This is a genomic window from Sulfuricella denitrificans skB26, assembly GCF_000297055.2.
GTDB classification, from domain to species: domain Bacteria; phylum Pseudomonadota; class Gammaproteobacteria; order Burkholderiales; family Sulfuricellaceae; genus Sulfuricella; species Sulfuricella denitrificans.
This window is the reverse complement of sequence record NC_022357.1, coordinates 1,262,948-1,319,272: the sequence shown is the minus strand read 5'-3', so window position 1 is coordinate 1,319,272 and position 56,325 is coordinate 1,262,948. Positions and strand designations below refer to the sequence as shown.

At 55.6% G+C, this 56,325-nt stretch carries 60 protein-coding genes, 2 tRNA genes and 1 pseudogene (1 of these 63 running past the window's edge); 24 read left to right on the top strand and 39 right to left on the bottom strand.

The annotated features are described in order from the left end of the window. From SCD_RS16835 to SCD_RS06470, 4 genes are all read right to left on the bottom strand, one after another. Window positions 1-266: the beginning of a VPLPA-CTERM sorting domain-containing protein gene (locus SCD_RS16835; protein ID WP_009205911.1), read on the bottom strand. It extends 553 nt beyond the left edge of the window; only the first 266 of its 819 coding nucleotides appear in the window; the start codon lies at window positions 264-266; the stop codon falls past the left edge of the window. A 487-nt stretch (window positions 267-753) separates the two neighbouring features. After that, window positions 754-2,607 (bottom strand): Ig-like domain-containing protein, encoded by a 1,854-nt coding sequence (locus SCD_RS06480; RefSeq protein WP_009205912.1) that lies wholly within the window; start codon window positions 2,605-2,607, stop codon window positions 754-756. Window positions 2,608-2,736: 129 nt separating this feature from the next. Next, window positions 2,737-4,071, bottom strand: coding sequence for an OmpP1/FadL family transporter (locus SCD_RS06475; RefSeq protein ID WP_009205913.1), 1,335 nt, complete (start codon window positions 4,069-4,071; stop codon window positions 2,737-2,739). A 158-nt stretch (window positions 4,072-4,229) separates the two neighbouring features. Then, a complete protein-coding gene (locus tag SCD_RS06470; RefSeq protein ID WP_009205914.1) occupies window positions 4,230-5,099 on the bottom strand; it encodes a hypothetical protein in 870 nt (289 codons plus the stop codon). 701 nt (window positions 5,100-5,800) lie between these two features. Between SCD_RS06470 and SCD_RS06465 the strand changes: the two genes are divergently transcribed. The 6 genes from SCD_RS06465 to SCD_RS06445 all read left to right on the top strand — a co-directional run bounded on the left by SCD_RS06465 (window position 5,801) and on the right by SCD_RS06445 (window position 10,580). Next, window positions 5,801-6,073 (top strand): YlcI/YnfO family protein, encoded by a 273-nt coding sequence (locus tag SCD_RS06465; RefSeq protein WP_009205915.1) that lies wholly within the window; start codon window positions 5,801-5,803, stop codon window positions 6,071-6,073. Next, the gene (locus SCD_RS06460) at window positions 6,070-6,369 is read left to right on the top strand and encodes a type II toxin-antitoxin system RelE/ParE family toxin (RefSeq protein ID WP_009205916.1); all 300 of its coding nucleotides are present in this window, start codon (window positions 6,070-6,072) and stop codon (window positions 6,367-6,369) included. Before SCD_RS06465 ends, SCD_RS06460 begins: the two co-directional genes overlap by 4 nt. Window positions 6,370-6,643: 274 nt before the next feature. Next, window positions 6,644-7,927 carry a tetratricopeptide repeat protein gene (locus SCD_RS06455; protein WP_041673362.1) on the top strand — a complete coding sequence of 428 codons (1,284 nt, stop codon included), beginning with the start codon at window positions 6,644-6,646 and terminating at the stop codon, window positions 7,925-7,927. 314 nt (window positions 7,928-8,241) lie between these two features. Beyond that, on the top strand, window positions 8,242-8,610 hold the full coding sequence (locus tag SCD_RS16375; RefSeq protein WP_009205918.1) for a hypothetical protein: 369 nt from the start codon (window positions 8,242-8,244) through the stop codon (window positions 8,608-8,610). Window positions 8,611-8,617: 7 nt separating this feature from the next. Next, window positions 8,618-9,439: a choice-of-anchor K domain-containing protein gene (locus SCD_RS06450; RefSeq protein WP_041673361.1), complete on the top strand. Its 822-nt coding sequence runs from the start codon at window positions 8,618-8,620 to the stop codon at window positions 9,437-9,439. A 148-nt stretch (window positions 9,440-9,587) separates the two neighbouring features. Then, entirely contained in the window at window positions 9,588-10,580 is a 993-nt protein-coding gene (locus tag SCD_RS06445; RefSeq protein ID WP_084607457.1) for a tetratricopeptide repeat protein, read from the top strand. 106 nt (window positions 10,581-10,686) lie between these two features. On the opposite strand, the gene prsR is transcribed toward SCD_RS06445, so the two are convergent. The 8 genes from prsR to SCD_RS06405 form a co-directional block, all read right to left on the bottom strand. Beyond that, on the bottom strand, window positions 10,687-12,039 hold the full coding sequence (gene prsR / locus SCD_RS06440) for a PEP-CTERM-box response regulator transcription factor (RefSeq protein ID WP_009205921.1): 1,353 nt from the start codon (window positions 12,037-12,039) through the stop codon (window positions 10,687-10,689). 18 nt (window positions 12,040-12,057) lie between these two features. Then, entirely contained in the window at window positions 12,058-14,172 is a 2,115-nt protein-coding gene (prsK, locus tag SCD_RS06435; RefSeq protein ID WP_009205922.1) for an XrtA/PEP-CTERM system histidine kinase PrsK, read from the bottom strand. 359 nt (window positions 14,173-14,531) lie between these two features. Further along, window positions 14,532-14,605 (bottom strand) — tRNA-Cys (locus SCD_RS06430). A 71-nt stretch (window positions 14,606-14,676) separates the two neighbouring features. Further along, window positions 14,677-14,752: transfer RNA gene (locus tag SCD_RS06425), tRNA-Gly, on the bottom strand. 56 nt (window positions 14,753-14,808) lie between these two features. Next, the gene (gene pgsA / locus SCD_RS06420; RefSeq protein ID WP_009205923.1) at window positions 14,809-15,381 is read right to left on the bottom strand and encodes a CDP-diacylglycerol--glycerol-3-phosphate 3-phosphatidyltransferase; all 573 of its coding nucleotides are present in this window, start codon (window positions 15,379-15,381) and stop codon (window positions 14,809-14,811) included. After that, the gene (gene uvrC, locus SCD_RS06415; protein ID WP_009205924.1) at window positions 15,381-17,123 is read right to left on the bottom strand and encodes an excinuclease ABC subunit UvrC; all 1,743 of its coding nucleotides are present in this window, start codon (window positions 17,121-17,123) and stop codon (window positions 15,381-15,383) included. Before uvrC ends, pgsA begins: the two co-directional genes overlap by 1 nt. Before the next feature lie 78 nt (window positions 17,124-17,201). After that, window positions 17,202-17,387, bottom strand: coding sequence for a tautomerase family protein (locus tag SCD_RS06410; RefSeq protein WP_009205925.1), 186 nt, complete (start codon window positions 17,385-17,387; stop codon window positions 17,202-17,204). A gap of 1 nt (window position 17,388) precedes the next feature. Continuing rightward, window positions 17,389-18,039 (bottom strand): uracil-DNA glycosylase, encoded by a 651-nt coding sequence (locus tag SCD_RS06405; protein WP_041673358.1) that lies wholly within the window; start codon window positions 18,037-18,039, stop codon window positions 17,389-17,391. Window positions 18,040-18,159: 120 nt separating this feature from the next. Between SCD_RS06405 and moaA the strand changes: the two genes are divergently transcribed. After that, window positions 18,160-19,146, top strand: a complete 987-nt coding sequence (gene moaA, locus SCD_RS06400) for a GTP 3',8-cyclase MoaA (RefSeq protein ID WP_009205927.1) — start codon at window positions 18,160-18,162, stop codon at window positions 19,144-19,146. 6 nt (window positions 19,147-19,152) lie between these two features. Next, window positions 19,153-19,662 (top strand): opioid growth factor receptor-related protein, encoded by a 510-nt coding sequence (locus tag SCD_RS06395; RefSeq protein ID WP_009205928.1) that lies wholly within the window; start codon window positions 19,153-19,155, stop codon window positions 19,660-19,662. On the opposite strand, the gene SCD_RS06390 is transcribed toward SCD_RS06395, so the two are convergent. Next, a complete protein-coding gene (locus SCD_RS06390) occupies window positions 19,652-20,647 on the bottom strand; it encodes a glucokinase (protein ID WP_009205929.1) in 996 nt (331 codons plus the stop codon). The genes SCD_RS06395 and SCD_RS06390 overlap by 11 nt on opposite strands. A gap of 70 nt (window positions 20,648-20,717) precedes the next feature. On the opposite strand from SCD_RS06390, the gene SCD_RS06385 reads away from it, so the two are divergent. The 3 genes from SCD_RS06385 to SCD_RS06375 all read left to right on the top strand — a co-directional run bounded on the left by SCD_RS06385 (window position 20,718) and on the right by SCD_RS06375 (window position 24,679). Continuing rightward, the gene (locus SCD_RS06385) at window positions 20,718-21,635 is read left to right on the top strand and encodes an AAA family ATPase (protein ID WP_009205930.1); all 918 of its coding nucleotides are present in this window, start codon (window positions 20,718-20,720) and stop codon (window positions 21,633-21,635) included. 15 nt (window positions 21,636-21,650) lie between these two features. Further along, entirely contained in the window at window positions 21,651-22,613 is a 963-nt protein-coding gene (locus SCD_RS06380; RefSeq protein ID WP_009205931.1) for a DUF58 domain-containing protein, read from the top strand. 110 nt (window positions 22,614-22,723) lie between these two features. Further along, window positions 22,724-24,679 (top strand): transglutaminase TgpA family protein, encoded by a 1,956-nt coding sequence (locus SCD_RS06375; RefSeq protein WP_009205932.1) that lies wholly within the window; start codon window positions 22,724-22,726, stop codon window positions 24,677-24,679. A gap of 22 nt (window positions 24,680-24,701) precedes the next feature. On the opposite strand, the gene SCD_RS06370 is transcribed toward SCD_RS06375, so the two are convergent. Next, entirely contained in the window at window positions 24,702-25,154 is a 453-nt protein-coding gene (locus SCD_RS06370) for a L,D-transpeptidase (RefSeq protein ID WP_009205933.1), read from the bottom strand. Between the two features lie 22 nt (window positions 25,155-25,176). Then, on the bottom strand, window positions 25,177-25,629 hold the full coding sequence (gene tadA, locus SCD_RS06365; RefSeq protein WP_009205934.1) for a tRNA adenosine(34) deaminase TadA: 453 nt from the start codon (window positions 25,627-25,629) through the stop codon (window positions 25,177-25,179). 170 nt (window positions 25,630-25,799) lie between these two features. Here tadA and SCD_RS06360 point away from each other — a divergent pair, with 170 nt between their 5' ends. Beyond that, a complete protein-coding gene (locus tag SCD_RS06360) occupies window positions 25,800-26,111 on the top strand; it encodes a DUF2288 domain-containing protein (RefSeq protein WP_009205935.1) in 312 nt (103 codons plus the stop codon). An 81-nt stretch (window positions 26,112-26,192) separates the two neighbouring features. On the opposite strand, the gene guaA is transcribed toward SCD_RS06360, so the two are convergent. Both guaA and guaB read right to left on the bottom strand, forming a co-directional pair. Beyond that, on the bottom strand, window positions 26,193-27,755 hold the full coding sequence (guaA, locus tag SCD_RS06355) for a glutamine-hydrolyzing GMP synthase (protein ID WP_009205936.1): 1,563 nt from the start codon (window positions 27,753-27,755) through the stop codon (window positions 26,193-26,195). 100 nt (window positions 27,756-27,855) lie between these two features. Continuing rightward, complete coding sequence (guaB, locus tag SCD_RS06350; protein ID WP_009205937.1) at window positions 27,856-29,316, bottom strand: IMP dehydrogenase; 1,461 nt, start codon at window positions 29,314-29,316, stop codon at window positions 27,856-27,858. 173 nt (window positions 29,317-29,489) lie between these two features. Here guaB and SCD_RS06345 point away from each other — a divergent pair, with 173 nt between their 5' ends. Both SCD_RS06345 and SCD_RS06340 read left to right on the top strand, forming a co-directional pair. Continuing rightward, entirely contained in the window at window positions 29,490-29,849 is a 360-nt protein-coding gene (locus SCD_RS06345; protein ID WP_009205938.1) for a hypothetical protein, read from the top strand. Between the two features lie 14 nt (window positions 29,850-29,863). Continuing rightward, window positions 29,864-30,328, top strand: a complete 465-nt coding sequence (locus tag SCD_RS06340; RefSeq protein WP_009205939.1) for a DUF4124 domain-containing protein — start codon at window positions 29,864-29,866, stop codon at window positions 30,326-30,328. Window positions 30,329-30,334: 6 nt separating this feature from the next. Here the strand turns inward: SCD_RS06340 and SCD_RS06335 are convergent, their stop codons facing one another. Further along, window positions 30,335-30,661 (bottom strand): RnfH family protein, encoded by a 327-nt coding sequence (locus tag SCD_RS06335; protein ID WP_009205940.1) that lies wholly within the window; start codon window positions 30,659-30,661, stop codon window positions 30,335-30,337. Next, window positions 30,658-31,095, bottom strand: coding sequence for a type II toxin-antitoxin system RatA family toxin (locus SCD_RS06330; protein ID WP_009205941.1), 438 nt, complete (start codon window positions 31,093-31,095; stop codon window positions 30,658-30,660). Before SCD_RS06330 ends, SCD_RS06335 begins: the two co-directional genes overlap by 4 nt. Window positions 31,096-31,169: 74 nt before the next feature. On the opposite strand from SCD_RS06330, the gene smpB reads away from it, so the two are divergent. The 7 genes from smpB (at window position 31,170) to SCD_RS06295 (ending at window position 35,037) form a co-directional block, all read left to right on the top strand. Further along, window positions 31,170-31,613, top strand: coding sequence for an SsrA-binding protein SmpB (gene smpB, locus SCD_RS06325; protein WP_009205942.1), 444 nt, complete (start codon window positions 31,170-31,172; stop codon window positions 31,611-31,613). Next, window positions 31,613-32,116, top strand: coding sequence for a molybdopterin-guanine dinucleotide biosynthesis protein B (gene mobB, locus SCD_RS06320; RefSeq protein WP_009205943.1), 504 nt, complete (start codon window positions 31,613-31,615; stop codon window positions 32,114-32,116). Before smpB ends, mobB begins: the two co-directional genes overlap by 1 nt. A 10-nt stretch (window positions 32,117-32,126) precedes the next feature. Continuing rightward, window positions 32,127-33,332 carry a molybdopterin molybdotransferase MoeA gene (locus SCD_RS06315; protein WP_009205944.1) on the top strand — a complete coding sequence of 402 codons (1,206 nt, stop codon included), beginning with the start codon at window positions 32,127-32,129 and terminating at the stop codon, window positions 33,330-33,332. Between the two features lie 14 nt (window positions 33,333-33,346). Then, window positions 33,347-33,601: a molybdopterin converting factor subunit 1 gene (gene moaD / locus SCD_RS06310; protein WP_009205945.1), complete on the top strand. Its 255-nt coding sequence runs from the start codon at window positions 33,347-33,349 to the stop codon at window positions 33,599-33,601. Between the two features lies 1 nt (window position 33,602). After that, window positions 33,603-34,064, top strand: a complete 462-nt coding sequence (gene moaE, locus SCD_RS06305; protein ID WP_009205946.1) for a molybdopterin synthase catalytic subunit MoaE — start codon at window positions 33,603-33,605, stop codon at window positions 34,062-34,064. A gap of 152 nt (window positions 34,065-34,216) precedes the next feature. After that, window positions 34,217-34,540: a flagellar biosynthesis anti-sigma factor FlgM gene (gene flgM, locus SCD_RS06300; protein ID WP_009205947.1), complete on the top strand. Its 324-nt coding sequence runs from the start codon at window positions 34,217-34,219 to the stop codon at window positions 34,538-34,540. Window positions 34,541-34,542: 2 nt separating this feature from the next. Continuing rightward, window positions 34,543-35,037: a flagella synthesis protein FlgN gene (locus SCD_RS06295; RefSeq protein ID WP_009205948.1), complete on the top strand. Its 495-nt coding sequence runs from the start codon at window positions 34,543-34,545 to the stop codon at window positions 35,035-35,037. Window positions 35,038-35,137: 100 nt separating this feature from the next. On the opposite strand, the gene motD is transcribed toward SCD_RS06295, so the two are convergent. From motD to trmJ, 18 genes are all read right to left on the bottom strand, one after another. Continuing rightward, window positions 35,138-35,893, bottom strand: coding sequence for a flagellar motor protein MotD (gene motD / locus SCD_RS06290; protein WP_009205949.1), 756 nt, complete (start codon window positions 35,891-35,893; stop codon window positions 35,138-35,140). Between the two features lie 22 nt (window positions 35,894-35,915). Beyond that, window positions 35,916-36,656, bottom strand: coding sequence for a flagellar motor protein (locus SCD_RS06285; protein WP_009205950.1), 741 nt, complete (start codon window positions 36,654-36,656; stop codon window positions 35,916-35,918). Between the two features lie 52 nt (window positions 36,657-36,708). Next, on the bottom strand, window positions 36,709-37,419 hold the full coding sequence (locus tag SCD_RS06280) for an RNA polymerase sigma factor FliA (RefSeq protein WP_009205951.1): 711 nt from the start codon (window positions 37,417-37,419) through the stop codon (window positions 36,709-36,711). 9 nt (window positions 37,420-37,428) lie between these two features. Then, the gene (locus SCD_RS06275; protein WP_021035811.1) at window positions 37,429-38,313 is read right to left on the bottom strand and encodes a nucleotide-binding protein; all 885 of its coding nucleotides are present in this window, start codon (window positions 38,311-38,313) and stop codon (window positions 37,429-37,431) included. Beyond that, the gene (flhF, locus tag SCD_RS06270; RefSeq protein WP_009205953.1) at window positions 38,306-39,631 is read right to left on the bottom strand and encodes a flagellar biosynthesis protein FlhF; all 1,326 of its coding nucleotides are present in this window, start codon (window positions 39,629-39,631) and stop codon (window positions 38,306-38,308) included. The genes SCD_RS06275 and flhF overlap by 8 nt, the downstream gene beginning before the upstream one ends. After that, window positions 39,628-41,712 (bottom strand): flagellar biosynthesis protein FlhA, encoded by a 2,085-nt coding sequence (gene flhA / locus SCD_RS06265; protein WP_009205954.1) that lies wholly within the window; start codon window positions 41,710-41,712, stop codon window positions 39,628-39,630. Before flhA ends, flhF begins: the two co-directional genes overlap by 4 nt. Further along, window positions 41,709-42,851: a flagellar biosynthesis protein FlhB gene (gene flhB / locus SCD_RS06260; RefSeq protein WP_009205955.1), complete on the bottom strand. Its 1,143-nt coding sequence runs from the start codon at window positions 42,849-42,851 to the stop codon at window positions 41,709-41,711. Before flhB ends, flhA begins: the two co-directional genes overlap by 4 nt. 145 nt (window positions 42,852-42,996) lie before the next feature. Beyond that, complete coding sequence (gene iscX, locus SCD_RS06255; protein WP_009205956.1) at window positions 42,997-43,191, bottom strand: Fe-S cluster assembly protein IscX; 195 nt, start codon at window positions 43,189-43,191, stop codon at window positions 42,997-42,999. 11 nt (window positions 43,192-43,202) lie between these two features. Then, window positions 43,203-43,541: an ISC system 2Fe-2S type ferredoxin gene (gene fdx, locus SCD_RS06250; RefSeq protein ID WP_009205957.1), complete on the bottom strand. Its 339-nt coding sequence runs from the start codon at window positions 43,539-43,541 to the stop codon at window positions 43,203-43,205. A gap of 3 nt (window positions 43,542-43,544) precedes the next feature. Further along, complete coding sequence (gene hscA / locus SCD_RS06245) at window positions 43,545-45,413, bottom strand: Fe-S protein assembly chaperone HscA (RefSeq protein WP_009205958.1); 1,869 nt, start codon at window positions 45,411-45,413, stop codon at window positions 43,545-43,547. After that, complete coding sequence (gene hscB / locus SCD_RS06240; protein ID WP_009205959.1) at window positions 45,413-45,946, bottom strand: Fe-S protein assembly co-chaperone HscB; 534 nt, start codon at window positions 45,944-45,946, stop codon at window positions 45,413-45,415. Before hscB ends, hscA begins: the two co-directional genes overlap by 1 nt. A gap of 22 nt (window positions 45,947-45,968) precedes the next feature. Beyond that, window positions 45,969-46,292 (bottom strand): iron-sulfur cluster assembly protein IscA, encoded by a 324-nt coding sequence (gene iscA / locus SCD_RS06235; protein WP_009205960.1) that lies wholly within the window; start codon window positions 46,290-46,292, stop codon window positions 45,969-45,971. A gap of 11 nt (window positions 46,293-46,303) precedes the next feature. Next, window positions 46,304-46,729, bottom strand: coding sequence for a Fe-S cluster assembly scaffold IscU (iscU, locus tag SCD_RS06230; protein ID WP_009205961.1), 426 nt, complete (start codon window positions 46,727-46,729; stop codon window positions 46,304-46,306). Window positions 46,730-46,751: 22 nt separating this feature from the next. After that, entirely contained in the window at window positions 46,752-47,963 is a 1,212-nt protein-coding gene (locus tag SCD_RS06225) for an IscS subfamily cysteine desulfurase (protein WP_041673354.1), read from the bottom strand. Window positions 47,964-48,009: 46 nt separating this feature from the next. Further along, complete coding sequence (locus SCD_RS06220; protein ID WP_009205963.1) at window positions 48,010-49,158, bottom strand: cysteine desulfurase family protein; 1,149 nt, start codon at window positions 49,156-49,158, stop codon at window positions 48,010-48,012. Next, the gene (iscR, locus tag SCD_RS06215; protein WP_009205964.1) at window positions 49,139-49,630 is read right to left on the bottom strand and encodes a Fe-S cluster assembly transcriptional regulator IscR; all 492 of its coding nucleotides are present in this window, start codon (window positions 49,628-49,630) and stop codon (window positions 49,139-49,141) included. Before iscR ends, SCD_RS06220 begins: the two co-directional genes overlap by 20 nt. A gap of 51 nt (window positions 49,631-49,681) precedes the next feature. Beyond that, complete coding sequence (gene cysE / locus SCD_RS06210; protein WP_009205965.1) at window positions 49,682-50,434, bottom strand: serine O-acetyltransferase; 753 nt, start codon at window positions 50,432-50,434, stop codon at window positions 49,682-49,684. A gap of 53 nt (window positions 50,435-50,487) precedes the next feature. Further along, complete coding sequence (trmJ, locus tag SCD_RS06205) at window positions 50,488-51,234, bottom strand: tRNA (cytosine(32)/uridine(32)-2'-O)-methyltransferase TrmJ (RefSeq protein ID WP_009205966.1); 747 nt, start codon at window positions 51,232-51,234, stop codon at window positions 50,488-50,490. 70 nt (window positions 51,235-51,304) lie between these two features. Between trmJ and SCD_RS06200 the strand changes: the two genes are divergently transcribed. Beyond that, window positions 51,305-52,099, top strand: a complete 795-nt coding sequence (locus tag SCD_RS06200) for an inositol monophosphatase family protein (RefSeq protein WP_009205967.1) — start codon at window positions 51,305-51,307, stop codon at window positions 52,097-52,099. 11 nt (window positions 52,100-52,110) lie between these two features. After that, a pseudogene (mutS, locus tag SCD_RS06195) lies at window positions 52,111-54,671 on the top strand (DNA mismatch repair protein MutS). Between the two features lie 59 nt (window positions 54,672-54,730). On the opposite strand, the gene SCD_RS06190 reads toward mutS, so the two are convergent. After that, window positions 54,731-55,213, bottom strand: coding sequence for an FKBP-type peptidyl-prolyl cis-trans isomerase (locus SCD_RS06190; protein ID WP_009205970.1), 483 nt, complete (start codon window positions 55,211-55,213; stop codon window positions 54,731-54,733). A 4-nt stretch (window positions 55,214-55,217) separates the two neighbouring features. Next, complete coding sequence (locus tag SCD_RS06185; RefSeq protein WP_009205971.1) at window positions 55,218-55,682, bottom strand: peroxiredoxin; 465 nt, start codon at window positions 55,680-55,682, stop codon at window positions 55,218-55,220. A 95-nt stretch (window positions 55,683-55,777) separates the two neighbouring features. On the opposite strand from SCD_RS06185, the gene SCD_RS06180 reads away from it, so the two are divergent. Continuing rightward, a complete protein-coding gene (locus SCD_RS06180; RefSeq protein WP_009205972.1) occupies window positions 55,778-56,281 on the top strand; it encodes a DUF7931 domain-containing protein in 504 nt (167 codons plus the stop codon). Window positions 56,282-56,325 lie beyond the last annotated feature (44 nt).

Genomic DNA, 56,325 nt, shown 5'->3' with positions numbered 1-56,325 from the left:
ATGTTGATTATGCCGGCGTATCCATCCCCTCCAATCGACGAACCTAGGCCACGCACCAGGGCACCATTGTCAGTCAGACCACAAAAAGGACTAGTACAAGCAGAACCATAAGAAAAACCAGACTTGAGTGCAGTGGTTGAATTGGCCCAAGTCTTGATGAACATGTTATACGTGCCGGCTGAAAGAGTCGCAGCTTGGGTACCACTGCAGCTGACCAACAGTACGGCAACGACAAACAGCGATCTTCCTGATTTGGATTTGTGCATGCCAGCTCCTTCTGGGTGGTAAAGTTATGTATACAATACATTCAGCATAGCAAACTTTTACAGAAAGGATTCCTGCAAATACGGACCTTTCGTGACCCAGCGTCAATAACTGATTCGGATGGTGCGGGTGTACGCCTAGCGCAATTCAGTGACCGTGAAGCACAGTTTTGCAGATGTCCGGGAATTCATTTGGCCGGGACGGGGTAATAGCAAAACTTCTGCTGGCTGCGGTGTGTCGGAGCATGCAGAAAGGCTCACCTGCTGGCGCGAGTCTTGTCAGCTGATAGGCTGAACGTTGCCAGAAGGCTTGCTACGGTCAGTTCATTACGGGGGTGGGAGTTGCTGCAATTACCCCGCGATTCGGCAATTCCCCATCTTTGAACCCCCGATTAAAAAAACAAAACCCCATCTTCCGAAAAAGGTGGGGTTTGTTAGCGATCTGAATCACCCTCTATGACGGGCGTCTCAAATTACTCAACAGCCAGCACTAGCTACGACGGCGACGCCAACCGACATAACCCAGGCTTGCAAGCAATGCAACCAGCAAGCTGGCATCCTTGCCGGATGGATCGACGGCGCAACCACCGCCACCACCAGAGACTCCCAAGGTTGAAGCGGTCGCACCGACAACCACATCAGCGTCACCCACTGGGTCGACAATGATGGTATTCGCCGCACCATCATCATCCAACGATCCACCGTCCACCACGTTAAGATCAATAGTTGTGGCATTCACTTCTAGATACTGGTTTGGCCCACCACCAACCGTAAGCAAAATATAGTCACCAGTTGACTGCTTGAACTTATAGAAAGCCTTGCCGGTGATTGTCCTCGGAAACACGATCCTGATCGTTGCTGCGCCGCCCGACGCCACCCCGTTCACCTTGTACTTCACGAAGCCGTTATTGAAGGTGACGCCTGAGGGCGGGGACTTGCCAAATCCGGCCGCCGTGCTCTGAGCGCTTGCAGCGCTAAGTGGCTCGGTCGAAACCATGTTCCCGCCCGTAACAGAGAGAGTGGCCCCACTCGCCACCAGTGAAGCCGGCACCTCAGTGGTGAAACTCCAAGCAGGACTAGCGGCCAGCGGATTGCCCGCACCGTCAGCCACGGCGCCGGCAGCCGGTACTGTCACCACGATGGTACTGCTATTCGGCAAGACTCCTGCGGTTGGAACAAAGGTAAACGTCTGGTTGCTGTTCGAAGCCTGAAACACCCCGGTCACTGCAACGCCGTTCGCTGCCACTGTCATCGCAGTTGCAGTAGAACCCGCCATTGGCTCGGAGAACGTAATGGCAATGGGTTGTGTATTCAAAGTGTTTACAGCCCCATTTACTGGCGTCAGCGCGCCAGAGATTATCGGCGCCACGACATCGTTGGCGAAATGGGTGGTAAACGACCAGGTCACTGCCGAGGCCAATGGAATACCCTTCGCACTTTTCGCACCTGTCGATATTGTCGCAATGTGGATCGTGCTCAACGCGAGTGCATTATGCGTGCAGGTGAATGTCTTATCCGAATTGGAAGCGACGATCCCAGTACAGATATTGACTCCGGCGTCGACGGTAAATGCGGACTGTACCGAAGCCACGTCCATCGCCTCGCTGAACGTGACTGCAATGGAAGTGGCCGCGTTGGGCGCCACCGCAGTTGCCAAGTTCGATGGCACCAGATCGGCTGGCGCGGCAACAGGTGTCGTGGCTGCGGCAATGCCATTCACGTTGAAGTTGGCGCTATACGCAGTGGCAGGTGATAGACCAAATGGGCCATCGACCATTTTAGCGCCGGCGAAGCCATCTGCATCAACGTCAAGTGAAACGCCATTCCACACGGTAGCCGTTGTAGCGCTCCCAGTACCAGTAAAAAACGGGGAAGATGTTCCGTTTTGAGCCCAGGACTTGTTCATATCCCACAACAACACCACATCGATGTTTGAGGAGGTGTTCCAGTCGAACAACATGTGTACGCCCACCTTGCCTGCAGGCACGGTCAGTGCGAGATTTGGACCTGTTCCGCATGAAGCGTTGCCGGCAGCGCAGCCGGCATTGAATACATAGGTACCCGGCGCATAGATATTGACATGGTGCGCAGTCCATGCAAAGCCAAAGAAGGGTGTTGGCGAGGCCAGTGTTGCGTTCCAGGTTCCGTCAGTCACCACCGTGGTGCGGTAGGTGCCGTCCCAGGTGAAGGTTACGTCGGTAGAGCCCCCAATTGTGCTATTGGCGGGGGAGAGCATGGTGAAGTTGTTGGTTGCACTACCATTGACTATGTCCGGTCCCATTGCTTGAGCCATGCCGCTACCGAGCAGCACAACAGCGCACAGGCTGGTAAATATCTTTTTCATACTACTTCTCCTAAATACTGACTGACCTTCAGCGGCTTGGCACAGCGGTTACGCCATTTGGCGCAACCCCGAGCGTCAGGCTGAACGCGTAAGCTCTTCAAAAATTTTATTCCGGCGAGTTTGGGCAAGTTAAAACTTCAACGTATACGCAAGGTCCCATGACTGCTGGCGCATTTGCATTCCAGCAAGACCCGCTTCCAGGGAAGGCCCCACTGTCTTGCCTTCGACTCTGACATTGGGAGCGTACATCCAGGCGAATGTTATCAATCCTTCGCTGCCGAACCCCAGGATGGACTGCTCGCCCATGCTATAGGTAAAGCCCGCCGTATAATGGGTTTCTGACGTAGCAGTCGCAAGCACCGAGAACAGGACTTGCTCTTGTCGAATCGGCATCTTTGCGTAATTGTAGCCTGCGCGGAGCGTCCAGTTATCATTGGGTTTATACGCCACACCCAGCTTGTAAACCGTTTGATCTTTCCAGCCAAAGCCCGCACCCTCAGGTGCTCCCAATGCGGTAGCCGTACCGGTAGTGCCCACGTTCAAATTGCCGGAGCTATCCGGCCCACTATTGGCAAAAGCCGGAACGTCAGAGTACTGAATTTTCTCCACATCAACTGCAACAGTCAGGTTCTCGACAGGCTTGATGCCTATACCGACGGCATAATTCGAAGGAATATCAAAACTTCCCCGCTCGGCAAACAAGCCCCTGTAATGCTCGAATTTCTGCATGTACACCTTGGTGGCATAGGTCGCTCCCAGGGTAACGCGTCTGTCGAAGTAATACCCCATCCAGCCTATCCGCGCACCCAGGCCATTGGCAAAATCATGTCCATTGTTCGTCAAATAGTCAGGACTCGCGGAAAAAGGCTTGAAAGTAGATATGCCCTGCGCAAGAAAGCGTTGACGCGCCGGAATAATCGAAGCACCCACGGTATTCGTTTCATTGACCTTGTATGCAGCCGTAATCGGAATAATCAACTGGACGAGATCCGTACCCAGATAATTTTCAGCGGAGAAAAAGTTATTACCAGCAGGTTCACCCGCCTTAAGTCCAGAACCCGGAGCAAATGTAACTCCGCCTCCACCGGCAGGCAAAGCGGCAAATCCGACTGTCAACTGATCGTTGAAAGGCCAGACAAACCCCATGGACGGCAATAGATACAGGTTAACTTCACTATCCACATATTCACCACTACCCGCCATAACAGTTGTCCCCGCAGCTCTGACCGGCCGAAACAAACCCGCGCCAATATCGAACTGGGGCTGAATGAACTCGCCCAGGCAGGCGGGGTTGCCACCCACGCACATCGAATCCTGCGGCGAGGTCACCCCTACCCCGCCCATGCCAATCGAGCCGGCGCCTGAACCGATCATAAAAGAGCCGTTGGTGGCGAAAGCGCTTGTTGAACCCGACAGTAAACCAACAATAGCGGCAGCCAACAAACGATTGGACTTGATACTCATGCTTCCTCCTGAAACGTCATTATTTTTTGTCATCCTGCCATCAATTAAGCAAAATAATGGGGGGCGGCTTCCCACCGCCCCATCACTCTCGCTCATTCACTCGCGAAACTTTCAACCCCCACCCTGGCCCTGCCAAGGGGAGGGAATGTTGAAATCTTTTACTCAGCACCCGCCACCGTCTTCAGGGTAGACCTGATAGCACCCGGGGTAGCCATAATCTTGCCGAAGCTGGTCATTTTCAGCGCCGGATAGGACAGGGCGATACGATAGCGGCCAAAGAATCCCATGATCTTGTCACCGACAACAAAAATTTCGTAAGGTAAAGCAGCAATGTGCTCGGCACCGTCGATTTTGTTGACCCATACGCCCTCACCCGTTTTTGGGTCGTTCATGGCGACGCCGAATACGGCGATTTTCTTGTCGGCCATCACAACTTCATAAACCTTGGCGGTGCTGCCAGCGCCCTTGGCAAGGTTGGCATGAACGATTTCAACTGCTTTTTCGAAGCTGCCTGCGGTTGCCAGGTCGCGGTTGTCCTCGAAGTATTCCATGCCGAACATATAATGATATTTGGCCAGACCGTCGGCTTTCACATCGCCGCCGAACGCTGCGCCGGCGCCGATAGCGGTTTTCAGGCGAGCTTCCAGGCCTTTCACCGCGGCCTCGTTGGCGTCGTAATTGCTGCGGAAGTAGGCACGGTACCAATATTCCGGGTTCATGTAGGAAACGGTACCGTCGGCCTTGACGCCTACGCGGATGCCGGCGCCGACGATGGTATCGCCACCAATCTTGGCTATGGTATCCAGGATGGCCTTATCGGTGACGATGACCACGCCATTACCCGCAATACCTTGGGGTTGATATTTGCCAACCACGGTAAAGCCACCTGCCTGCAATTTTTTCTCGACCTGGGCCATGACGGCATTGACGTCACCCGCGGTTACGCTGTCTGCCTTGATATAAGGCGTAAGCGCCAATGCAAACGGTGCCCAGGCCAGCATTGCAAACGCCATCAGAACTTTTTTCATCCAGGTATTCAATTTGTGTCTCCCCCAGTTTTTAGTTTAATTAAATGCTCTTGAACCATTGCTACACTACTACAAACGAACCTGACAGGCCGCTTAAATCCATCGCCACAGTTAAATCACAAAATTTATAAGCAAGGTTTGTTCCCGTGCCACTTGTTTCATATTTTTCAATGATTATACGGAAAATGATGTTGATATCCAGCCATGAATATGTAAAGTTTATCGACAAATTTCACTCAATAACCATGACTATTACAGGTATAAAGAAAATCAAAAAACATCAATTATTCTTATAAGGAAATGATAACTCAGGAGTACTTAAATTCGCTACATATTGGCATGTCTTAAAAAGTCACTCGTTAAATTTCTCGACAAAGACCAGAAAGCCGATTTATTTCTGATTGGGAGTTAATTCAGCTGGGTGAACCTTGTTCAACCGGGGTACTTAAATAAAGGTTTGGCCTTTGCGAGTCCGGCGTTTTTAAATCGCCCTCTTTCCCTCTTTGTTAAAGGGGGAGGAAGATGGCGTCACCTTGGGTAATTCACGGGTTTATCGGCGCCTTCGAGGCGCTCACCTAAATTAAGCCCCAGGCTTTGCCGTAGTAATTCAGTGAGGTAAACCCCCAGTGCGACGACGTTATTTGCCATCATGACTGGAACGAGATACACTGAATCGCAAATGCAACGCAAAGGAATTTGTCATGAAAAATGCTACGATCCCATCACTTCGCGTCGAGCCTGAACTGCGGCTGGCTGCCGAAAGTGTTTTGCAGAATGGCGAGAGCCTGTCGAGCTTTGTAGAGCAATCTATACGAGCCAGCATTGAACGTCGACTGGCTCAACAGGCCTTCATTGCCCGCGGCTTGGCTTCACGTGACGAAGCGCAAAGAACCGGCGAATACTTCGCTGCCGAGGATGTCCTGCGCGAGCTGGACGACATGCGTGCCCATGCAGAGGCCAAGGCCAGTACGTGAGCTATCGAGTTCGCTACACCAAGGCTGCGAGGGAGGATTTGCGGCGGCTATATGGCTTCATTCTGGAGAGTGACCGGCAGGCCGCAGGTCGAGCACGTGATGCAATTGGCAAAAGCATCGAGCTGTTAAGAGACTTCCCTTTTACATGCCGCAAAGCCATTCCCGACAACCCGTTTCTGCGTGAACTGCTGATTCCCTTCGGCTCAGCTGGATATGTCGCCCTGTTCGAGATCGACGACAATGAGACAGTGACCATCCTGGCAGTTCGCCACCAACGAGAAGACGATTATCACTAGCTCGTATGTTTCATAAATTCGTGCGATGATCGCGCTGAATTATTGGGTGAGCACCTCAAAGGCGCCGATAAACCCGTGAACCGCCCAAGGTGACGCCATCTTCCTCCCCCTTTAACAAAGGGAGAATGAGGGGATTTGAAAACGCAGCCAAGCTCAATATAATTGTCGAAAATCTTTACATCATAAAAAAATAAAACCGTAGTATGATCACGCGAAATTCACCTGTCGCGCAGCCTAATTTTAAAAAGAAAGAAACACCTTGAAGGCTAATATCATGCAAAAACCAAAAATAATGCTACTGCTTTGTGTCGGACTCGCGACGATGGCAGGCGGGTCTGTTTCCTTTGCCGCAGAGGGCGACAAGGAGAAAGTGGACCATCTTTTTAAGGAAGGCTTGTACCAGCGGGAGCAAGGCCACCTGTTTGCCGCCATCGAATCTTTGCAGACAATCCTGAACCTGCGCCCCGAACTTGATCGGGTTCGCCTTGAACTGGCTCTCACCTATTACAAGGCACTGAATTACGAAGCGGCTAAAGAACAAGCCGAAGCCGTTCTCCGCAAACCGGACCTCCCGGATAACGTCAGACTTTCCGTTCTGACTTTCCTGGCACAACTCAAGGGCGATCAAGAGGCCTTATTAAAACGTAAAGTCTGGGAATATTCTCTTTCCGCTGGCCTCATGCACGACTCCAATGTAAACGCGGGGCCTTCGGGCGCGATCGCGCAAGCCACCAACCTTTCACCCTCGGAGGCTGCACGCGCCGACACGGCAGCGACCCTATCCGCCGGCATCAGCCACACCTACCAGTCGCCAACGCCCGTCAAGATTGGCGAATCGGCCGCTCGTTTTCTCTGGCAGAGCCGCGCAAATTTCTACGCGAAAGAGAATTTCAGCGAACACGCTTCTAACCTGGAAGTTATCACATTGAGCACCGGACCAGCCTGGTTTGCACTCAACAAGTGGCGGGCCAATGTCAACGTCAGCCTCGACCACTACCAGTATGGGAGCGCACCTCTTGCACGATATGTCTCCATTCTCCCCAGCGTTACCTGGCAACTGGGTAACAGCGAACTCACGTGGGATTTGCTCGCGCAAAAACGGGAATTCGCACGTAGCGGCGACATCGGGAAAGATAGCAATTACACCGCCATGGGCGCCTATTTAGGGCACGTCTATCATGACAACAAAGTCGCGGCGCAAGCCGGAATACGGTTTTTCCATGAAGCCGCAGACCGGAACTATTACAGCAACGACGGCACGGAGTTTTTTGTCGGAGCGAGCGCTGTAACCTGGGAAAACGGCTCTGTGTATGGCCGATACATTCAGCGCGACACGAAATGGGATGCCCTGAACCCGAACGTGCCACTACTTACTCAGAACCAAAAGGACACTCTCAAAACTTATGAACTGGGATTTCACCATGATTTCAAGGAAGAAATGTTGAAAGACTGGCGGATCACAGGTAGCTTTACTGCTTATCGGAATGATTCGAACATCTCCTACTACAACTACGATCGAGATATGACAAGCCTAACCTTGAGCCGCACCTTCGATTAAGAAAAGCGCACTGCCGCCAAGTCAGCACTTCAATAAAGCAGCACTGCTTGATTCAGCCCGTTCCTCCCGAAATTCTCGTCGAAGGGTGAACGGGCTTCGACAATCTCAGCCATAAGTCACTTGAATAAAACGACGTAAATTTGTCGAAAAACTTTACACTTCTTGCCCATCCCCTTCTATTTGCACCAGAAACTTTCACGCAACACTTTGATATTATTAATATGTACACCATGTGGCATGTTTAGTGCTTTGTACATTACTAATAGTTAACAATTTCAGATTTTGCACAGAACATAACCGAGAAAGAAAAAATCGTGAACACCAAAAGATACACCATTTCACTCAGCATGGTGCTCGCTCTGGGAGTTTCCACGGGAGCACAGGCAGATAAAAGCGAATGGTTCGATGTCATTTCCTATGGGAATACGACCATTGCGCAGGATTCGCCGGAAGATTTTGGCCCATGGAAGATGATGGTACAGCCTGCCGCAGGTCCGGCGCCTCTTGCCTTGGCAACGATGGATTTCCCCGTTCCAATCCCACCGACACCAACACCCATACCGGTGACACCCTATATTACTTTTGAGGTGTTGACGGCAACCAATGTTGTTGCTCCGCCATCTCCGCCCCCACTAGTGATCGCACCACTACCTCCGCCACCTTTGACGGGGCTGGCGCGGTAACAGCCAAATGCAGCCAAACAAGCAAGAAAATGAGATCAGGGTCGACACTCCCCCAAAACGGGGCGTAAAAATTTATTTGGAGCACACCATGTCAAACCACCTTAACTTTACACCAATCTTCAAAGGGCTTCGGCTAATTACCGGACTGGCATCTCTCGCTCTGCTAGTATTTTCAGGGATGGCCCATGCAGCGTATACATTCCAGAATGCCAGCGGAACATGGACGCAAACGGACTATTCTTACTCTGATCCTCAGTACATTACATCCGTCACAAATAGCAATTATTCTGCCGTTTACTGGGGGGCTCCACTTACTACCAGCGGCCAAAAAAGTCTTGTTTTTCAGAACAATGCCAATACTGCGCCTGTTACTCCAGGCTCAGCTTTTGCGATTGGCTGGCTAACCCATGCCAATAACGCAATTGCCGGCGTAACCAATATCGCCAACGTAAGCCTGAGCCTGCAGCTTTCGCTGGCAGGGTACTCCGCAGTTAATTTTAATTACAACTTCGGCATTGCCCAGGGTCCCGGCACCAACGACATTCAAACATCTTACAAGGACACGCTTACATTTAGTCCAGTTGGCAGTACACAATTCTTCCTTGGCGAACAAGCGTACTCGTTTGAACTTCTTGGTTTTTATAAAGCAAGCGATAACAATACCTACTCGACCTTGATCGTTCCAGATACCTTGACTGCGAGCCAAATACCGCTTTATGCAAGAATTACTGCTGTTCCAACCCCTGTACCCGTACCTGCAGCACTCTGGCTGCTTGGCTCAGGTTTGCTCGGTCTGGCTGGATTCGCCAGGAGGCAGCGCGCCGCGTAATAACAATAACAGTGTTTCACTTGTTCCAACCCCGCCGCAGAGCGGGGTTTTTCATTCCAGCCTGCAACACATCCGGACAGAATGTGCATATTTCAGCCGCAACGCCTTATAATCGACCTAGTACCCGCATAAACACGGTCAACAGAAAATGATGCCTAACACTAACCAATCAATCGTTGAACTCTCCAAGCGCGGGTACGATCTGCTACGCAAAAGAATGTTCTGGGAAGCCGAGAAGCATTTTCGTGACGCGCTTGCGCTCGACAATCACAACAAGTATGTGCTGGTTGGCCTGGGCAATCTTTACTCTGCGCTCAGAAAATTTGCGGACGCAATCAGCTATTACGACAAAGCGCTGGCACAGGACCCAGTCAACAAATTCGCCCTGAGAGGAATAGGGGACGCCTATCGCGGGCAGGAACATCCGGAGAAGGCCATTCCTTACTGGCTGCGCTATCTTGAGGGTAGCCGCGGTGACGCACAGGTAATGGCGCGTCTGGCGGATTCCTACATGAAGTTGAACAACACGGTCGAGGCGGAAATTTATTGCAACAAGGCGCTACAGCATGGTGCCCAGGACAAGGCAGCACTGCTGGGTGTGGGGTTGCTGTATTACAAGATCGGGGAAAATACCAAAGCCCTGTCCTGCTTCGAGCAGCTGCTTTCCCTTGATGCCTCGCACCTTAAAGCGTTACTGATGGCGGGCGAACTTCATCAGCAGTTGGCGAACTACGCGCAGGCAGCGCGTTATTTCAAATCCGCGCTCGACATCGACCCTGAGAATCCAGTCGCTTTATACGGTCTGGCCAATTGCTCGCGCGGCCAGGAAGATCACACCGAAGGGAGTTTGTGGTGGGCCAAGGCACTGGAAAAGGACCCCGACAACCAGCGCATCAATACCCGTGCCGGCGATGCACTGTTCAATACGGGTAACATTGAGGAAGCACAGCACCATTTCCAGCGCAGTCTGCAAGTCGGATTCGATCCCTATGCGCTACTTGGCCTTGCCAGAATCCATCGCAGTCGCAACAACCTTGAGGAAGCAAAAACATGCTGCCAGAAAGTCCTGGAACGAATTCCAGACCATCCGCGCGCGCTGGATGAACTGGCTAAAATCAGCAATACACCGGGCAGTGAATAGTGGGTTGAATCACCTCAGCATTAATATGTGGTTAGTAACACAAAGCCACCCATAATCCTGCGAGCCATCCCAGATGGCATCAACCTTTACCCCCACATTAATGCCATTAACCTTGCTTCAGCCCATGACGGTTCATCAGGTCATACAGGGTGGGACGACTGACGCCCAGCAATTCAGCTGCTTTGACAATATTGCCATCCGCACTCGCCATCACCTTAACCAACGCCTTGTATTCAGCCTCTTCACGCACTTGGCGCAGGTTGATTGGGGCACCTAGGTCACTCGGCAACCCAAGATCCTCCGCAGTAATCTGGGTGGCATCCGCCATGATGACGGCGCGCTTGACGCAGTTTTCCATTTCCCGCACGTTGCCTGGCCAATCATAGTTGGCTATCGCGACCAGCGCCTCCGTGCTGAAAGTCATAGCGGTTCGCCCATTCTGGGTGCTGAATTTGTTTTTGAAATGATGCGCCAGCATCGTGGGATCACCCATCCGATCCCGTAACGGGGGAATCATGACCACAATCTCACTCAAGCGATAATAGAGGTCTTCCCGGAAACGCCCCATCTCGATCAGTTCCTTCAGCTTCTGGTGCGTCGCACAGACGATGCGGACATCCACGGGAATCTCTGTGCGCCCGCCCACTCTTTCTATCACCCTTTCCTGCAGGAAACGCAAAAGTTTCGCCTGCAATGGCATAGGCAAGTCACCCACTTCATCAAGGAAGAATGTACCTCCGTCGGCGCACTCGATTTTCCCCAAAGTCTGCTTGGCGGCCCCGGTAAAGGCGCCTTTTTCGTAGCCAAACAACTCGCTTTCCAGGAGGTGCTCGGGGATCGCTGCACAGTTAATTGCCATCAGGCGTTTCTCGTGCCGCGTACTCAATTGGTGCAGGGCTTTCACCAGCACTTCCTTGCCCGTACCGCTCTCGCCCAACATCATGACCGTGGCATTCGATGGCGCCACTTTCTCCACGTTGCGGCATACCTTGGCCATGCCGGGATCCCTGCTGATAATGCCAGACAGGGGGGACTCAACGGTGGATTGATGCATCCGATGGTTGTCCTGCTGCAGAGCGTGCAGGTAGAAGGCCCTTTTGATAATCAGGCCCAGCATCTCGGGATCAAAAGGTTTTTGATTGAAATCATAAGCACCCATGCTGATAGCCTTCACCGCATTGGTATGATCATGCTGGCCGGTGAGGACGATCACCTTGGTTTCCGGCGCGAGCACCAGTATCTGTTCGAGGGTGGCAAAGCCCTCCGAGGCGCCATCGGGATCAGGAGGAAGCCCCAGGTCCATGGTGACCACCGCCGGCTCATGACGCCGAATCAGCGCCAGCGCGCTTTCTCGGTCCCCTGCCACCAACACTTCATACGCATCAAAGCTCCAGCGCAACTGTTTCTGCAGGCCAGGATCATCTTCGACAATAAGCAGCTTTTTTTTATCTTCGCTCACCGGTTACCTCTTGAGTCGCTATGCGGGTTGTGCAACAGTCTGATCCTGGAAATGGAGCGGCAGGATCACGCGAAAAGTGGTGCCGTTTGACGGCTGACTGGCGACCTCAAGCTGGCCTTCCAGTTCGCGTACATACTCACGGATTTCAAATACGCCTATCCCCATGCCCGCCGCCTTGGTGGAGTCAAAAGGCTTGAACAATCGCTCCCGGATGAACTCCTCGCTCATGCCATGCCCGGTATCTTTGACCTCGATGATCGCGGTGTCTTCTTGCCTGGACAAACGAACCAGCACCTGTCCGTCTTTGGGGGTGGCTTCGATGGCATTCTGGATGAGATGCCCGATCACCCGCTCGAGGCGTGTCCAGTTAGCATGGACCTCCAGAGTGCCATCCAGTATTTCGAGAGCTGGCTTCGGCTTGGAAGCAGAGTGAGCCACTACGGCATGCTGCAACAACTTGTCCATGGGAAGTGAGGTGTGTTCCTCATTCATGGGCTCGCCGCTTCTCAATTTCAGGGAGCACTCGTTTATCTTCTCAAGGAGCCCCGTCATTTTATTAACGGAATGTTCCAGCGTCTCGACCATATCTTTCTGGAATTCCGGTTTGCTCTTGTGTGCATCGGCATTGGAAAGCAGCAGCGCCAGTTGGGTTACCAGGTTTTTAAGATCATGCACCACAAAGGTGGACATGCGATTGAAAGAGGCAAACTGACGCGCCACCAACAGTGAATTATCCGCTTCCTGCTGCGCGAGATGGCTTGCAGCCTGGCAGCCGGCGATCTTGAGCAGATCGTTAACCTCCCAGTTCAACTTGATTCTGCTCCTGGGCTGGGCCAGCACCACAAAGCCAAACAGTCTCCCGTAATGAATCAGCGGAATCACCAGACTCGCCTTGGGAATGGCGTTCAACCATTGAGGAATGACCAGCTTGGCATATCTTTCCGGGTGAAGAGAATAATCCTGCAAATCGATCACCCAATGCTTGCTCTCGAGAAAATGGCAAAAGGCGCTGTTCAGCGGCTCGGCCCCGCTGGCCATGGGCATGTTCCAGTGCACGAGGAATTCGCAGTTGCCGGATTCCTTGCTGACCCATAGGGCTCCGCCGGGGCTTTCCACCAAATCCGCGACGGCCTGGATGGTCCGTTCGCCCAATCCATGCCGGCCATCGGAGAGTGTACGGGTAAAACGTAGCCACTCCTCCCGATAGTCATAGTTGTAGCTAAAGAAATGTTTGCTGATGAAAACCCTGAGCCAGGAACGCAACCTTCTGGAAAACCACACCAGAAATAGCAGAACCAATGCGCCGAAAAAAAAGGCTACCTGCAGAACCGTTCCCCAGTTTCCGCCAAAGTTGCGAATGTAGTAACCCGTTGCGGCCATGGCCAGCAAATACACGCCGGCGCCAAATAATGCGGTGGAACTCAGAATGACCTGGCGGGATATGGAAAGGTTCAGCGACCAGTTCGGGTCTCGCGTTGCGGAGATGGCCACGAGAGGAACGACAAGCACATTGACAACCCCCCGTGCATTCCAGAGACCGACGTCCACTCGTCCGAACACCATGGCTTCACTGTACAGGTAGAAATCGTAGGCAAATGCACCGCCGACCCCAAGGCATAGAAACACGATCCCCCAGCGCTCATTGGGGGGAGCATTCCTGTAGATCTGTTCCACCAGAGCGATGCCGATGATCGCCATCATGACTCGCCCGACAATGCCGGTCAGAAAGCCCATTGTCCCCAGGGGAAATCCTGAAACCGCATAGAAATTGTAATAGGAATAGACCAGGCCGAGAAGGAGAAAGAGATAGAAACCGGCAAGAATTACCGTGACCGGTCTCACACTCATGAAGGATCGACCTTCGACTTGGCGGAAAGGACCCAGCAGGGTCAGCAGGAAAAAAGTCCAGATTCCATTACGCAGAACTTCCAGGAGATCCGAGCCGAGCGTGGACTGGTATCCATGAGCGGCATAGTAGGCAACCGCGCCCGACCAAAGCGCAGAAGTCAGGCAGGCAAGCGCCAGCAATTTCCCCGGCGTACGGCCGCGCCAGCTGGTCAGCGATAGCCCAAACAGGACCAGATATGCCAAAGCGGCCGCGGTATAGCTGATTACGCTGATGCTAGTCAACATGGGTAGAAGGTAGTCCGCAATTTAAACAGGATATTTATATAAATTCCGCGACGTCCGGTTCTTAAAGCTGGAGTAGAAACAATGTCGGCTGAGTCTCATTGTTCCAGAATCTGGAGTCCTGCTTACTGCCTGCTGAAAAGGATATTCTCGATACCAATATCTTCATTTCAATGACATTAACCCGAAGGATTATAAAACTAATTTTGTAGCAGTGCGACCCTTGTTTTGACGATGCATCAAAAAGGACTGAACTCCGCATCGGCAATATTGCCGGAATGAAGAACTAGCGGGTGAAATCACTGAAATGGCAATAATACTCCGCCGAAATCTTGACGGAAGCTTGTCGCGGAGGAATTTGATGGAGGCGGGGGTCGGAATCGAACCGGCGTAGACGGCTTTGCAGGCCGCTGCATAACCACTTTGCTACCCCGCCGTTGGAACAGAAGCGCACAAAAAATGTGCTAGGCAACTAAAAAGGGAAAGCTAACGCTTTCCCTCTGAATCTGGAGCGGGAAAAGAGACTCGAACTCTCGACCCCAACCTTGGCAAGGTTGTGCTCTACCAACTGAGCTATTCCCGCAATTAAGAAGCCGCCATTTTAATGACTTTGGAGCCAATGTCAAGATAGAGCGCCATTCACTTTTCTTCAAGCACCTGCGGTGCGGCTTGTTTTAGATAATAAACCATTGACCATAAAGTCAAAATCGCCGCAATATAAATCAACCAAGTTCCCCAAACATGGGTGTCGATTACCTGAAATACCGGGTCGTGATACAGAAGCAGCAGTATCGCCACCATTTGCGCGGTAGTTTTAAGCTTGCCGATGAATGAAACCGCCACGCTTTTACCCTGACCGATCCCTGCCATCCATTCACGCAATGCGGAGATGGTGATTTCCCGACCAACGATAACCAGCGCGATCAGGGCCGGCACGCGATCGAATTTCACCAGGATGATCAAGGCCGCCGCCACCATCAGCTTGTCCGCCACAGGATCAAGAAAAGCGCCGAAAGCAGTGGTTTGCTTCAGCACCCGGGCCAGATAACCGTCGAGCCAGTCGGTCACTGCCGCCACGGCAAAAATCAATGTCGCGGTAAGGTTGACCCACTGCGGCTGCAGCCAAGTGGCCGGCAGGTAGAATACAGCCGCAAACACCGGTATCAGCAGAATACGCAGCCAAGTCAGTAAGTTTGGAATATTCAGTGGCACTAGTGAAGTCCCTGGTAAATTTTTTCCGCCAGCATCTGGCTAATCCCCTCAACCTGGGCCAATTCATCAACACTGGCGGCTTGCACGCCCTTCAAGCCGCCGAAACGTGCCAGCAATTTCTGCCGCCGTTTTGCTCCCACCCCGCCAATATCCTCCAGTGAAGAATGCAGGCGAGCCTTGCCGCGCCGCGCCCGGTGTCCGGTGATGGCGAAGCGATGCGCCTCGTCGCGGATTTGCTGGATCAAATGCAGCCCGATATGATCAGCAGGTAATTGTAGCGCCTTTTCGCCGTCCGGAAAAATCAACTGCTCCAGACCCACCTTGCGCTCCGCCCCCTTCGCCACGCCGATCAGGCGGACATCGCTCAACCCCACCTCGGCCATCACCTCCTCGGCCACTCCCAGTTGCCCCTTGCCTCCGTCGATCAGAATCAGATCAGGCATGCACCCCTCGCCTGCCGCAATCTTGCGGTAGCGGCGCGTCAGTGCGTCACGCATGGCGGCATAATCATCTCCCGGCGTGATGCCGCTAATGTTGTAGCGCCGGTACTCGCCATTCTGCATGGCATAGTTGTCGTACACCACGCAGGACGCCACCGTCGCCTCCCCCATGGTATGACTGATATCAAAGCACTCGATCCGCTTAGTTCCCTCCGGAATATCCAGCGCCTGGATCAGCGCCTGCAATCGTGCCTCCTGAGTAGATTGCTGGCTGAGCCGCTGCGTGATCGCGATCCGCGCGTTTTCCAACGCCATCCTCAACCACACTCGTCGCTCACCAATAGGGGTGGCGCTGATCTGAACCTTTCGTTTTGCCTGCTCTGTCAGCAGCGCCGCCAGCATGGCGTCATCCAGCTTTTCACTGACGATGATCAAAGGCGGCACGGAGCGACCGATGTAGTGTTGCGCCAGAAAGGCGTCCAGCGCGGTGACCGCATCACACTCATCGGCATTCTTGGGAAAGAAACTTTTATCGCCCAAATGCCTGCCTCCCCGGATCATCACCAGATTGACGCAAACCACACCTTCCGTTGCGGCGCAGGCAACCACGTCCGCGTCCAGTCCGCTCTCGCCACTGACGAACTGCTTTTCCTGGATCGTGCGCAAGGCCATGACCTGGTCGCGCAACACCGCCGCCACCTCGTAGCGCTGCGCCTCCGCCGCCGCCTGCATGGCCGCTTCCAGGCGTTCCAGCACCTGCTGCTCCTTGCCTTCCAGGAATAACTCGGCCTCCATCACATCCTGATGATAGCCTTCACCCCCAATCAGGCCGACGCAGGGTGCGGTGCAGCGCTTGATCTGGTATAGCAGGCAAGGACGGGTTCGGTTGTTGAAAACGCTGTCCTCGCAGGTGCGCAGCCGGAACACTTTCTGCAACAGCTGCATGCTCTCCCGGACCGCGCCGGCATTGGGGAACGGCCCGAAATACCGATTCTTCTTGTCAGGCGTGCCGCGAAAATAGCCCAGCCTCGGGAAGTTGTGGCCACTCAACATGATGTAGGGATAGGATTTGTCATCGCGGAACAGAACATTGTAGCGGGGTGCCAGCGCCTTGATCAGGTTGTTTTCCAGCAGCAGCGCCTCGCCTTCGGTGCGCGTGACGGTGGTTTCGATCTGGGCGATCTGCGACACCATCAGTCCGGTGCGCGGTGCCAGTGTGGTTTTCTGAAAGTAAGAGGAAACCCGTTTCTTGAGATCGCGCGCTTTGCCGACGTAAATCACCTCTCCACCCGCATTGAACATGCGGTACACCCCCGGAAGATGGGGCAGGTTAACGAGGAAAGGCCCAGGATCGAACAAATCAGTCAGCGTCGAACAAGGTCAGTTATTGTCGAGCAGTTCGCCCGCAAACGCCCAGTTTTCGTAGGGCATCTCATCGAAGGAAATAACTGTATAAGACCGGGGTTTGTTGGCAATGCGCTCCAAGGTGTCGGTGACCTCCTCGGCGATCTTCTGTTTCTGCTCGCGAGTCAGCGACCCGGCGATGCGGATATTGACGTAGGGCATGTCAGCTCCTTGGCAAGTTGTTGCGGATATTGGCGAACACGGACTCGAACATTTCCGCGGTAAGTCGTCTGGTCTGAGTATTATAGCGACTGCAATGATAGCTGTCGTACAGGGTCATTCCACGGGGAAGCGCATGCACCGCACCATGGCCGAAGGAAAAATCCTTGAGTTTGAGCTCCAGCGCGCGCAGCACCGCCTGATGCGCGATCGTGCCCAGCGCGAGTATCGCAGCACTATCTCCAAGACCCGCGATTTCCCCACATAAATAGCCGTTGCACTGCCTGATTTCGGCAGGCTCCGGCTTGTTTAGCGGCGGCAGGCATTTGACTGCATTGGTGATGCGACAGTCGATCAATTCCAGTCCATCCTCCACGCTGACCGAAGCCGGTGCGCTGGCGAAACCATACTTATGCAGCGTCCGGTACAGCAATATACCCGCGAAATCCCCGGTAAACGGCCGGCCGGTGCGGTTGGCCCCGTGCATACCCGGTGCCAGGCCGACGATCAGCAATTGCGGATCTACTACTCCAAAAGGCGGCACTGGCCTGGCGTGGTATTCAGGATGATCGCTGCGCACCTGCTCCAGAAACCCTGCCAATCTCGGACATTTAATGCAGTTAGTTGAAAAGCCTGAATTATTTGTTATTTCCATTGCCTGTTTTCACTTTTTTATTATAATTTCTAGGGAATACCCTATTCACCTATTGCGCCGCGTTAAAAATAGGATAAGGATATCGTTTCGAATAGTGTTTGTAATCTTCAAAAACCCCTCATGACCAACGAACCTATCTTGCAAGACCGTTTCGGCAGACGCGTCGAGTATCTGCGCCTGTCGGTCACCGACCGCTGCGATCTGCGCTGCACCTATTGTATCCCGGAAGGCTTCAAGGGTTTCGGAGAGCCCGAACACTGGCTCAGCTTTGACGAAATTGAACGTGTGATCGGTGCCTTTGCCCGCCTCGGCGTCAGCAAAATCCGGCTGACCGGCGGAGAACCCCTGACGCGCCGCAACCTGCCTGTTCTGGCACTCCGTCTGAGCGCCCTCGATGGCGTCAAGGATCTCTCTCTCAGCACCAACGCCACCCAGCTTGCCAAGCATGCGGTAGAACTCAAGAAAGCGAAAATATCCCGCCTCAATGTCAGCCTGGACTCCCTCGATCCGGAACGCTTCAGCCAGATCGTGCGGCGAGACTGTCTCGATCAGGTCCTGGCAGGATTGATGGCCGCTAAGGAAGCCGGCTTTGCCCCGATCAAGATCAACATGGTCGTCATGGCTGGAGTGAACGACGACGAAATCGACGACATGGTGGCGTTCTGCATCCAGCACGACTTCACCCTGCGCATGATCGAAACCATGCCGATGGGTGAAACCGGCAGGAACGCGCAATACCTTGACCTTCAGCCCGTCAAGGCGCGCTTGCAGCAGCGCTTTGGACTGATCGACGGCGTGATGGCCGGCGGCGGCCCGGCACGCTACCTGAAATCCCCGGATGGTGCATTCACCGTCGGCTTCATCACCCCGATGTCGCAGCATTTCTGCGATACCTGCAACCGTGTCCGATTATCCGTCGATGGCACCCTGTACATGTGCCTGGGCCAGGACGAAAGCCTGGCGTTGCGCCCCCTGCTGCGTGCCGGCGCGACTGACGACGAGCTGGCTGACGCTATCCGTGCCGCCATCGAACTCAAGCCGCAGCGCCACGAATTCCGCGAGAAACCGGGGCAGGTGGTTCGCTTCATGTCACTGACCGGCGGCTAAGAGACTGTGCCACACCCACTGGCCGACTTCCATCTCGGCATCGCGCCGGACGATCACGGCAGAACATTCGACGCCATTCTGGCGCACGACGACGAATGGCTGGAATACACTCACAACTTCATCCAGTGGCTGTTCCCGCTGACCAGCATCAGCGGTGCCAACCCCACCGCACCCACGCTGGATGCTGCACAGATCGCCGAATTCTGCAGTAACCCGACACTTCGAAAACAGCTGTTGCGCGCTTTTGATCGCATGCTGGGTTTTTACGGCCTGGATAGAACGCCAGACAGCATTACCAAGGCGCCTAACTGGGAACAGCGCAAATCGCTCTGGTTTACCCATCCCAGCCACAACCATCTGCGTATTACCCGGATACTCAAGTGCCTGAACACGCTGGCGCTGGAGCAGGAAGCGCGGCTACTTTACAACAACTTGATCACATTGAAAGAAACCGAACCGGACTGTGGCATCCCTGGCACGACGTTCACCCACTGGGCAGCCGCCGTTACCCCATAATCCTCTCTGCCACCCGCGCCGCGCCCATCAGGCCCACCTTGGGGTTGAGCACGACATGGACGGGAATATCCCCCAGCAGTCCGGCAAAGCGTCCCTTATCGGCAAAAGCACGCAGAAATGTGCCATCCTCCAGCTTACCCATGATCTGCGGTGCGATGCCGCCGGCAATGTACACGCCGCCGTGCGCCAGCACCTTGAGCGCCAGATTGCCGGCTTCCGCACCGTAGATGCGTGCGAACAGGTCGAGCGCCGCCACGGCCAGATCATCCTTGCCGCCCATGGCGCAGTCTGAAATCGCCGCCGCTGGATCGCCGGCCTTCATCGCCGCCTGCAGTTCCACCGTGGCCTGCTGTCCCCGACTGTCCCGCAAGAACTCGAAGATATTCACCAGACCAGGGCCTGACACTAGCCTTTCGTAGGAAACATGGCCGAAACGCGCAGCAAGATAGAGCAGCAACTCGATTTGCAGCGCATCGACCGGTGCGAAATCGGCATGGCTGCCCTCTGATGGAAAAGCTTCATAATACCCCTCCTGCCAGACCATGAAACCTTCACCCAAGCCGGTACCGGCGCCGATGACCGCGCGCACACCAGATGCATGCGGCGCACCGGCTTGAAGTGTCGCCAGATCCTGGCATTCCAGAGCCTCGATACCGTAAGCCACGGCCTGAAAATCGTTGATCAGTCGAACCTGTGGGATTTTAAATTCCATAGCGATCGACGCTTCATCGATCTGCCATGGCAGGTTGGTAATGTTCGACTTCCCGCCTTCCACCGGGCCGGCCACGCCAAAACAGGCTGCAGCAAGGGGGAGAGAAGGAAAATCACTCAGGAGCCCGGCGATAATCTGGTTCAGGCTGGCGTATGAAGCGCTGTCGAAGCGCCTCTCGGCAAGCACGCCGCCCCCGGACTCAAAAATCTGAAGCAACGTCTTGGTGCCACCGATGTCACCGGCGAGCAAAGTTTTCTTGATAGAAGTATTCATGACCGGAATAATAAACTACTCTGCATGATAATGCCGTTTTCACGGCATCAACACATCGAAGCGAGGCCCCATGCACCTGGCAATTGACCAAGCGGTTTCTCAGGCAGGCCAAATCATCCTCGGCAAGGAACGACAGATCCGGCTCGCCTTCGCCTGCCTGCTGGCGCGCGGACACCTTTTGATCGAGGACATACCGGGCGTCGGCAAAACCACCCTGGCGCACGTGCTGGCACAGATCCTGGGGCTCGGTTTCCAACGCATCCAGTTCACCAGCGACCTGCTGCCCGCGGATGTCCTCGGCGTTTCAGTCTACGACCGGGAAAGCGCCGCCTTCAAGTTCCACCCCGGGCCGATTTTCGCCCAGCTCATCCTGGCTGACGAAGTCAACCGAGCCACCCCGAAAACCCAGAGCGCCCTGCTCGAGGCGATGGAGGAGCACCAGGTCACGGTCGAGGGCGAAACCCGCCCTCTGCCCGAACCTTTTTTCGTCATTGCCACACAGAACCCGATACACCAGATTGGCACATTTCCCCTGCCGGAATCGCAGCTCGACCGATTCCTGATGCGAATCGATCTGGGCTACCCGGACGCGCGGTCGGAACGCGCCCTGCTACAGGGAAGCGACCGCCGCAGCCTGATCGCGCAGCTTAAACCCTGCGTAAACGGCAAGCAGTTGGCCGCCCTGCAGGAAAACGTCCGCATCGTGCATGTTTCCGCAGCCCTTCTCGACTACCTCCAGGCCCTGCTCGGATTTACCCGACTATCCCCGCTCTACGACTGCGGACTTTCACCGCGTGCCGGTCTGGCACTGCTGCACAGCGCACAGGCCTGGGCCTTGATGGAAGGCCGCGACTACGCCATGCCGGAGGATCTCCAGGTGGTGCTGCCCAGCGTGGTCGGCCATCGCCTGCGCTTCGCTCATGGCGAAACAGGCGCCGAATCATCCAGTCCCGCCCAACGACTGCTTGGCGCTGTCGCCATTCCCTAGGGGCCGGCCGGAGTCATGACGTTTCGACTCTTCAACCACCCGGTGTGGCGACGAATTTTCAACCGGATCGATGTGGAGCAAGGGCCGATTATCCTCGACCGCCAGCGGATTTTTATCCTGCCCACGCGCCACGGCCTGGTGTTCGCCGCGGTTCTGTTGCTGATGCTGGTCGGTTCGATCAACTATTCCCTTAGTCTCGGTTTCGTTCTCACTTTCCTGCTGGGCGCCATGGCGCTGGTCTCGATTCTGCACACCTACCGCAACCTGGCCCAACTTACGATAAGCGCCGGCAAAACGATGCCGGTCTTCGCCGGGCAGCAGGCAAGTTTCACCCTCTGCCTGACCAGCTCCAGCAAGTCTGAACGCTACGCCATCGGCATGACGCTTGAAAAACCGCATCCACAGTTCGTGGACGTTCCTGCCGATGAAACCGTGACCACCGCACTCGAGCTGCATGCCCCGCAGCGCGGCATCCTCCGGCTTGGACGCTTCACCCTGTTCACCCGATTCCCGCTAGGGTTATTCCAAGCCTGGTCGAAGCTCGATCTGGACATGAACTGTATCGTTTATCCTCAGCCGGATACCGCCATGCTACCCCAGCTCACTGGCATTCAGGGCCGTGGCGACAGGGCGATCGCAGCCGAAGGCAGCGAGGACTTTCGCGGCATGCGCCCCTACCACACCGGCGATTCGCTGCGCCACGTCGCGTGGAAGGCAATGGCGCAAGGGCGGGGGATGCTGACCAAGCAGTTTTCCGGCCAGGCTCTGCCAGAACTCTGGCTGGATTGGGACGACCTCGCCGGCATGTCCACCGAACCACGCCTTTCCCGCCTGTGCCGCTGGGTGCTGGATGCACAGATTGCCGGCCTGAGCTACGGCCTGCGCATTCCCGGCTCCACCCTGGCACCAGACAACGGTGAGGTGCACCAGCGCACCTGTCTGGAGGCGCTGGCGCTGTTTGGAATCAAAGACCTGTAAATGCGCATCCGGCTAACGGACATGGCGAGAAGTGCCTCCCAGAATAATGAACATCGCTGCTCGTCGTGTCCGTTCCCTCTCTCCTACCTCTCCCCCAAAGGGGGAGAGTGATGAGGTATCGCTTCGCGATGTTCACGTTCCGGCTTGATAACAACACCTGGCTGCTGGCCTCAATAGCGCTTACCATCGCCCCGCACGCCACGCGCCTGCCGATCTGGATCAGCCTGCTCTGCCTCGGCGTAGGCGCGATGCGCCTGATCCAAGTCCGCCTGCCTGCCCGCTGGCTGTTGATCACGCTTGCCGCTGCCACCGCAGCGGGCATTTATGGCAGCTACCATACGCTGCTCGGGCGCGATGCGGGGGTCGCCCTGTTAATCGCGATGCTGACCCTCAAGCTGCTCGAATCCAGAACGCTGCGCGACAGCATGGTGGCCATCTTCATCAGCTATTTCCTGCTCATCACCCACTTCCTCTATTCACAGTCCATTCCTACCGGCATGTACCTGCTGCTGCTGGTGCTGGTCATCACCACCACCCTGATCGGACTCAACCATCCAGGCAGACAAATCGAACCGCGCAAGCTGCTGCGCCTGGCCGCCGTACTGCTGGGCCAGGCCGTACCTGTCATGCTGGTACTGTTCCTGTTTTTTCCGCGCGTACCGGGCCCGTTATGGGGCATGCCGGGCGATGCCTACGAGGGAATGACGGGACTGAGCGACAACATGACGCCCGGCAGCATCAGCAAATTGAGTCAATCCGGCGCAGTAGCCTTCCGCGTGGCCTTCGATGGACCGCCACCCAAGCCGGAACAGCGCTACTGGCGTGGCCCGGTGCTGGATTTCTTCGATGGGCGGAGCTGGTCGACCGCGGCAGCACCTGACCCAAAGCAAGCCAGAATAGCCGTAACAGGCGATCCGGTCAGCTACACGCTGACGCTAGAGCCGCACAACAGGCGCTGGCTGCTTGCGCTGGATCTGCCTGCGAAACTGCCGCCAGCCAGCCGCCTTGGCGCCCGTTATGAACTCCTCGCCGACCAACCGGTGAGGCAGCGCCTGCGCTATCGCGCAGTATCCTATCCCAATTACCTGGCCGGCCTCAATCCAGGGGCCAAAGAAATAAATCTTTCGCTGCGGCTACCTTCATTCGGCAACCTCAAGACACGGGAGATGGCGGGTGCCTGGAAGCGCACCGCGAAGGACGATGGAGAAATCGTGAGCCGTGCTCTGGAAATGTTTCGCAGCGAAGCCTTCTTCTATAGCCTCACTCCCCCACTGCTCGGGGCCAACTCGGTGGATGAGTTTCTGTTCGATAGTCGGCGCGGTTTCTGCGAACACTATGCCGGCAGTTTCGTCTTCCTGATGCGCGCGGCCGGCGTGCCAGCCCGTGTGGTGACCGGCTATCAGGGCGGAGAACCCAACCCGTTTGGTAATTACCTGATTGTGCGCCAGTCCGACGCTCATGCCTGGGCTGAAGTCTGGCTCCAGAATCGGGGTTGGGTGCGCGTCGACCCGACTGCGGCGGTTGCCCCACGACGCATAGAATCCGGCTTGGCTGCCGCGCTTCCGGCAGGCGAACCGCTTCCGCTGCTGGCACGGATGGATAGCGCCTGGCTGATGCAGTTGCGGATGAGCTGGGATACGCTGAACAACGACTGGAACCAGTGGGTGCTGGGCTACGATCAGGAGCGGCAGTATGACTTGCTGTCCCGCCTGGGATTCGAGATGGCTTCGTGGAAGGAACTGGCGGTCAGCCTGGCGGCTGGCGTTGGGGCGCTGCTGCTGGTGTTTTCCGGATTCATGCTGTGGCGGCGCGTCCCAGTTGACGCTGACCCGGTCGCTGTGATCTATCAGCACTTTTGCCGCAAGCTGGCTCGCGCCGGGATTGTTCGCCAGCCCAATGAAGGTCCGGCAGATTTCGCCCAACGTACGGCCATGTTGCGCCCCGATCTGACACTAAGCACGACATCGATCAGCGCGCTTTATATCGCACTGCGTTATGCATCGCACCCAAGCTCCTCTGCTTTGCGACAGTTCGGGAAGCGGGTAAAAGCCTTCAGACCCAAATAAATGTGTACGCGTTTTCAACGCTTTACGCAGCTTCCACTATCTCAACAGGGATACCGGCGACTACACGATCAAACAGATCCAGAATATCTTCATTTCGCATCCGCACGCAGCCCTTCGAGCCGGGAACACCCATTTTCGCTCTATCAGGCGAGCCGTGGATGTAAATATAGCGGCGCATGCTATCGACGCTACCGAGCCGATTTCTGCCCGGCTCGCAGCCTGAAAGCCAGAGAATGCGGGTGAGAATCCAGTCACGACCGGGAGATTGCGCGCCCAACTCCGGCGTATAAACCTCTCCGGTCGGTCGGCGCTTGACGAACACGCTATTGACGGGCTGCCCCGCCCCGATTTTGGCACGAATAATGTGCGACCCGCGCGGCGTACAGTAGCTGCCGCTTTCCTCACCGACCCCATTCAGTGCAGTGGAAACGATATAGCGCCTGATCAGTTCATCCTGATCATCGAGCAATTCCATGGTTTGATCGGCAACGACTATCCTAATTCGCAACGTTAATGCCCTTTCCGCGCCGCTGCGCAAAAAAATCACTCAACAGGCCGCCACATTCGTCCGCCAGAATCCCGCCCACCACCTCGGCATGATGGTTCAGCCGGATCTCGCCAGGAAGATCGATGACGCTGCCGCAAGCGCCGGTTTTCGGATCGGAAGCGCCGTACACCACCCGCTCAATACGAGCGTGAAATATCGCCCCCATACACATGACGCAAGGTTCCAGGGTAACGTAAAGGGAACAGCCGACCAGCCGGTAATTGCCGAGATTCTCGGCGGCATTGCGCAAGGCCATAATTTCCGCGTGGGCGCTGGGATCGTGGCGCGAAATCGGCGCATTGAAACCACGCCCGACAATCTCCCCATTTTTCACCACTACCGCGCCCACGGGCACTTCTCCCGCAGTCCAGGCTTCGCGAGCAAGGACTAGCGCCTCGCTCATGCAACGCATATCCAATGAATCATCTTCCATAACGGGTAAAACTATCACAGTTCCAGGGGGGTGGTCACGCCTTTACCGCCCGAAGTAAAATAGATAGGTTGCGAACAAGGACTGAATTGGCGTCCAGATACATCGTTAGGCATTAACCCAGAAAACAGGAAGACAATTACGTGCAAGATCCACAACATCAAGATGACATTCTCCGCGCCAGCCTGAATAGGGAAACAGCCCGGATTGCCTGGAAGGAATTGCTCCGTTTCTTTGCCGCCGGAACGGTCGTTGCGGTCAGCAAGGAACTGGATTTGGTTGAAGTCGCCATTCAAATCTCGAAGGACAATAAGACGACGATTGAACAATGGATGCTCGAAAATCGAATTGGCAAGGTATCCGATGCACAGGCCAAAGACTGGCTGGAAACAGATACCGCCTTATGGGCAGTGGTAGTCAGGCCGTGGATACTGGTTCAGCAGATCACCGAATAAACCCATCAAACCCGCGCTTCGGCTTCTACCGCCAGACCATTGAATCTGCAAGCATCGAATCGAACGGGCTCAGGCTCGTCTTCACTCCCATTCTATCGTGCCAGGCGGCTTGCCGCAGATATCATAGACGACGCGATTGATGCCGCGCACTTCGTTGATGATGCGGTTGGAAACCTTGCCGAGCAAGGTATAAGGCAGCTCTGCCCAGTGTGCGGTCATGAAATCCTGGGTCTGAACTGCGCGCAGCGCGACGACGTAATCATACGTGCGGCCATCTCCCATCACTCCGACGGCTTTCACGGGCAGAAATACGGCAAAGGCCTGCGAGGTTTTTTCATACCAGCCCGATGCGCGCAACTCTTCGATGAAAATGGCATCGGCACGGCGCAGCAGTTCAGCGAACTCCGGCTTCACTTCGCCCAGAATGCGCACCCCAAGTCCCGGTCCTGGGAAAGGATGACGGTAGACCATGTCATGGGGCAGGCCGAGCGCAACGCCGAGCTCGCGCACCTCATCCTTGAATAATTCTCGCAGCGGCTCCAGCAGCTTGAGATGCAGGGTATCAGGCAGGCCACCGACATTGTGGTGGGATTTGATGGTATGTGCCTTCTTGGTCTTGGAACTGGCCGATTCAATCACGTCCGGGTAGATCGTTCCCTGCGCCAGCCACTTGGCGTTCGGCAGCTTTGCCGACTCGCTCTGGAACACTTCGACGAATTCACGGCCGATGATCTTGCGCTTCTGTTCCGGATCGGTCACGCCCGCCAGATGTTTCATGAATACCGCGCCGGCATCGACGTGGATAACCTTGACGCCCAAATTATCGGCGAAGGTCTTCATCACCTGCTCAGCCTCGTTCAAGCGCAGCAGGCCGTTATCCACGAACACACAGGTGAGCTGCGTGCCGATGGCGCGGTGCAGCAATGCAGCCACCACCGAGGAATCAACCCCACCGGACAAACCGAGGATGACTTCATCCGAACCTACTTCGGAACGGATCCTGCCGATGGCCTCTTTGACGTAATCCGGCATATTCCAGTCATAGCCACAACCGCAAATACCATGCACAAAACGCTCGAACAGGGCCTTGCCCTGCAGGGTATGAGTCACTTCGGGGTGAAACTGCACACCGTAGAAATGGCGGGCTTCGTCGGCCATGCCGGCAATCGGCGTAGCCGCGTTGGAACTGATCACCTTGAAGCCCGACGGCAGTTCCGTAACCTTGTCGCCGTGGCTCATCCACACATCGAGCAGGCCGTGACCTTCCTCGTTGATCCGGTCCTGAATATCGCGCAGTAGCGCGGAATGACCCTGCGCGCGCACCTCGGCATAGCCGAACTCGCGATGCAAGGCATTTTCCACCTTGCCACCCAATTGCGCCGCCATGGTCTGCATGCCATAGCAGATGCCGAGCACAGGCACGCCCAAATTGAACACGATATCCGGCGCGCGCGGCGTTTCCTCTTCGTAGACCGAAGACGGCCCACCGGAGAGAACGATGCCCTGGGGATTGAAATCACGGATGAACTGTTCGCTCACATCATAGGGATGTAGTTCGCAGTAAACGCTGGATTCACGCACCCGACGGGCAATCAGCTGGGTGTATTGGGAACCGAAATCGAGGATAAGAATTTTCTGGTGCATGGGAAGCTTCGCAGTGAGGGGTGAGGGGTGAGGTGTGAGGGGTAAAGAGTTAGGGGCGGGAGTGAGTTGTTTTTACTCCTCACTCCTCACCCCTAGCTCCTCACTCCACGTGATAGTTAGGCGCTTCCTTGGTGATCTGCACGTCGTGAACGTGAGACTCGCGAATGCCTGCCGAACTGATTTCGACAAACTCGGCCTTGGCGTGTACCTCCGCAATGCTCGAACAACCCAGATACCCCATGCTCGAACGCACGCCGCCAATCAGCTGGTGAATTACAGACAGCACGCTGCCCTTGTAGGGCACTCGGCCTTCGATACCTTCCGGCACCAATTTGTCGGCATTGGCCTCTGCTTCCTGGAAGTAGCGGTCTTTCGAACCCTGTTGCATCGCACCGAGCGATCCCATGCCGCGGTAGGATTTGTAGGAGCGACCCTGGAACAGCTCGATTTCGCCCGGCGCTTCTTCGGTGCCGGCAAACATACCGCCCAGCATCACGCAATCCGCGCCGGCTGCCAGCGCCTTGGCGACATCGCCGGAATAACGGATGCCGCCATCGGCGATTACCGGTACGCCGCTGCCTTTAAGCGCCTGGACCACATTGGCGATGGCCGTAATCTGCGGCACGCCAACGCCTGCAACAATACGGGTAGTGCAAATCGAGCCCGGGCCGATGCCGACCTTGACGGCATCGGCGCCGTGGTCAGCCAACGCCAGCGCCGCAGACGCAGCGGCAATATTGCCGCCGATCACTTGAACCTGTGGGAAATTGTCCTTGACCCACTTCACCCGGCTCAGCACGCCTTGGGAATGGCCGTGTGCAGTATCCACCACAATCACATCCACACCCGCTTCAGCCAGCAGGGTAACGCGCTCTTCGGTGCCCTCGCCCACGCCCACAGCGGCGCCGACCCTCAGCCTGCCCTGACTGTCCTTGCATGCCAGCGGATGCTCGGTGGATTTCTGAATATCCTTGACGGTGATCAGGCCACGCAGCTCGAAATCATCATTGATCACCAACACCCTCTCCAGACGGTATTTATGCATCAGCGTCATGGCTTCTTCGCGGCTGGCGCCCTCCTTGACCGTAATCAGACGGTCTCGCGGCGTCATGATATTCCTGATCGGCTGATCAAGGTTGGTCTCGAAGCGCAGATCACGGTTGGTGATAATGCCGACCACAAGGCCGTTATCCACCACCGGCAGCCCGGAAATCTTATGCTGGTGGGTTAGTATTAACACATCCCGAACCGTCATCGAGGGTGAAATAGTGATTGGATCTTTTACCACACCGCTCTCAAAGCGTTTCACACGGGCCACCTGCGCGGCTTGCGCGGCAGCGGTCATGTTCTTGTGAACGATGCCAATCCCCCCTTCCTGCGCCAGAGCAATCGCCAGGCGCGCTTCGGTAACGGTATCCATCGCCGCTGAAAGCAAGGGAATATTGAGGGAAATTTCTCGGGTAAGCCGCGTAGCAAGGCTTACGTCACGGGGCAAAACGTTGGAATACGCAGGGACCAGCAAAACATCATCGAAGGTCAGCGCTTTCTGCAGAACACGCATGTTTTTATCCTTGTTACCAAAGCGATATTATACAAGTTTCGGGCATCACCGGTAAACCGGCTTCGCGAATTTTTACATTTATGGAGCATAGGCCCGGTACGCTTGGACCATTGACGGGCGTAACGTGAAACGCTATGTTTAGTCACCCAGAATAAAACCGAGGAGAATGAAACATGCGTAACACCCTTATTACTATCATCACTTTCGGCTTCATGCTGCTCAGCGGATGTCAAAGCAGCGGCACGGCAAAACCTGACTCATCAGCCGCTGCCACCCCTGTTGTTACTCCTGCTACCGAGGCCGCCAAACCTGCCCTTTCCGAAGAAGCCAAACAAGCGCTTGCCAAGGCCGAAGCCGACGTCAAGGAAGCGAAAGCCCAAAAGTCATTATGGACTACAGCGGAAGATGCCCTGAAGAAAGCCAAAGAAGCTGCAACCAAAGGGGATAGCGCTGCCACCCTGAAATTTGCCAAAAGCGCGAGCGAGTTGGCAAGTCTGGCTGTAGCACAAAAGAGCTACCCCCTAACCCAGTAATCCAGGTGCAAGCCATGCGACAACTCCTGACTATCGTTTCGATGCTGGTGCTGGCTACCGCCGCACAGGCCGGGGTCACCCGATGGGTGGATGCGGAGGGCAAGGTGCATTATTCCGACCAAACCCCGCCGCCTACCGCCAAATCGCAGAAAAATCTGAACCTGAAGAATAACCCGACCTTGCCCCAAGCCACACCCGACAGCAAAGACGGAGAAAAAACCTTGGCCGAGAGGGAACTGGAATCCCGAAAACGCAAGGTTCAGGCGGAAGAAACCGCTGCCAAACAAGCCAAGGATCAGGAAGAAGAAAAAAGCAGGAAGGCAAACTGCGCGCAAGCACGGAATCAGTTGCAAGCCTTGCAGGAAGGCCAAAGGATGACCAAATTCAATGAAAAAGGCGAACGTGTTTTTCTTGAAGACAACGACCGTGCCAAGGCCATCGAGGAAGCAAAAAAATCGGCTGACTCATGGTGCAAATAGGTTAAATCAGGTTGGGGCCGTTTCGGCGCCCCCGGCCTCCTTCTTAGTTTCCTTCCCTTCCGCCGCACGTTTTCTGCGGATTTCCTTTGGATCCGCAATCAGCGGGCGGTAAATTTCTATACGATCTTTATCTCTGAGCACAGCATCAAGCTTCACTTGCTTGCCGTAAATCCCCACCTTGGCACTGGCCAGATCAATTTCCGGAAAATCCTGCAGGATGCCGGATCGTGCTATCGCCTCAGACACCGGAGCTTCCGACCTTATCTTCAAGGACAAGACCTCCTGTTTCTGCGGCAGGGCATACGCCACTTCCACCGAAATTTCCTCACTCATGGCTCACCATATATTTCTGCTGCCCGTTGAACGAACGCTTCGACAAAGCTGTTTGCAATATGCCCAAAAACCGGACTGACCAGTTTCTCCATGATCTTGCTAGAGAATTCATAGCAGAGTTTAAACTCGATCTTGCAGGCGCTCTCGTCCAGCTCAACGAATTTCCAGCTACCCTCAAGATGACTGAACGGGCCGTGGCGAAACTTCATTTCGATCAGATGCGGCGCCTGCCTAACGTTTTCGGTAGCAAAGCTCTGCTTGAGATGATGGTAGTCAATATGCACCGTCGCTTCGAGCGCCTCGTCGCTGTGCCTCTGCACCTCTGTCCCGCCGCACCAGGGAAGGAAATTCGGATAATCCTCGATCCGATCGACCAGCGCGAACATCTGCCGTGCCGAGTAAAAAACCAGCACGGATTTTTCCACTGCTATCATTCAGTCTACCGCTATCAAAAACTGTTAAAATACACGATTTCACAGAGAAACTCACCAGAGAAATTCACCTGTCGATGAGCATCGCGCAAAACAAAAAAGCTTTCCACGACTTCTTCATCGAGGAAAAGTATGAAGCAGGCATCGTACTTGACGGCTGGGAGGTCAAGGCCATCCGCGCCGGGCGGACACAGCTCAAGGAAGCCTACGTCATCATCCGCAGTGGCGAGCTCTATCTGCTCGGCTGCCATATCAGTCCGCTGCCGACCGCCTCCACCCACGTCAACCCCGACCCAGTGCGCACCCGAAAACTGCTGCTGCATGCCGAGGAAATCAGCAAGCTGATCGGCAAGGTGGAACGCGCCGGTTTTACTCTCGTGCCGCTGGACATGCATTTCGTCCGTGGCCGGATCAAGCTGGAAATCGGCCTGGCCAAGGGCAAAAAGCAGCATGACAAGCGCGATGCCGAAAAGGAAAAAGACTGGCAGCGCGAGAAGCAGCGCCTGTTGCGGAACAAATAATGGAGGTTTTCGGATTCGCCGGCTACTCCGGTAGCGGCAAAACCACCTTGATCGAACAACTGATCCCGCTGTTCGTGGCAGAGGGGCTGAAAATATCCCTGATCAAGCATACCCACCACAATTTCGCTATCGACCAGCCGGGCAAGGACTCCTACCGTCACCGTGCCGCAGGCTGCAGCGAGGTGATGGTGACCTCTCAATATCGCTGGACATTGGTCCATGAACTGCGCAACGAGCCGGAACCGAGTCTAAAAGAACAACTGGCGCGACTGGCGCCCTGCGATCTGGTGCTGGTGGAAAGCTTCAAGAACGAAGCGATTGCCAAACTTGAGGTGCACCGCACCACCATCGACAAGGCGCTGCTTTTTCCCCAGGATCCAAATATCGCCGCCATCGCCAGCGACCTTCCTCTGGAAACGTCGCTGCCGCAGTTCCGGCTGAACCAGCCAAAAATAATCGCCGAATTTATCTTGCAACAAACAGGTCTTAAACAAAATGGATAAGAAACAGCCCATGCTCAGCGCCGACGACGCGCTATCCTTCCTGCTGGCTCGATCGCGGCCCGCAACTAAAACAGAAAAGATCGCTACGGCCGATGCGCTGGGACGGGTGCTTGCCGAGCGCCTGACTTCGACGGTCAACGTTCCTCCACTGGACAACAGCGCCATGGATGGCTACGCCGTGCGGATCGCCGATATCATCAATGCATCAACCCGACTACGGGTGACTCAGCGCATACCGGCCGGCACAGTCGGAAAGCCACTGGAAGCCGGCCAAGCCGCCAGAATCTTCACCGGGGCGCCGGTACCCGCAGGCTGCGACGCGGTGGTAATGCAGGAATATTGTGGCGTCGAAGGCGATACGGTAACCGTCGGCAAACACCCAAAAGTTGGCGAGAATATCCGTCGCTCAGGCGAGGACATCGCTGCCGGCGCCGAGATTCTTCCCGCTGGCATCCGGCTACGGCCTCAGGAAATGGGGCTGGCAGCATCGGTCGGCATTGCAACCCTGCCTGTTTACTGCAAGCTAAAAGTCGCTACCTTCTTTACCGGCGACGAAATCGTTATGCCCGGGGAAATCCTTAAGCCAGGCCAGATCTACAATTCCAACCGCTTCGTTCTGACTGGCCTGCTACAGGCGATGGGCTGCGAAGTCGTTGATCTTGGGATCGTACCGGATGACTTCGATGCCACCGTGAAGGTACTCAAAATAGCTGCCGCCGGAGCGGACCTGATCATCACTAGCGGCGGCGTCTCCGTGGGTGAGGAAGACCATGTTAAAGCCGCGGTTGAAACGGTAGGTAAACTTGATTTGTGGAAAATCGCGATCAAGCCGGGCAAGCCGCTGGCCTTCGGCGATGTCGGAAAAATCCCGTTCATCGGTCTGCCAGGCAATCCGGTCTCGGCTTTCGTCACCTTTTGCCTGTTCGTGCGGCCATTTATATTGCGCAGCCAGGGAATTACCGCCTCTGCCCCGCAAGCCTTCTCGCTGAAAGCGGACTTCGACTGGCTGAAACCCGATAAACGCCGCGAATTTCTGCGTGCCCGGTTGCACACTGCGGAAAATGGCGAAGTGGCAGTCCAGCTTTACCCACACCAGGGTTCCGGCGTCCTGACTTCCACTGTCTGGGCCGATGGCTTGGTGGAAGTACCTGAAGGGATGCCTATTCATCGCGGCGAGACAGTCAGGTTCCTTCCTTTCTCCGGATTGCTCAATTGAAATAAGGAAACCGCATGATCACCCTGCTTTATTTCGCCCGGCTACGCGAAACCTTCGGCCTTTCCTCCGAGCGGGCGAACCCGCCTGCCGACGTCACCGACGTCCGGTCACTGACTGAATGGCTATGCCAGCGTGGTGGTACATGGCAGGAAGAACTCGCCCAGAACAAACCGGTGCGCGTGGCCGTCAATCAAGATATTGCCGACCCGGACACGGCTGTGGGTGACGGCGATGAAGTTGCTTTCTTCCCACCCGTGACGGGAGGCTAAAATGGAAGTACGGATTCAAACCGAAGATTTCGACCTCGGCGCAGAAATCCTTAATCTGCGCCGGGGAAACCCTGGAATTGGCGCAGTCGCCAGTTTTGTTGGTCTGGTGCGCGACCTGAATCACAGCACCACGGTTACTGAAATGACCCTGGAACACTACCCCGGTATGACGGAAAAAGCTTTGGCCGAAATCATGGGAGAAGCGAAGCAGCGCTGGAATATCATCGGTGCGCTGGTGATCCACCGCATTGGCCCGCTCAAACCCACAGATCAAATCGTGCTGGTCGCAGTCAGCAGCGCACATCGTGGCGACGCTTTCGCCGCCTGCGAATTCATCATGGATTACCTGAAAACCCGGGCGCCGTTCTGGAAGAAAGAACAAACCGAGGCGGGCGCACATTGGGTGGATGCGCGCGAAAGTGACGAAACAGCAGCGCAACGCTGGACTGCGCCACCAGCCTGATTCACCCGGGTTAACTTGAAAAAATTGACATTTTCCGCTAAAGTTCCAGCAGTTCATGCCGTTATCCTTAGCATAAATTGGATAATCGCTAATGGATCGTGGTGCGTCAATGACGTTATCGAAAAACGATCTGCAACTCGTAAGGAATTACCTTGAAGATCAATACCTCCGTAAAATCGCCGACCAGTAGTGGCGTCAAGGAAACCGCCCCACGCGCCTCGAACGCGGGGATGGGCACGCCAACTGCCGCACCGCAGGGGAAATCAAGTTCGCAGGACAAGGTCCAAATTACCACGCTTTCGTCGCAGCTTCAAGCCATGGAAAGCAGCATGAACAACGTGCCGGTAGTGGACAGCGCACGCGTGGAAGCAATCAAACTGGCCATTAGCGAAGGGCGCTTCAAAGTCAATCCGGAAGTCATTGCAGACAGCCTGCTGGCAACCGTTAAAGACCTGATGCAGAACCAGAAGAGCTGATATTGACTGTCAATTCGGCAATCGCCTCTCCCTCCGATTTAGCCAAGAACCTGGAAGCAGAGTTACGAGCATTCCAGGACTTCATCCTGGTATTACAAACCGAGCAGGATGCTTTGGTTCAGGGTAATGTTGACCCCCTGCTCGAACTGGCACGGATCAAATCCGAAAAAGTGGTGTTATTGTCACAGCTTGCCGAGAGCCGTACCCGTTTCCTCAGCGCGCAGGGCTACTCCCAGGAACAGGGGGGCATGATGAAATGGCTGCAGCAGCGCGATGGAGGAAATCCACACATTGCCGAACTCTGGCAGCAGCTTCTGGCACTTGCGGAAAATGCCCAGCAACTCAATCAGATCAATGGCAGCATGATCGACACCCGGCTCAGGAACAACCAGCAAGCACTTGCCATCCTTCAGGTAGCCGCCAATCAGAGCGCGCTGTATGGCCCCGACGGCCAGACCCAGGCCCTAGGCCTGGGGAGACCAATCGGCAAGGTTTGAGTTGATTATGGGTTCTTGGCTCTGATGGTTTCCGGCACGGCTTTGGACACCTGACTGGCCAGCGGTATGTCGATAATCTTTTCCTGCTGTTCCGACAAAATCATACCGTCACACGCCGATTTCTTGCGCGCCCTTCCGGCGTGCTATTGGTGTCGACAGGACGAAATTCCCCATAGCCAACTGCGACCAAGCGATCTGTCGGCGCTCCACTTTCTGCAAGCAGGCGAACCACGCTACTGGCACGGGCTGTCGATAGTTCCCAGTTGGACGGGAAGGCGGCGGTGCTAATCGGGGTGTTATCGGTAAACCCCTCCACCTGGATATCATTCGGCACCTTTGCCAAAACTCCCCCTACCGCACGGAGAGCCTTGATCGATCCAGGCTCGAGAGTCGCTTGGCCTGAAGAAAACAGCACGCTGGCATTAATCTCGATCGCGATACCATGAGCGCTTTGGGTGACCTTGACTTGCCCCTCTTTCACCAGAGGTTCCATCGCTTTGAGGATGTCCTCGGCGACCCCCTTCATTTTTTCTGTTTGCTGTTTCTTGCGGGCTTCAATGACAGGGTCAGGTTTGCGCACAAAAATTGTTTGTTTCAGGGCCAGAGCCTGAGCGGAACTCGACGACCCCTGCGATGCATCGATCCGCAGTGCGGGTGCAATCGGTGTAGTGGCCGTCGGTGTGGTTTTAAAGGCGTTGACCAGGGAATCGCTAAGCACCCGGTATTTTCCCTCATTAACCTGGGAAATCGAATACATCACGACAAAAAAGGCAAATAACAGGGTAATGAAATCGGCGTAAGACACCAACCAGCGCTCCAGGTTCTCATGCTCTTCATGCTTCTGTCTGCGCGCCATCTACACCACCGCGAAAGTAACTCTAAATGATATAACCCTGCAATTTTGATTCGATCACTCGGGGATTCTCGCCATTGGCAATGGATACCAAGCCTTCAATCAGCATCTCGCGCATCACCACTTCCTGTTCGATCAGGTATTTGAGCTTGCCGGACATCGGCAGAAAAAACAGGTTGGCCGATCCCACGCCGTAAACGGTTGCGACGAAAGCTACAGCGATACCGGCACCCAATTTGGATGGATCGCTCAAGTTCTCCATCACGTGAATCAGGCCGAGAACCGCACCCAGAATGCCAACCGTAGGTGCGTAGCCGCCCGCAGCCTGCCAGACTCTCGACGCATCCAGATGATGTTTCTCATAAGTCGAAATTTCCACCTCGAGTGCAACACGAATTTTTTCCGGCTCGGCGCCATCTACCAGCATTTGCAACCCTTTTTTGGTGAAGGCGTCCTGCAACTGCTCCAGCTGTGATTCCAGCGCCAGCAATCCCCCTTTGCGCGCAAGATTGCTCCAGGTCAGCACCTGTTCGATCAATAACTGCTGGTTAGCTTTAGGTGGCCAGATAATCCATTTGGCCAGTCTCATGCCTTCAAAAAAAATCTTGGGTGAGCTTTGCAGCATGATGGCGCCTGTCGTACCGCCAAGGACAATGATGAATGCCGTCAATTGAAGCAGGGAGCCAATATGCCCCCCCTCCAGAACCTGCCCGCCAATAATTGCGGTTAAAGCCAGCAAAATACCGAATATGCTGACTAGATCCATGTGTCTGCTCCGCCGTTAATGATCCACCCCATACACCACTTGTCTTCCATTTTCACAGCCATTCCTTCAGCTTGCTGCGCAAGCGTGCCATGGCTTGGCTATGCAACTGACACACGCGCGATTCGCTAACGCCCAACACCTCACCGATTTCACGCAAATTCAGCTCTTCCTCATAGTACATCGCCATCATCAGCTTCTCGCGCTCTGGCAATAGGCTGATTGCCTCGATCAGTTTTTCCCGGAATCTTCCGTCCTGCAGTTTGGCTAAAGGTTCGGCAGAATCGTCGGCACAGTGGCGCTCGAAAAAGTCCTCACCCTCGCTGCTTTGCAAGTCCTCATAATGCAGCAACTGGCAACCACGCGCGTCCAGCAACATCTGCTGGTAGTCATCCAGACTGACCTGTAACTCATCAGCCACCTCACGCTCGGTCGGAGCGCGGCACACGCGCTGCTCCATTGCATTCATTGCGGTTTCGATCTGACGTAGCGTTTTCCGCGCCGAGCGCGGCAGCCAGTCGCATTGCCGCAATTCGTCCAGCATTGCACCGCGGATACGCTGCACGGCATAGGTCTCAAACTGCGCGCCCTGCGTGTCGTCATAATTGCTCACCGCATCAAGCAGGCCAATCATTCCCACCTGAATCAGGTCGTCGACCTGCACGCTGGCAGGCAGCCTCGCCATCAGATGATAGGCAATGCGCTTGACCAGCGGAGCATATTGGACGACATATTGATTTTTCTCCAGTCCGGTTTTAGCGTACATAGCGCGATTCTATAGGCGAAAGCCCTCCACCGCCATACGGCTGCTCTGAATCAGGCGCTGCATGAATGCATCCAAGCTCCCTTCCTCGCCTGAGGGTTGCGGCCATTGCTCCATGGTTTCCGCCAAGCCCCTGAGTGCTTTGGCTGATTCGGTGACAGGAAATGCGTCCACGACCGGCCGACAAATCCGGGCGGCCTGTCTGAGCTTCTCATCAAACGGTACATAACCCATGAAATCGAGGGATACATCGAGGAAACGCACTGCCACCTCAGCCATGTTATCGTACAGCGCCCGCGCCTCCATCTCATTCTTGACTTTGCTGATCAGGATGTGGAAACGGTGAATGGCGAAATTCTGGTTTAGCACCTTGACTAGCGCATAGGCGTCTTTGATCGAAGAAGGATGCGGGGATACCACAATCACGATTTCCTGCGACGCCAAGGAAAGCGGCAAAACATTGCTCGCAACCCCGGCAATGGCATCTACCAGTACCACATCCACCGATTTCGACACCTGACGGAATGATTGCACCAGCCAATCCTGGTCTTCCTGCCCCAATTCTCCCAGCACCCGCAGCCCATTGCCAGCGGAAACGATATTCACCCCATCCGGACCGCGCAGCATCACCTCATCCAGCGTCTTTTCGCGCCGGATCACGTGCATCAAGTCATAACGTGCAGTAAGGCCGAGCAGCGTTTCCATACTGCCTTTACCCTGCTGCTCGTCCAGCAACAGGACATGTCGACCACGCTTTGCCAGCGCCGCAGCAAGGTTGACAACAATATTTGTTTTCCCGACCCCTGCTCTGCCGCTGGTCAACGTCACCACCCGCACCGAGTCCCGTTCCAGCAAACGACGTAGTCCCTCGGCCTGATCCTGCAGGACTTCAGCCACGTAAAGCTCCCACATCGCGCTTTGCTTCCGTGTAACCAGACTCCAACCCACCAGCCGCCGCCATAACCATTGGATACTCTGCTTCCAGTGGGGTAAACGGTGAGTCTCCCTGGGCGGGTTTCAAGACCCGATCCACCAGATAAACTGGATTCGGGAGGTGCAAGTCTTCCGGCACACGCTGTCCATTGGCAACATAATGGAGCATCAATTTGTTACGGATCACCACGTCCAGTGCAGGTCCGATACTGATCGCCTCATCAATTTTTGTCAGGATGCAACCATCCATATCATCCTTTTTGTAGGAACGGACAACGTCTTCGAGCGTGCTGCCCTGTGCGTTTGCGGAAAGCAGCAATATGCGCTTGATACTGCGTCCGGCACCGGACAGAAGTGCCACCTGCTCGGAAAGGCGGCGATCGCGCTGGCTCATGCCGACCGTGTCGATCAGGATCAGATGCTTGTTCTGCAGATCTGACAGGGTGAGTTGCAAATCAGCCTCATCTTTGATCACGTAAACCGGCACACCGAGTATCTTGCCGTAGATGCGTAACTGCTCGTGGGCGCCGATCCGGTAGGTATCGGTAGTAATCAGCGCCAGACTGGCCGGGCCATGCTTCAGGGTGCAACGCGCCGCCAGCTTCGCCACGGTGGTGGTCTTGCCGACCCCTGTAGGTCCCGTCAACGCATAGACTCCACCGCGCTCGACAATGTCGTCGCCCGCCTTCACGACATGCAGGTTGTGCATCAGTGCTGCCTTCAGCCAGCGCAGACTTTTTTCCAGGTCATAGCCGGTCGGAATTTTATCCAACAACTGGCGCGATAATAACGGGCTGAACCCCACGCTCAACAGGTGACGCAATGCTTCGACCTTGGCGGGTTCCTCTCGTTGCAGTTCACCCCACGCAAAGCCGGACAGCTGGCCTTCAAGCATGCCGCGCAGGAACTTGATTTCACGGATAATTTCCTGATTCATCAGATCTGGCGGAGCATCCTTGTCCCGCGTTTCGACCACAGCTGGCATACCCTTTTCCTGCAACTCGGCGATTTGCGATCGTGAAATCGGAGAAGGGGCGACAGTGGGTGGAGGTGGAGGCTCGGTGCGGGTGAAAAATTCGGCAGGAGCCGGCCGTTCCTTGGCTGGAGGCTGACTCACCGGGTTGCCGGCAAGAGATGACACATCCATGTCCGCCACGGCCATGATCTCGATACCGCCCGCCACCTGGCGGTTGGACAAGATAATGGCATCGGCACCCAGTGCGTCCCTGACTTGTCGCAGGGCCTCGCGCGTGGTGCTGGCATGAAACTTCCGGACATTCATCCCCTACCCCCCAATACAGCAGTCACTCTTATAGTTTTGGTATCCGGCACCTCGGCATGAGAAATGACCTTGAGTTGCGGTACGGCGCGCCGCAGAAAGCGCGACATCAGTCCACGCAACGGCGCCTGCACCAGCAGTACAGCCGGCAGACCGATCTGCTCCTGGTTCTGCGCCACGGCCTGCGCCTGTGCCAGCAGATTTTCCGCCAATCCGGGTTCCAGTCCGGCGCCTTCAGAGCCCGACGTCTGTGTCGCCTGCATCAAAATACCCTCCAGGCCGGGGTCCAGCGTAATAACTTGCAGTTCATTTGTGCCCGGATAAATTTGTTGGATGATAGCACGTCCCAGTGCGACACGAACCAGAGACGCCAACTCATCGACATTTTGCGTGCGCGGCGCATGCTCGGCGAGGGTTTCAATGACAGTACGCATGTCGCGGATATGTACACCCTCGTCCAACAGGCTTTGCAGGACGCGGTGCAACGTAGAAAGGGATAATAACTTCGGCACCAGTTCCTCGACCAGCTTTGGCGATTCCTTCGCCAGATGATCCAGCAGTTGCTGCACTTCCTCGCGGCCCAGCAGTTCAGCGCTATGCGATTGGATGATGTTGGACAGATGGGTTGCAATCACCGTGCTGGCATCCACCACGGTGTAACCGAAAGTCTGTGCCTGCTCACGCAGCTCGGCCTCAATCCAGACAGCGGGGAGACCAAAGGCCGGATCACGAGTGGGCGTGCCGGCCAAATTGCCGAGCACCCGACCGGGATTGATTGCCAGAAACATGCCGACATAAGCCTCGCCCTGCCCCATCTCGACCCCCTTCAAGGCAAGGCGGTAGCCATTTGGCTTAAGTTCCAGGTTGTCGCGAATATGCACAGCCGGGACTACGAATCCCATTTCGTGGGCAAATTTCTTGCGAATGCCGCGGATACGCCGCAGCAACTCTCCATCCTGATTCCGGTCCACCAGAGGAATGAGGCGATAGCCAACCTCCAGCCCCAGAATATCCACCGGCATCACATCATCCCAGCTCACTTCGACCGGCTCGATAGATGACTGTACCGGTGCCGCAACCTCAAGCGCCTCCGGTTGCCGCGCACGCTGTTCGATGTAATAGGCTGAGCCGGCAAGCGTGGCCGCCAGCAACAAAAAGGAAAAATTCGGCATACCCGGAATCAGGCCCATTACGCCGAGAATCGTGGCAGTGATATAGAGCACCAGGGGCTGGCTAAACAACTGACCGAGCAATTGCTGGCTTAGGTCCTCGTCGGTGGAAACTCGGCTGACCACGATACCCGCCGCGGTCGAAATCACCAGTGCAGGAATCTGCGCTACCAAGCCATCGCCGATGGCAAGCAGGGTGTAAGTACTGGCCGCCGTAGCGAAATCCAGATTGTGCTGCATTACGCCCACCGCCAAGCCACCGATAATATTGATCATCATGATCAATATTCCTGCTACGGCATCGCCACGCACGAATTTGCTGGCACCATCCATTGAACCGAAGAAATCCGCTTCCTGAGAAATGGTAGAGCGACGCTTGCGTGCCTCATCCTCGCCGATCAGACCGGCGTTTAGATCAGCATCGATCGCCATCTGCTTACCGGGCATGGCATCTAAGGTGAAACGCGCACTGACCTCGGCGATCCGTCCGGCGCCCTTGGTGATCACCACGAAGTTGATAATCACCAGGATGATAAATACAGTGATCCCCACCGCATAGTTGCCCCCCACCAGAAAATGACCGAAGGCCTCGATCACCTTACCTGCAGCGTCGGGACCGGTGTGTCCTTCGAGCAACACCACCCGGGTGGAAGCCACGTTAAGCGACAGCCGTAACAGCGTGGTGACCAGCAACACGGTGGGGAATACAGCGAATTCCAGCGGCTTGGTGGTATACAGGCTGACAAGCAGCACGATCATCGCCAGGGCAATATTAAAAGTGAACAGCAGATCAAGCAGGAGAGGCGGCAGCGGCAGGACCATCATCGCCAGTATCATGATAATCAGGATCGGGCCGGCCAGTTTAGTCAGGCTCATGCCACCCGGCAGGTTCAATCCATCAACCCTGGCGTTCATGCGACTTCACTTTCTGGGTCCAGGCCCGGCGGTACAGGCAAGCTCCGTGGCAACTGCGGCGGCACACCTCCACCGGTCTTATAGCTGCGCAACTGATAGACATAGGCCAACACTTCGGCTACCGCCGTATAAAGCGCGGCCGGGATTTCCTCGCCCAGTTCGCCATGGCGGAAGAGGGCTCGGGCCAGAGGCGGCGCCTCCAGGATCGGGATATGATGCTCCTCACCCAACTCCCTGATACGGGCTGCCATCAACTCAGAACCCATAGCAACGATGACTGGCGCACCCATCAGCTTGTCCTGGTAACGCAACGCCACGGCATAATGGGTCGGGTTGGTCACGATCACGTCGGCCTTGGGCACTTCCGCCATCATGCGACGGCGCGCCATCTCGCGCTGCATCTTGCGGATTTGCGCCTTGACTTCGGGCGATCCTTCCGACTCCTTGTTCTCCTGTCGCACTTCCTCTTTGGTCATCTTCAGCTTACTGGAGTGATCCCACAACTGGAATGGCACATCAATCGCCACGATCAGTATCATTGAACTGACAATAGTCAGGAAGCTCATGCCAAGCAGGCTGCCCAAATGAGCAATACTTAGATTGACCGATTCGCCTGCCAGAGAAAACAGCGCTTCCTTATTGTGCATGATCACCCAGTATGCGACACCGCCAATCAGGGCCGACTTACCCAGAGCCTTGGCTAGTTCGACCAGGCTATTACGGGAAAAAAGGCGGCCAATCCCTTTAAGCGGGTCAAGACGGCTGAAGTCAGGTTGCAATGCCTGGAATGTGAACAGCCAGCCGCTCAGCACTATCGGTGCAAAAATTGCGGCAACGACCATCAACAGGATGAAAGGGAGGAAAGTAATCAGGGCGCTCAATGACAGTTGATGGAGGCGGGACAGCATCATCAGTGGGTCGAATACCGCTGCCCGATCCAGCATCAGACCACCACGCATCAGCCCAGCCAGACTGTTCATCAGTTGCGGGCCCATCATCATCAAGCCAGCACCGGCAGCGATCAACACTGTAAATGTCGATAGCTCGCGGGAACGGGCAACCTGCCCCTTCTCGCGAGCCTGCTCTATACGTCGTGATGACGCAGGTTCAGTTTTTTCTAAATCGCTGTCTTCCGCCATTTATCCCCCTCGGCTATAGGGCAGCGCAGGTAGCACATATGGTGTGGAGTTTACATCATTTCCACAAGATATAGTAGGGGAGCAGGTGTTTTATCGACTAGCGAAAATCCGCCTGTTAGGTAAAAGTCATGCGAGGGGGTGGGAATTAATCGATCTCGTCTATCCAGGCCATCTGGATCGCTTCAAGAATTTTCTCGTTGGATTTTTCCGGGTCGTCATCAAAACTGGACAACTCGGCAGCCCAGCGGTGCAAATCGGTAAAGCGGACATAGCGGGGGTCCACTTCGGGAAATTTTTCGTAAAGTTCGATGGCAATATCCAGCGTATCGGTCCACTTCATGACGTCCTCCTTCAGTGTGACTCGCTAGCCAGATTGATAGTGTATTTCGGAATCTCGATCACCAGATCCTGGTCCTTGACGATCGCCTGACAGGAAAGGCGCGAGGCCGGCTCCAGCCCCCAAGCCTTGTCCAGCATATCGTCCTCCAGTTCTTCGGAGGGATCCAGCGATTCGAACCCTTCGCGCACCACCACATGGCAGGTGGTACAGGCGCACGACTTCTCGCAGGCATGCTCGATTTCGATGCCGTGCTCAAGCAGGGTGTCGCAGATGGATACGCCGGGCTTCGCATCTATCAACGCGCCATCGGGACAAAGTTGTTCGTTAGGTAAAACTATCAGTTGGGGCATAATTTAAATCTCAAGTTCTTCCATTTTATGGCCAGTCAGTGCCTTTTGTACGCTCTGGTCCATGCGTCGTCCGGCAAACATCTCGGAAATATGGTTCAGTTTTTCGATCTGCTCTTTGATTAGCTGATGATTAGATCCTTCCAGGGCCCGGCGCAGCGCCGCCATTCCCTCATCGATCTCGGCACGTTCTGCAGCACTGAGCAAACTGTCGCCATTTTCATTCAGCGCCGCCTCGATCGCCTCAATCAGACGCCCGGCATCGACCTGCTGCTCGCGCAATGCGCGCGCAGCCATGTCGGACTTGGCATTTTCCTGGGAAGTGAGCAGCATTCGGGCAATTTCATCATCGCTGAGGCCATAGGATGGCTTCACCACGACCGAAGCCTCCACTCCACTGCTCTTTTCACGCGCGGACACACTGAGCAGACCATCGGCATCCACCTGAAAGGCGACACGGATACGCGCACCACCCGCCACCATCGGCGGGATCCCGCGCAGTTCAAATTTGGCCAGAGAACGACAATCGCTCACCAGTTCGCGTTCGCCCTGCACCACATGGATGCTCATCGCGGTCTGACCATCCTTGTAGGTAGTAAATTCCTGGGCGCGTGCCACGGGAATGGTGGAGTTGCGCTGTATGACCTTCTCCACCAGCCCGCCCATGGTTTCCAGACCCAGAGAAAGCGGAATCACATCGAGCAACAGCCAGTCATCGCCGGAGCGATTTCCGGCCAGCACATTAGCCTGGATCGCTGCCCCCAGCGCGACCACTTTGTCCGGGTCGAGATTGTTGAGCGGCTCCTGGCCGAAAAACTGGCCAACCGCGTGCTGGATCTGGGGCATACGCGTCGCCCCGCCCACCATCACCACGCCCTTCACTTCTTCAGGTTCCAAACAGGCATCGCGCAATGCTTTTCGGGTAGGTGCCAGAGTCTTGTTGACCAGGCTGCTGGTGATATCGGTAAAAGTTTCGGAGGTGAGTGTGAGATCCACCATTTCACCGGCGCCCAGTACCGCGGTGATGCGTACTTCGGGACGAAAGGTCAGGTCTTCCTTGGCTTCGCGCGCGCGGGTCAGGAGCAGGCGAGTATCCTGCGGCTTCACGCCGGACAATTTAGCCTGCTCAAGTATCCAGCAATAGATGCGGTGGTCGAAATCATCGCCGCCCAGTGCGGAGTCGCCGTTGGTCGCCAGCACCTCGAACACACCCTTGGACAATCGCAGAATGGAAATGTCGAAAGTACCACCGCCCAGGTCGTAAACGGCATAAATACCTTCAGCCGCATTATCCAGCCCATAGGCGACCGCGGCTGCGGTAGGTTCGTTCAGCAGGCGCAACACGTTGAGTCCGGCCAGCCGGGCCGCGTCCTTGGTGGCTTGGCGCTGGGCATCATCAAAATAGGCAGGCACCGTGATCACCGCCCCCACCAGATCGCCGCCCAGCGCCTTCTCGGCGCGATCGCGCAGCACTTTGAGGATATCGGCAGACACTTCGACCGGGCTTTTCACGCCGGCCACGGTCTTGAGCTGCACCATGCCGGGCGCATCGACGAACTGGTAAGGCATGCTACCGGCGTCGGGAAGGTCGCGCAGCCCCCTGCCCATGAAGCGCTTCACCGAAACAATGGTGTTATGGGGATCCCGGCTTTGCATCGCCTGTGCGGGATAGCCGACCTCGGTGCTGCCGTCCTCGTGATAACGCACCACCGATGGCAACAATCCGCGGCCATTCTCGTCATGCAGCACAACGCTCATGCCGCTCCTGACCGTTGCCACCAGGGAATTGGTCGTGCCCAGGTCTATCCCCACCGCCAGCCGATGCTGGTGTGGCGCGGTGCTCATGCCGGGTTCTGCGATTTGCAACAAAGCCATTATGCGTCCAAAGCCTCCAGCGCGTAGTTGATTTCCTCGCGCAATTTTTCCATGAATTTAAGCTCGCGGACAATTTCCGCAGCCTTCGGATAATTCTTTTCTTTATCCAGCAAATCAGCCAACTGGTGTTGCTGCACCTGAATCTCGGCGCGCAGCTGGCCACTCAAATGTTCCAGTTCGGGCGCATCGTTGGCCGCCCTGGCTTCGCCGATCGCCTCACGCCACTCCATCTGCTGCATCAGGAAGGCCGGTGACATCGCCGTATTGGTTTCCTCGTGGATATCGACGCCATTCAAGTGCAGCAAATAACGCGCCCTGCCGAGAGGCTGCCTGAGTGTCTGGTAAGCCTCGTTGGCCTGTGTCGACCATTGCATCGATAGCCTGCGCTCTGCATCGGAAAGGTGCGCAAACTTGTCGGGATGGATCTGACTCTGGATGTCACGATAAGCCTGCTCCAGCTGGATCGTGTCGATCTGGTAGAGCGGCGGAATACCGAACAGCTCGAAATGGTTCCTGCTGAAATCAAAATTCATTGCGTGCCATTCATGGTTCCGCCTAGAAGCCGACGCTCTCACCGCAACCGCAGGCGCTCTTGACGTTAGGGTTGTTGAACTTAAAGCCCTCGTTCAGCCCTTCACGCACGAAATCCAGCTCGGTGCCTTCAAGATAAACCAGGCTCTTCGGGTCAACGAGAACCTTCACTCCGAAGCTTTCAAACTGGCTATCGGTGTCGTTAAATTCATCGGCGAACTCCAGCGTATAGGCCATCCCGGAACAACCGCTGGTGCGTACACCCAGTCGCAAACCCACTCCCTTGCCACGCTTTTCAATATAGTTCTTGATATGGGTAGCGGCCTTCTCGGTCAGGGTAACTGCCATGCTTTATCTCCTTATTTAGAACAATCCGAACCTGTGCAGGCTGCGGTTTCAACCATCGCGCCATGTTTGGACTTGTAATCGGCCACCGCAGCCTTGATGGCGTCTTCCGCCAGCACCGAGCAGTGTATCTTCACCGGCGGCAACGCCAGTTCTTCCGCAATCTGGGTGTTTTTGATGGTGAGTGCCTCGTCCAGGGTCTTGCCCTTGACCCATTCGGTCACCAGCGAGCTGGATGCGATCGCCGAGCCGCAGCCGTAGGTTTTGAACTTCGCATCCTCGATCACACCGTCCTTGTTCACCTTTATCTGCAGCTTCATCACATCGCCACAGGCGGGCGCCCCGACCATGCCGGTGGCCACACCGGCATCATCCTTGCCAAAGGTCCCGACATTACGGGGATTTTCATAGTGATCCAATACTTTTGTGCTGTAAGACATAATAACTCTCCTTCAAAAAACCTTAATGGGCAGCCCACTGTACGGTGCTTAAATCGACGCCTTCCTTGAACATGTCCCACAGTGGAGACATTTCGCGCAAGCGTCCAATCTTCGCCTTCACCAGATCAATCGCAAAGTCGATCTCTTCTTCAGTGGTAAACCGACCTATCGTGAAGCGGATCGAACTGTGCGCCAGCTCGTCGCTGCGACCCAGTGCACGCAGCACATAAGACGGTTCCAGACTCGCAGAAGTGCAGGCTGAGCCGCTGGAAACCGCGAGCTCGCGTATCGCCATGATCAGCGATTCACCCTCGACGAAGTTAAAGCTGATATTCAGGTTATGCGGAACCCGTTGCTCCATGTCGCCATTGACGTGAGCTTCCTCGATTTGCGACATCCCCTTGTAGAGCCGGTCGCGCAGGTAGCGAATACGCTCGTTCTCGGCGGCCATTTCCTCACGCGCGATGCGGAACGCCTCGCCCATACCAACGATCTGGTGCGGAGCCAAAGTACCGGAGCGCATCCCACGTTCGTGGCCGCCGCCGTGCATTTGCGCCTCCAGACGGACGCGCGGCTTCCGCTGCACGTACAGAGCACCGATGCCTTTCGGCCCATAGGTCTTGTGAGCAGAGAAGGACATCAGATCGACTTTAAGTTTGGCCAGATCTATCGTCACCTTGCCAGTGCCCTGAGCGGCATCAACGTGAAAAAGCACACCCTTGGCACGGCAAACCTCACCCAGTGCAGCGATATCCTGAATCACCCCGATCTCGTTGTTGACCAGCATGACGGAGGCGAGAATGGTGTCCGGGCGCAGGGCTGCCGTGAATTTCTCCATATCCACCAGGCCGTTCGTTTCCGGCATGAGATAGGTGACTTCATAGCCTTCGCTCTCGAGGTGGCGCATGGTATCGATCACCGCCTTGTGCTCGGTCATCACCGTGACCAGATGCATGCCCTTACCCTTGTAAAAGTGCGCAGCACCCTTGATGGCGAGGTTGTTCGATTCAGTTGCACCCGAGGTCCAGATGATTTCCTTGGGGTCGGCATTGACTAGCTTGGCGACCTGCTCGCGCGCCTCCTCAACAGCCCTTTCCGCATCCCAGCCGAACTCATGTGAACGACTCGCCGGGTTACCGAAATGCTCAGTCAAATAAGGAATCATTTTTTCCGCCACTCGCGGATCGACCGGCGTAGTTGCAGAATAATCCAGATAAATCGGTTGCTTAATCATTTTCCACTTCTCCACTTTCCCAAAGTTCCTGTTCGCTTGGGGCGGCTCAAACCGCAACCGCCACCAGCCTTTTCAGCCCGAGAATCTCGCCCTGCATTACTCGCAAGAATCGCTCGATCTGACTCATTTCATTATCCCTGCCCAGGCTGATGCGCACTGCACACCGCGCCAACTCCCGCTCAACACCCATAGCCAGCAATACCGGACTCGGGTCAGTACCACCGCTCGAGCAGGCTGACCCACTGGCCACCGCAAACCCAGCGCGGTCTAGCGCCATCACCAGCGTTTCGCCCTCAATACCCGGAAAGGCAAAATAACTGGTATTAGCCAAACGCTCGGCACCAGCACCGAACAGCACCGCACCCATGGTCCGTAGCCCCTGCTCCATCTGCTCCCGCATTTGCTGGAGTTTATGCGGAAGCTCGGTCAGACGACTCGTTGCCAGCGCACAAGCCGCACCGAAACCGACGATCGCCGGCACATTCTCGGTACCGGCTCGCAAGCCCTTCTCATGCTCGCCACCCGTGATTTGCGGCTTGATATCGAGGCGCTTGTTCAGAACCAGTGCACCTATCCCTTTCGGCCCGTATACCTTGTGCGCGGAAATCGTCATTGCATGTACGTTCAACGCAGAAAAACTGACAGGCATCTTACCCAGCGCCTGCACCGCATCGGTATGCACCGTTGCACCAACGCTTCGCGCCAGTTCCGCCACCGCCGCCACATCCTGCACCACACCGGTTTCATTGTTGGCCAGCATCACTGATACCAACCCGGTAACCGACTCACGCAGCGCAATTTTCACATCATCCATTTCGAGCCGGCCTACGCTGTCCACCGCCAACCTCCTCACCTGCCAACCCTGCTCGCGCAACTCCTGTGCCGGTCGGGTCACGCTCGGGTGCTCCACCGCGCTCACCGCGATCTGAGAAGGCGGGCGCCGCACCGCCGCACCTTTAATCAGCAGATTGTTAGCTTCGGTACCACCACTAACAAAAACCACCTGAGAAGGATGCGCGCCGACCAAATCTGCCACCTGCTCACGCGCATCGTCCACCGCTTTGCGCGCTACCCGCCCATACTCGTGACGGCTCGAGGCATTACCATAATGCTCCCGAAAAAAAGGCAGCATTGCCTGCAACACACGCTCATCGAGCGGCGTAGTGGCATTATGGTCAAAGTACGCTGGCAACATCCGTTTTAGTCCCGGTTTTACGTCTCGACACAGACTGGGTATGATCATGTATCTCTGCAACGCCCGTCGCACGTTGTTGCGCCACCAGGTGTGCCAACGTAACCGAGGCCAGATAATCGTAAATTTTTCCGTTCAGATTGGTCCACAATTCATGGGTCATACATTCGTGCTCGTCGTGACAGTTGCCCAGTCCGCCACATTGCGTAGCATCAATCGGTTCATCCACCGCCTTGATGATTTCCGAGACTGCGATATCGTCAAGATTTTTGGCCAGATAATAACCTCCACCCGGCCCGCGCACGCTCTCCACTAGCGCATGACGACGCAGCTTGCCAAACAGCTGCTCGAGGTAAGACAGGGAAATTTTTTGACGCTCGCTGATCCCGGCCAGAGTTACCGGCCCGCCACCCCGGCGTAAGGCCAGATCAAGCATTGCGGTTACCGCGAAACGTCCCTTAGTTGTCAGTCGCATATTATTTCCTTCCCATGAATTTACGCTGCAACTTTATAATACCTTATTATTTTAGTCAACTATTTTGTTCAAATAGTTCGCATCGAACTGATCCTTGGGTGGCGCCAGCGGCTCCAACTCGACTCCCATCTTCTTCAACTGCGCCAGAATCAGCTCGACGCGCTGGTCCAGCACCACGGTGTGGTCAAGCAGACCGTGAATCGCCTTGACTACCGGATCGTTCATGTCAGCACTAATCGCATAGGCGGAAAACCCCATCTTCTGGGCTTTGCTTTCACGCATTTCCGCTTGCGTCGGATCGATATTTCGCGCCGGAATACCGACCGCCGTGGCACCTGCCGGAACATCCTTCACCACCACCGCATTGGAGCCAACCTTGGCGCCATCACCGATGAAAATCGGACCAAGGATTTTGGCTCCGGCACCGACCACTACCCCCTTGCCAAGCGTAGGATGGCGCTTGCCCTTGTTCCAGGAGGTGCCGCCCAGTGTAACTCCATGATAAAGCGTAGAATCATCGCCGACCTCGGCGGTCTCGCCGATGACCACGCCCATGCCGTGGTCGATGAACACACGCCTTCCGATTTGCGCGCCAGGATGGATTTCAATGCCGGTCAGCCAGCGCCCCAGGTGCGAAACAAAGCGCGCCAGCCACTTCAGGTTCCAGCACCATAGACGTTGCGCAAGGCGGTGCACCAATAGCGCGTGCAGACCCGGGTAGGTCGTCAGCACCTCCCAGGTGGAGCGAGCGGCAGGGTCCCGCTCGAACACGACCGATATGTCTTCACGCAAATGATCGAACATCACTCTATTCCGAAATATAAGGAAAATATTATATTCCAGACTCCTTTAGTCAACTATGGGTTTTTTCGATTATTTGTGAATTTTTCCACCGAAGTCAAAATCCCACGCAGGATGCTGACCTCTTCCTTTTCCGGGCGAGCCCGTGCAAACAACCTTCTCAACCGCTGCATCAAGCGCCCGGGGCAAGCCGGATCGAGAAAACCGGTGTCTACCATGGTCTGCTCCAGGTGCTGATAGAACCGCTCCACATCTTCGAAACTGGCGGCTTCCATCGCCTTTGCAGGAAGCGTTTCAGTCGCACCAAGATAGGCCATGCGTAGTTCGTAAACCAGAATTTGCACCGCAGAGGCCAGATTCAGCGAGGTAAACTCCGGGTTGGCGGGGATGGTGGCAAGCATTTGGCACTTATCCAGTTCGGCGTTGGACAGACCCGACATCTCGGTACCGAACAGTAGCGCCACATCCCCCTGGACAGCAAGATCGAGCATGCGGGATGCCACTTGATGCGCTGATAGCATTTCGTGGGAAAGATCGCGCCGCCGGGCGGTTACCGCAACGGCAAGCACCGTACCGGCCAAAGCTTCGTCCAGGGTAGCGCAAACCTGTGCATTCTCCAGCACATCCACCGCTCCGGCAGCGCGCGCATCCGCAACCGGATCGGGAAAAGACTTGGGGTTGACCAGATAAAGACGCTCCAATCCCATCGTCTTCATCGCCCGCGCAGCCGCACCGATGTTGCCAGGGTGACTGGTATGACTGAGCACGATGCGAATGTTATTCAGAGCATTGGGTTTCTTCATCCGTGGTTTCCCTTTAAAATAGCGGTGATGCGCTCAGCGTTTTGTTCCTTAAACTTTCCCAGGATAACCCATGCATCCCATGCTCAATACCGCGGTCAAGGCCGCGCGCCGCGCCGGTCAGATCATCAACCGCGCCTCCCAGAACCTGGATTCGCTCACGGTCAAACACAAGAGCTTCAATGATTTTGTCAGCGAAGTAGATCAAAAAGCGGAAGATGCCATCAAGGAAGTCCTGCTGGAAGCCTACCCGAAACACGCGATTTTAGCAGAAGAAAGCGGCATGCAGGGCGACTCGGAGTTCCAGTGGATCATCGACCCGCTCGACGGCACAACCAATTTTCTCCATGGCTTTCCGCAGTATTCGGTTTCAATTGCCATGCAGCACAAGGGCGTCCTGACCCATGCCGTGGTCTACGACCCCAGCCGCAACGACCTGTTTACCGCCACGCGCGGCGCCGGGGCATTTCTCAATGATCGCCGCCTCCGCGTCAGCCGCTGCGAATATCTGAAAGATGCCTTGATCGGCACCGGCTTCCCTTTTCGCGACTTTACCCATCTCGACGCCTATCTTGGCATCTTCCGTGAACTGATGCAGAAAACCGCCGGCCTGCGCCGGCCTGGTTCAGCCGCGCTTGACCTGGCCTATACCGCCGCAGGTCGCTTCGACGGCTTCTGGGAATTCGACCTGAACACATGGGACATTGCCGCCGGCGCGCTTCTGGTGCAGGAAGCAGGCGGACTGGTGGGCGATTTTCAAGGCGACGCTAACTATCTGGAAAGCGGCAACATCGTTGCCGGCAATCCTAAAGTGTTTGTGCAGCTACTCCAGACTATCGCCCCCCACCTGACGGCAAAGGCCAAATAAAGCCACTCCCCATGAATTCCCCGGAGGATCTTTCCCGGCATACCCCGATGATGCAGCAGTATCTGCGCATCAAGGCGGAACACCCCGACATGCTGCTGCTCTACCGCATGGGGGATTTCTACGAGCTGTTCTTCGAGGATGCGGAGAAGGCTGCGCAACTGCTGGACATCACCCTCACCACCCGCGGCGCAACGGCGGGACAACCGATCAAGATGGCGGGCGTGCCCTACCATGCCGCCGAGCAGTATCTCGCCAAGCTGATCAAGCTCGGGATGACGGTAGCGATCTGCGAGCAGATCGGCGATCCGGCTACCTCCAAAGGCCCGGTGGAACGCAAGGTGATGCGCATCATCACGCCCGGCACCTTGACCGACGCAGCGCTGCTCGACGAAAAGCAGGATAAGTTGCTACTCGCGCTGGTTCCAGGGAAAAACATTCTGGGATTGGCCTGGCTCAATCTCGCCAGCGGGCGTTTCAGCGTCGCAGAAATTCGTCCGGACAGCCTCGATGCGACGCTGGAGCGCCTCAAACCGGCGGAAATTCTGCTGCCAGAAAACTACGTCCATACCGCGCTGGAAAACCTGAAATGTGTGCGCAGAACCCTGCCTCCATGGCAGTTCGATTACGACTCAGCTTTGCAAAGGCTATGCCGGCAATTCGCCACCCTAGATTTGCAGGGCTTCGGTTGCAATGATCTGCACTGCGCCATCGAGGCCGCGGGCGCCTTGCTGGAATACGCGAAAAGCACGCAGTGTGGTGCGCTGCCGCATATTCGTGGCTTGCAGGTCGAGCGTGAAAACATCTACGTATTGCTCGACGCCGCCGCCCGGCGCAATCTGGAAATTTCAGAAACCCTGCGCGGCGAGCCCGCCCCGACACTCTACTCCCTGCTCGATACCACCGCCGGCAGCATGGGCAGCCGCCTGTTACGACACTGGCTGCACCATCCCCTGCGCGACCGCGCAGAACTGCGCGCCCGGTTCGACGCCATCGCCCGGCTGATCGGCGAATCCGGTGCACCCGCCTATGCTCAGACCCACCAGGGCCTGAAGCAAATCGCCGACATTGAGCGTATCACCGCGCGCATCGCGCTAAGATCCGCACGACCCAGAGACCTTGCCGGTCTGCGCAATAGCCTGTTGGCCTTGCCGCCAATCGCAGGAGAGACGGCGCTGCTCGACAGCCCACGCCTGACACTGCTGGCAAATCAGCTACATGCACCGGAAACCCTGGTCACCGAGTTAACCCTGGCGATCCAGCCCGAGCCGGCAGCGGTGTTACGCGAAGGTGGCGTTATCGCCACCGGCTATGATGCCGAACTTGATGAACTGCGCGCAATCCAGAGCAACTGCGGCGAGTTCCTGCTGGCTCTTGAAGCCAGGGAGCGCGAACGCAGCGGCATCAGCAATCTGAAAGTCGAATACAATCGGGTACACGGCTTCTACATCGAGGTCACGCGCAGCCAGGCCGATGCGGTGCCGGACGACTACCGCCGGCGCCAGACGCTGAAGAACGCAGAACGCTTTATCACGCCGGAGCTGAAAACTTTCGAGGACAAGGCCCTGTCAGCTTCTGAGCGGGCGCTGGCGCGCGAGAAAATGCTGTACGAGTCGCTACTGGACAACCTGGCGCCGCATATTCCGGCGCTGCAGGAGATTGCCGCAGCGGTGGCCGAACTTGACGTGCTGGCTGCGCTTGCCGAGCGGGCCGAAACCCTGGGCTGGGTTGCACCTGAATTCACCGACAACGCAATGATCGAGATAACGGGCGGCCGCCATCCGGTGGTAGAAGCCCAAACCGCCAACTTCATCGCCAACGATTCTTTGCTTTCCCGCACCCGTCAGATGCTGCTGATTACCGGCCCGAACATGGGCGGAAAATCCACCTACATGCGCCAGACTGCGCTGATCGTTCTGCTCGCTCACTGCGGCAGCTTCGTCCCGGCAGCCCGCGCAAAAATCGGCCCTGTTGACCAGATCTTCACCCGCATCGGCGCCTCCGACGACTTGGCCGGCGGACGTTCCACCTTCATGGTAGAAATGACTGAAACAGCCGATATTCTGAACAATGCCACCGAAAACAGCCTGGTGTTGCTTGACGAGATCGGGCGCGGCACTTCAACTTTCGACGGCCTCGCCCTAGCTTGGGCAATCGCCCGCCATCTGATCGAAAAAACCCGCTGCCACACCCTGTTCGCCACCCATTATTTCGAGCTGACCCGGCTGACGCAGGAATTCAGACAGATCACCAACGTCCACCTCGATGCACTGGAACACCGCGACCACATCGTGTTCCTGCACAGCGTACAGGAAGGCCCGGCAAGCCAGAGCTATGGCCTTCAGGTGGCGGCGCTGGCGGGCGTACCTGCACCGGTAATCCAGGCGGCGAAAAGCACCTGCTGCAGCTAGAGCAGCAAGGCATCAGTAACGGCATTCAGGGGGATTTGTTCGTCGAGACGCCGCAGGTTGCGGCTCCTTCGGCACTGGAAGAAGCGCTACTCGAGGTCGAGCCCGACGAGCTCAGTCCCAAGGCAGCGCTGGAGTTGATTTACCGATTAAAAAAGATGCTTTGACCCAGAAAAAGTAATGGGTGATGGTTTTCATTACCTACCACCCATTACCGATCACTTAATCAATGATGGTGGCCATGCTCGCCATGCACATGACCATGGGAGAGTTCCTCGGAAGTGGCGGGGCGAACGCCCTCAACGGTGCCCTTGAATAGCAGGGTCTGGCCGGCCAGGGGATGGTTTCCATCGATCACCACGCTTTCTGCAGTGATTTCTTTCACCGTGAAGACCAGATCTTCATCCGAACCTTCTGCGCCGGCCTGAAACTGCATGCCAACCTCGATCCCGTCCATCGGGAAAGCATCGCGTGGTTCGACCCGCACCAGTTCATCCTCATATTCACCGAAGGCGTTTTCCGGATCCATTGACACTGTAACGGTTCCGCCCTCAGCAACGCCTTCCAGCGCTTCCTCCACGGTAGGGAATATTCCGTCATAGCCACCATGCAGGTAACTAATGGGTTGATCGCTTTTTTCCAGAAGCTTACCGGTACTATCACTCAATTCGAAACTGAGAGTCACCACCGAGTTTTTTGAAACCTGCATAAACTTACTCCATCGCTTTGATTAAATTGATTACTTCTGCTGCGTGACCACGCGGATTTACACCATAGAGCACGTGCCTGAGAATGCCGTGCTTGTCGATGATGAACGTGGAACGCAATATCCCCATTTTTTTCACACCGTCTTTTTCCTTCTCCTGCCACACGCTATATTTCTCGCACACCTTGCCTTCCTCATCCGCCAGCAGACGGACCGACAGGCCATGTTTATCGCGAAAGGCAGCATGGCTGAGACAGTCATCCCGGCTCACTCCAAGCACAACGGTATCCAGCCGGGCAAACTCACTATCCAGATCGCTGAAATCTATGGCCTCGATGGTGCAGCCCGGCGTATCGTCTTTCGGATAAAAATACAGCACGGCATTCTTGCCCTTGTACGCGGAGAGTTTGACCATTTCCATATCCGCATCAGGCAGGCTGAATCCGGGGGCAGGCTGTCCGACTTGCAACATAACAACTCCTTCACGGCAGATCCACATTTTAAACGAATTCTCCCGGGTTGGAAGAGACATGCCATAATTAAACCCAGATTACTGGGGAGGATACCATGACAGAAAACCCGGAAAAACCCGTCTTGCTACATAGACAATTAAACAGCACGGTAGACTATACGGAAGCGCTCGATACCCTGATCGAACTCGCTCGTCACCGCTTGCGCATTTTCGATTACAACCTGGAAGATGGCGGTTACACCACGTTACGCCGTTACGAATTACTGCGCACCTTTCTGCTGGCAAGCCGCAGCAATCGCCTGGAAATTGTACTGCATGACAGCGACTACCTGACCCGCTTCTGTCCGCGCATATCCAGCCTTCTCAAGCAATTCAGCCACGCCATCACCATCCAGGAAACCACTCCGCAAGCAAAAGGCATTTACGACCCCTTTGCTATCGCCGATGAAGCCTGCTTCTTGCATCGCTTCCATTATGACAATCCACGCGCGTTGCTCGCACTCAACGATATTGAAGGCAGCCACGTACTGATCAAGCGTTTCGAGGAAATCCGGGCCGCGTCTGTGCAGGCAATTACCACAACAACACTGGGATTATAATTATTAGTAATAATACGTAATAAGACACTAGAATTATTTAACAA

Coding starts and splice junctions, on each gene's coding strand:
- SCD_RS06480 (WP_009205912.1), bottom strand. CDS start 2,607: ATGAAAAAGATATTTACCAGCCTGTGCGCTGTTGTGCTGCTCGGTAGC.
- SCD_RS06475 (WP_009205913.1), bottom strand. CDS start 4,071: ATGAGTATCAAGTCCAATCGTTTGTTGGCTGCCGCTATTGTTGGTTTA.
- SCD_RS06470 (WP_009205914.1), bottom strand. CDS start 5,099: ATGAAAAAAGTTCTGATGGCGTTTGCAATGCTGGCCTGGGCACCGTTT.
- SCD_RS06465 (WP_009205915.1), top strand. CDS start 5,801: ATGAAAAATGCTACGATCCCATCACTTCGCGTCGAGCCTGAACTGCGG.
- SCD_RS06455 (WP_041673362.1), top strand. CDS start 6,644: ATGCAAAAACCAAAAATAATGCTACTGCTTTGTGTCGGACTCGCGACG.
- SCD_RS06450 (WP_041673361.1), top strand. CDS start 8,618: ATGCAGCCAAACAAGCAAGAAAATGAGATCAGGGTCGACACTCCCCCA.
- SCD_RS06445 (WP_084607457.1), top strand. CDS start 9,588: ATGATGCCTAACACTAACCAATCAATCGTTGAACTCTCCAAGCGCGGG.
- prsK (WP_009205922.1), bottom strand. CDS start 14,172: ATGTTGACTAGCATCAGCGTAATCAGCTATACCGCGGCCGCTTTGGCA.
- uvrC (WP_009205924.1), bottom strand. CDS start 17,123: ATGTTCAATGCGGGTGGAGAGGTGATTTACGTCGGCAAAGCGCGCGAT.
- SCD_RS06410 (WP_009205925.1), bottom strand. CDS start 17,387: ATGCCCTACGTCAATATCCGCATCGCCGGGTCGCTGACTCGCGAGCAG.
- SCD_RS06405 (WP_041673358.1), bottom strand. CDS start 18,039: ATGGAAATAACAAATAATTCAGGCTTTTCAACTAACTGCATTAAATGT.
- moaA (WP_009205927.1), top strand. CDS start 18,160: ATGACCAACGAACCTATCTTGCAAGACCGTTTCGGCAGACGCGTCGAG.
- SCD_RS06390 (WP_009205929.1), bottom strand. CDS start 20,647: ATGAATACTTCTATCAAGAAAACTTTGCTCGCCGGTGACATCGGTGGC.
- SCD_RS06385 (WP_009205930.1), top strand. CDS start 20,718: ATGCACCTGGCAATTGACCAAGCGGTTTCTCAGGCAGGCCAAATCATC.
- SCD_RS06380 (WP_009205931.1), top strand. CDS start 21,651: ATGACGTTTCGACTCTTCAACCACCCGGTGTGGCGACGAATTTTCAAC.
- SCD_RS06375 (WP_009205932.1), top strand. CDS start 22,724: ATGAGGTATCGCTTCGCGATGTTCACGTTCCGGCTTGATAACAACACC.
- SCD_RS06370 (WP_009205933.1), bottom strand. CDS start 25,154: ATGGAATTGCTCGATGATCAGGATGAACTGATCAGGCGCTATATCGTT.
- tadA (WP_009205934.1), bottom strand. CDS start 25,629: ATGAGCGAGGCGCTAGTCCTTGCTCGCGAAGCCTGGACTGCGGGAGAA.
- guaA (WP_009205936.1), bottom strand. CDS start 27,755: ATGCACCAGAAAATTCTTATCCTCGATTTCGGTTCCCAATACACCCAG.
- guaB (WP_009205937.1), bottom strand. CDS start 29,316: ATGCGTGTTCTGCAGAAAGCGCTGACCTTCGATGATGTTTTGCTGGTC.
- SCD_RS06345 (WP_009205938.1), top strand. CDS start 29,490: ATGCGTAACACCCTTATTACTATCATCACTTTCGGCTTCATGCTGCTC.
- SCD_RS06340 (WP_009205939.1), top strand. CDS start 29,864: ATGCGACAACTCCTGACTATCGTTTCGATGCTGGTGCTGGCTACCGCC.
- SCD_RS06335 (WP_009205940.1), bottom strand. CDS start 30,661: ATGAGTGAGGAAATTTCGGTGGAAGTGGCGTATGCCCTGCCGCAGAAA.
- SCD_RS06330 (WP_009205941.1), bottom strand. CDS start 31,095: ATGATAGCAGTGGAAAAATCCGTGCTGGTTTTTTACTCGGCACGGCAG.
- smpB (WP_009205942.1), top strand. CDS start 31,170: ATGAGCATCGCGCAAAACAAAAAAGCTTTCCACGACTTCTTCATCGAG.
- mobB (WP_009205943.1), top strand. CDS start 31,613: ATGGAGGTTTTCGGATTCGCCGGCTACTCCGGTAGCGGCAAAACCACC.
- SCD_RS06315 (WP_009205944.1), top strand. CDS start 32,127: ATGCTCAGCGCCGACGACGCGCTATCCTTCCTGCTGGCTCGATCGCGG.
- moaD (WP_009205945.1), top strand. CDS start 33,347: ATGATCACCCTGCTTTATTTCGCCCGGCTACGCGAAACCTTCGGCCTT.
- moaE (WP_009205946.1), top strand. CDS start 33,603: ATGGAAGTACGGATTCAAACCGAAGATTTCGACCTCGGCGCAGAAATC.
- motD (WP_009205949.1), bottom strand. CDS start 35,893: ATGGCGCGCAGACAGAAGCATGAAGAGCATGAGAACCTGGAGCGCTGG.
- SCD_RS06285 (WP_009205950.1), bottom strand. CDS start 36,656: ATGGATCTAGTCAGCATATTCGGTATTTTGCTGGCTTTAACCGCAATT.
- SCD_RS06280 (WP_009205951.1), bottom strand. CDS start 37,419: ATGTACGCTAAAACCGGACTGGAGAAAAATCAATATGTCGTCCAATAT.
- flhF (WP_009205953.1), bottom strand. CDS start 39,631: ATGAATGTCCGGAAGTTTCATGCCAGCACCACGCGCGAGGCCCTGCGA.
- flhA (WP_009205954.1), bottom strand. CDS start 41,712: ATGAACGCCAGGGTTGATGGATTGAACCTGCCGGGTGGCATGAGCCTG.
- flhB (WP_009205955.1), bottom strand. CDS start 42,851: ATGGCGGAAGACAGCGATTTAGAAAAAACTGAACCTGCGTCATCACGA.
- iscX (WP_009205956.1), bottom strand. CDS start 43,191: ATGAAGTGGACCGATACGCTGGATATTGCCATCGAACTTTACGAAAAA.
- fdx (WP_009205957.1), bottom strand. CDS start 43,541: ATGCCCCAACTGATAGTTTTACCTAACGAACAACTTTGTCCCGATGGC.
- hscA (WP_009205958.1), bottom strand. CDS start 45,413: ATGGCTTTGTTGCAAATCGCAGAACCCGGCATGAGCACCGCGCCACAC.
- hscB (WP_009205959.1), bottom strand. CDS start 45,946: ATGAATTTTGATTTCAGCAGGAACCATTTCGAGCTGTTCGGTATTCCG.
- iscA (WP_009205960.1), bottom strand. CDS start 46,292: ATGGCAGTTACCCTGACCGAGAAGGCCGCTACCCATATCAAGAACTAT.
- iscU (WP_009205961.1), bottom strand. CDS start 46,729: ATGTCTTACAGCACAAAAGTATTGGATCACTATGAAAATCCCCGTAAT.
- SCD_RS06225 (WP_041673354.1), bottom strand. CDS start 47,963: ATGATTAAGCAACCGATTTATCTGGATTATTCTGCAACTACGCCGGTC.
- SCD_RS06220 (WP_009205963.1), bottom strand. CDS start 49,158: ATGTTGCCAGCGTACTTTGACCATAATGCCACTACGCCGCTCGATGAG.
- iscR (WP_009205964.1), bottom strand. CDS start 49,630: ATGCGACTGACAACTAAGGGACGTTTCGCGGTAACCGCAATGCTTGAT.
- cysE (WP_009205965.1), bottom strand. CDS start 50,434: ATGTTCGATCATTTGCGTGAAGACATATCGGTCGTGTTCGAGCGGGAC.
- trmJ (WP_009205966.1), bottom strand. CDS start 51,234: ATGAAGAAACCCAATGCTCTGAATAACATTCGCATCGTGCTCAGTCAT.
- SCD_RS06200 (WP_009205967.1), top strand. CDS start 51,305: ATGCATCCCATGCTCAATACCGCGGTCAAGGCCGCGCGCCGCGCCGGT.
- SCD_RS06190 (WP_009205970.1), bottom strand. CDS start 55,213: ATGCAGGTTTCAAAAAACTCGGTGGTGACTCTCAGTTTCGAATTGAGT.
- SCD_RS06185 (WP_009205971.1), bottom strand. CDS start 55,682: ATGTTGCAAGTCGGACAGCCTGCCCCCGGATTCAGCCTGCCTGATGCG.
- SCD_RS06180 (WP_009205972.1), top strand. CDS start 55,778: ATGACAGAAAACCCGGAAAAACCCGTCTTGCTACATAGACAATTAAAC.